The sequence below is a fragment of the Halalkalibacter kiskunsagensis genome, assembly GCF_037027555.1.
GTDB classification, from domain to species: Bacteria; Bacillota; Bacilli; order Bacillales; family Bacillaceae_D; genus Halalkalibacter; species Halalkalibacter kiskunsagensis.
Window position 1 is genome coordinate 1 of the sequence record NZ_JAXBLX010000036.1, and the last position, 48,524, is coordinate 48,524.

A 48,524-nucleotide genomic window follows, 5' to 3' on the forward strand; every position below is an offset into this window, starting at 1 on the left:
AATTCATCTCCCCCTTACCGTTGGGCTTTGCCCTTCACACGCTTGAAGAGGGAGACTTCTTTCGGAAAAACGTTAAAAGGGGATTTATTATCTCGACTTTTATCAGGTAAAGAACAAAAAGAATTCTTTCATTTTTTAGAGCGAGGCAATTGGTTAATTTTCCAAGATGTGTACCCTCAAATGTTGCTATATGAAGAGAGCATCAACAGACATACGAACCTCTTTTATCTGCTGCCTCGATTTGATGTTTCCAAGTTCATGTACGTCTTATGGAACCACTTTTGGCAAACTAAGGACCGTTATACTTTAGCCATTGCACTCGTTATCAATGAACAAAGTTATTTAGAAAAAAGAGTCATTCAAAACCCACTTTTTCAAAAAACAGTTTTAGAAACACTTAAATTTCAAATTCAGGAGTTGTTTAGTTTAAATCAAATTTTATTTCCTTATAAAAAAACCGATGAAGCAAAAGTGATTGGACAAAGTATTTACCATTTCTCCTCTCTGCATGATCGGATTTTACTAGGAAAACGTTTATATGATTTGCTGTTTGACGAAACCTTTTACGAGCAAATTTATAACTGGTCCATTCAGCAACCTCATACGGGTTCAAGACAAGATTATTGGCCTGAAATCTTTAATGATCTTAACGAATCAACGCCAGAAGAACCATTTAAACGTCGCACTAGAAACTGTAAGTTAAAACCTGGTGCCAATCGAATCTACAGTCCGAAACTACAATTTGCTTGGTCAGATGTTGATCATGTAGCTGCTGAAAAGGGAGATTGGTATCAAGACTGGACCGTGCTTCAATATTTGCAAAAACACATAAAAAAAGTCAATGGAGATATTTATGAAGATTATTGTGAAACACTGGAGAGGATCGAACTTGCCATTATCGCCAAAAATGCATTTTTATCATAAATGTAAAGTTTATGTCCCAACCATGCTATTCGCTGCTCTTATAGGCACGTACTTAGACTTATTCTTTGTTGAAAAGAACCTTTATTCCTTCCCAACTCGTCCTTTCCCTGATCTGTTTTCAATAAATATTGCATTTACTCTTTTCGTTTTGCCTATATTCACAGCGATTTATATTTATGTATTAAAAAGAGTAAACATTTTAATAAGAATTGGCATGTTACTAACATTAAGCCTTGCAGTAGCTTTTTTTGAATCTTATTCCGTACAGCTAGGATTATTTACCTATTCAGCTGAATGGAACTCTATATATTCAAGTTTTGGTTATGTGCTCTTCATCTTAATTTTGTGGAAGTTTCATGACTGGATGAGTAGCAGTTAATTTACTAATACATGTACATATGCATATATTTTGTAGTATATATGTTGAAGGGAGCTATTTTGTTCATGTATTATTTCAATCGACCTCTTTACTATTATCCTTCTGCTTATCGTTCATATTCTAAGATCAAGTCAGTCTTTTTCTGATCGATCATTATTTATGCAACTCACAGCATTTTTAGAAATGACCAATCACAAGAGCTTTAAAATGTTTCAATCTCCCATAAAATTTAACCCAATGTTAATTAATTAGTGCTAACACCACTAAATGGACCTGTCCAAAGCAAGACGAATAAATAGGTATTTTTTTGGAAAATTAATAAAAAAGGAAGGGAATATAATGCCTATATGAATCAAATATATATAGAGAAAACGAATCAACTGTATAAATTAGTTGCCGAAATACAGACAGAAATGATACAAGTTTGGGTTAAAGATGTTCTTTTCACTCCTCATTGGTTTGTAGGAATTTCTCTAAGTATCATTCCTTGGGTTGTTTGGCTCTATTTCAACAAAAAGGTTAGTAGAAATCGAATGCTCTTTGCTGGGTTTGGTATTATGCTTATATCATCGTTTTTCGATTTTTTAGGTGTCCAATTAGGCTTATGGATTTATTATTATGAGATAATTCCATGGATACCAGCATATGAGCCATGGGATTGGACTCTCATACCTGTTTCGATTATGATGTTTATTGAATTTAAACCTAATACATCACCTTATATTAAAGGGTTAATTTTTGCGGGGATGACAGCGTTTATTGGGGAGCCATTATTCCAATACATAGGTTTATACAAACAAATTGCTTGGAGTAGCTTTTACTCATTTCCTATTTACTTTTTCATTTTTTTAATGGGTTATTGGTTAAGTCGAAGAAATAACTTTAAAATTTACTGGTCATATTGATTGGTGGTAGTTTTGTCAACTTCAACCAATAAACTTACCAACATTAGTTGTTACAAGTAATAGATGGATTACTGATTATGTCACATATTCTATAAGCTCAGAAGCAAAATATCGTTAGTTCTTAAAAAAGGGAGATACAACAATGGCAACCAATAACAGTTCAAACCAATTACTTGTTCCTGGAGTGAAACAAGCATTAGACCAAATGAAATACGAGATTGCTTCTGAATTCGGCGTTCAACTTGGAGCAGATACAACATCTCGTGCAAACGGTTCTGTAGGTGGCGAAATCACCAAACGATTAGTTCAACAAGCTGAACAGCAAATGAATGGCTTTCAACAATAAAAATGTCCCAACCCATACCTTCACAAAATAATAAATGGCTTAGAAGCAGAACGATCGTTCTGCTTCTTTCTTGATATACAGACTTGATGTTCCTGCTCAGTTTCCATTATGGAGGTGATTGTAATAAAGAATAGACGTTAAACTTACTACCTACCTCCCTATCTTCCTCAACACTGCGTCTAAAGACTCCGGCTTTAAAAACTCTACCGGCGAAACGCCCTTTTCAAACGTAAATGCGTCCCCTTCAATCAGAATCACGTATTTCCCGTTCACCTTCGCAATATGTAGAGATTCGCCGAAATCAGACAACATCGCCTTCACATCAATGTGGTCAAGCTTCAGCATCAACTCAATTTCTGGCTGATGCTCAACAATCGGGGCTGATGCTTCTACGACCTGTTCTGGTGTCCACTTTTCTTGCATTTCACGAACGGGTGTATTCGACCATGCCTCTATATACTCTTCCTCTTGCTGCCGCTCTGGACTTTCCTCCTGATATGTTTCTGCGATATGCTGCTGGGCCATTTGAATGACTTGAGTTTTTACAATCTCAGGCATCGATTGATGATACTCAACAAATTTCAAGAAATCTTCAAAGTATCTTGCATGAGACGATTGATGAATTTTCAGCTCCCACTCCTCCACCATTCCTTCTTCCGGCATGTACGGATACTGAATTGACTTCATGTTTTTTGTTGTAATCGCTCGTTCCACATTCCGTATCATTGTTTTTTCATCCGTAATCGTTGCGACTTTTTGTTCAAAATCGCATTTTAAAACGAAAACAAATGGATCATCAAAATATTTGTTGAATTTAGCTCGGATCACAAGTAGAGCCCCACCGCGAATAGCACTCGTATCCATATATGCTCGGACTAACTCTTCACTGTTATTTTTAAATTCATCGGTTGAACCTGCTGTTCGAATGCGGTTGAACAAATTATAGTTCGGGTTTGTGTCTAAGTTATAGCCCGGTTCGACGAGAAAGCGCCCAATTTTTGTCGGGACGGAATCTGACTTTGGATTGCGCTCGACTTTGCGCTTCACTACTTTCATTAATTCTCCATCTAGAAAATCTTTTAATGCGCTTCCCTCATACATCGGCTCATCAAGGGTTTGATAATGCTTATACCGTTTATCTGCTTGTTCTCCTTGGCCTTCCACTTGAATGACAAAGAAAGATAAATAATTAATTGAAAAATCCATCCGATCACCTTTATTTCTATAGAAATAATCATTCATAAATAACGTTGGTATTATACCATAACCCGTAAATAAGCAGGTGATCTCCTTGTATATTCTTCACACCTAATTGGGCATATACATACGATGCTATAGTTTCTTCTTACATTCCAAAAAGGAGCTTAGAACAAATGGAATTAACTATAGCACATTGGTTATATTTAAGCGGGACGTGTTTAATTATTTCGACGATGCTTTTTAGACAAAATGTTGTCGTTCCAGCCATTTTAATGAGCTTTATCATCGGTTGGGCTTATAGTGGTTCGTTCTTAAACGGACTGCAAGCGATATTTAATGCGAGTTTAACAGCTGCTGCTGAGCTGTTTCATATTTTTCTCATTATTGCCATTATGACAGCTTTGCTTCGGTCTTTAAAGTCCATTGGTTCAGATGAACAAATGGTCGTTCCTTTTCAAAAAGTCATGAAAAATGGGCATTCTTCTTTTTGGATTCTCGTTGCAATCACCTATGCATTATCCTTATTCTTTTGGCCAGCTCCAGCTGTTCCTTTAATTGGAGCCTTGTTAATTCCGGTTGCCATTAAAGCGGGTCTGCCCGCGATTGGGGCAGCAATGGCCATTTCACTTGCCGGTCATGGGATGGCGTTGTCTTCTGATTTCATCCTTCAAGTAGCGCCAGGGCTAACTGCATCTACTTCTGGGATCGATGCAGGGGCAATTGCTGAACGGACGCTGATATTATCGATCATTACAGGTGTCATAGCTTTGACGATCGCTTATTTTATGATTCGAAAATCAATTAAAAAGCCAGCTAAAAGCAATCTTACAGAATGGGAAAACGAAGGGGACACTGACATTCAAATTAATACAGAAGAAATGGACATTAAAAAAGGCGTGCAAAGCAGGCTGTTTGCTACTCTTGTACCAGTAACATTTTTAACAATCATTGGCTATGTCGTCATCGCTACTTTTTCAAATATCCTCCCTGCTATTGAGGATGGCGCAGGTGCTGCGATTGTTGGAGGGACAGCTGTACTACTAGTATTGGCCATTTCCGTCAGTCGAAACTATCGAAAGACCTTAAAAGAAGTTAGTGATCATCTTGTAAAAGGCTTTGTGTTTGCCTTTAAAGTGATGGGGCACGTGATTCCTGTTGCTGGATTTTTCTTTATTGGGAGTGGGGAATTTTCTGGGCAAATATTAGGGGAGAACGGTACGGAACTAGCACCGGCATTTTTGTTTGAATTAGTTCAGGAGAGTCTATATGCCATTCCTGACAATGCTTTTATAACAGGCTTTGCGATCCTTTTACTTGGAATGGTTTCTGGATTAGATGGGTCTGGGTTTTCTGGGCTCCCACTGATCGGTTCTTTATCAGAAGCATTTGCCACTTCTGTTGGTTTAGACCCGGCAACATTAGGCGCAATTGGTCAAATGGGTGCAATATGGGTTGGTGGTGGTACGTTAGTCGCTTGGTCATCAATTATTGCGATCGCTGGCTTTGCCAAAATTTCAGTCATTGACTTAGTACGAAAGAGTTTCCTCCCAGTTATTATTGCACTAATCGTATCCACCATTGTTGGCTTATTGTTTCTATAACGAATTTATACACTGAACTTCAAAGGAGAGATGTGTTGCTTGTTATCATTTCTCTCTCCTATCTTCTAGTCAACTTTAGAAAAAAGCGAATTCCGACTGCCTGTTCTTTCATTGAAATACCACTTATAAAACACTCGCAGGAGAACCAACGAAAGAAAAATACTTATCCACGTATAATACCAAGTCCAGTGAACAAACTCAATCGTATCTGTATATTTTTCAAACAGTATCTCAGGGATGGTGATTCCCGTAGTGTAAGAAAAATAATAAAGAAAGCGGTTGAAAAGACTTCGATAAATAGGAAAATACAAGACAAAGAAAATGCCTATTACAGGATATACAAAGAATTCAAAGGTGAAACTTGTTTCATTAACGTTTGCCAAAAGTCGTACAGGATAGTTTATCCAATTCCACTCAACAACAAGTATTCCGAGAAACCACGTTACAAACTGTTGGAACAAAAAAGCAATGCTTGCTTCTCTATACTTGTTGGTAGGAATAAAAAATAGTGAAAAAACGGTTATGTTCCAAACTAAATAAAGAATTGTGTATTCTAGATTCATAATTGGTTAACTCCTGCTTTGCGATCAGAAAATGGCTTTCCCTTTAAAAGCCATTCTATATATCTCCTACACAACAATAACTCAATTGTAAAATTACAAGAACTCCTAAGCAAATTACCTGGTTTCACGGTCATTAATTCAGTACTCTTTCCTATTAAAAACATAAACAGTAAAATAGCTCCAACCCAATACATATAATGAAAGATACGTCTAACCTTCCCTTTTTTTTCTGGATAGGTTAGCTGAAAAAATACAGCAGCAGTCGGGAAAACAATATACTCAACTGAAAAGTTAATCTTAGTTGCATTAGGGAACTCACGTATCGGTGCAGAAAGGAGTCCAAAATAAGTTAAACCAATACTGTACAACCAAGTTAACGTTTGAAAGAATAGAAACACAGCAATCATTTCTCGATACCGCTCTTTGGGAACGAATTTCAGCAAAAAAAGTGGAAAAATGATCCATGTTGCGATGAGTACAGTACGTTCCACAGTCATTTAGTTACACCTCAAGATACAAGTTATTTTTAGCACTATTAAATGGAGACATTAATATTAGTTTTCTCGTAAATTACTTGCAAACGCAAATAAAAATGTTGGTAACATTATTTTCAATATATATCGAAATTATTCAAATAACTAAACCTGTTCACTTATTTATTGTTCTGCTTTATCCATAACTATCCAAAAATAAAAAGATGAACTACCTAAAAAGGTATCCATCTTTAATAACTGAACGTATTTGGATTAAAGAAATTGCGTAACCAAATTGACAATAACAGGGCCAATCAACACAATAAACAAAGTTGGAAAGATAAATAGAACCATTGGAATTAACATTTTCACAGGTGCTTTCATCTCTTGTTCTTTTGCATGAAACCGCAGAGACGGTACTTATAAGCCTGGAGCCAATTCAACTCGAGCTCAAATGGCTGCAATGATGACAAGGATGACAGAGAATTTCAAAGCGTTAAAACATTGACTGGAATCGGCTGTCTTATTTTGTACGACAGCCGATTAAAGTGCTGCATACTAATCACGTTCCTTTAATTTCATTCATTTAAACTTTTACATTCCATCTTCCTCAAACCGCTTCAAATCATTCTTATGACCAATAACAATCAGAAGATCTTTTTCATAAATTAATTCATTCGGCAAAGGTGATACATTAACTGCTTCTCCACGTTTAACTGCTAAAATAGTACATCCATATTTTGCTCGTACATTTAATTCAACAAGCGATTTGTTTTGGATTTTACTCGTTGCCAGCAGCTCAACAATGCTATATTCCTCAGATAATTCAATATAATCAACGATTTTCTCTGATGTTAAATGTTGTGCAATTCGTATCCCCATATCTTGTTCGGGATGAATAATGCGATCTGCTCCAATTTTTTCAAGCACTTTATGATGATAATTGTTTTGTGCTTTGACCCACACATTTGGAACATTCATCTCCTTTAATATAAGGGTCGTTAAAATACTCGTTTGGATATCATCACCTATAGCGACAACCACATATTCAAAGTTTCCTATTCCAATAGACTGTAATGCTTTTTCATCCGTTGTGTTTGCGATCACCGCGTGAGTAGCAAATGGAGCATACTCATTTACCTTCTCATCTCTAACATCAATTGCTAACACTTGGTGCCCCATTTTATATAACTCTTTACAAATACTCCCACCAAAACGCCCTAACCCGATGACAGCAAATTGTTTTTTAGTTGTCATTTTCCCCACTCCTTGTATTTAACTTAGTAAGTTTCAAAAAGCATTCCATACAAACAATCAATGACATAAAAGAACTATATCTTACTTACAATCTCTTCAAGAAAATGTTCTGCCGACATCCTGACGTCTCCCCCACCTTGAACAAGTTCTTCACTACCTCCACCTTTTCCGTTTATCGCTTTTAGCGATTCAAGAATGACCTGCTTACATTTCGCTTCTGAAGCAGGTCCCTTCGCCCCTATCACTTGAAGACGCTTTTCATTTTGGGCAACAAATACTACACATGTTTGTTCTGAAATCGTCGTTATCATTTGTGCAAGCTTTTGTAATTCTTTTATAGGTCGCTCATAATAAACACGACTGACAATTGTGTCGTTTGAATGCAGTAACTGTTTGGCTTCAGATGTAAGTTGCTCTTCTTTTAACTTCTCAAACGCCTGTTCTAGCTCTTTTTCTTTTTGTAGAAGACGCTTTACTGCTGTAGTCATTTTTTGTTCTGGCACATTTAATAAATCTGTTAGTTCGAATAGAATTTTCGTTTTCTCGTTAAATTGTGTTAACACACGATTCCCGCAAATAAAGTGAATCCGTACTTTTTTCTTGTGTCTTTCCCAATTGATTATTTTTACCGCCCGTACTTCCGCACTTGAATTAGGATGCGTTCCTCCACAAGCGTTGTAATCAAAATCGGGTATGACAACTAGTCGAATGTTTTCTGTTACAGATGGCTGTTTTCGCAATGGATATAGATTAAGGTCATCCTTTGAAATCCATAATGTTTCAATTTTGTGGTTTTCCAAAATGACTTGATTAGCTAAAGCTTCTGCTGCCTTTAGTTCCTCTTCAGATATATTTGACGTATTTAAATCAATCGTTAACACTTCTTTGCCAAGATGGAAGCTAATGGTTTCAAAACCAAACATCTCAGCAAATGCCGCTGAAAGAATATGTTGACCAGCATGTTGTTGCATGTGATCAAACCGCCTATCCCAGTCCAGTACACCTTGAATAACCTCTTGATGATCTACTATAGGGCTTTTAAGATAATGTCGAATTTCACCTTCGACGTTCTCAACATCTACAACATTGACCTCTGCTAATGTGCCTATATCGTGTGGTTGACTACCACCTGTTGGATAAAAAGCGGTCTTGTCTAATACAACATACCATCTCTTTTTTTCATCCTGTTGCTGTGTAACGATTTTCGCTGTGAACTCTCTTTTATAAGCATTTTCATAAAATAATTTCGTTTCCATTAATTGGTCCATCCTTTGCATTTTTGTATCTTTACTTATTCTACTACGAATCATAAGAATAAATCTTCACTGTTAAGAGATACTCTATATGAAAGGAGTGTTTATTATGACACAAAACTTAACTGAAATTATGTCAAAAGACATTGTAACCATCGATTCAGATCAATCCATTCAAGAAGCTGCTACTTTAATGAAAAACCATGATATCGGATCGATTCCGGTTGTGAAAAATGGGGAGCTTGTTGGAATAATTACAGATCGAGATATCACACTCCGTTCAACTGCAAGTGGGAAAGATTCTCATGTGTCCGTTGCCGAGTGTATGTCTACAAACCTTACTGTTGCCTCTCCATCAACAGACCCACATGAAGCTGCAAATATGATGGCACAACATCAAATTCGTCGCTTACCTGTTGTTGAGAATGGACAAATAGTTGGAATGGTAGCAATCGGTGACTTAGCAGTTGAGAACATTTATGAAAATGAAGCGGGAGAAGCGCTCCATAACATTTCCCAAAAAGATCAGAACCCATTATCTTAACGTAAGAAATGCCTCAATAAGGTCAGATTTGACCTAATTGAGGCTTTCCTTATTTATCTTTTTAAAAAGCAACTTGAACGACATGTTCAAGTTGCTAGTTAGCCATTACTATTTACTTGTTATATCCACCAAACTGTTGTTCAGCTTGTTGGACAAGACGCTTAGTAATTTCTCCTCCGACCGAACCGTTAGAACGAGAAGTTGAATCTGATCCAAGTTGGACACCAAACTCTTGAGCAATTTCATACTTCATTTGATCCAATGCTTGTTCTACTCCAGGTACAACTAGTTTGTTGCTACTATTGCTTGCCATTTTGTATCACCTCACTTTTTCTGTTGTACTAGTTATCCTTTGTTAGAGAATCAATCTTATGTACTGACCGGACTGATAATGTTTTCTGCTTGTAAATCGTGAAATAAGACTGACTCAATTAGAGCCAGCCCCATCCCTATGTGTTTTCTTTATACTTATGTGGTTATTTGTTGTTTTTACGTTTTTTACGATTGTTTCGGTTGTTTAACTCTTGTGCATCATTTTCTTCTGCAAATTCAGCTTTTGCATTTTCCATTTCACCATTATTCTGCTTGTTTTTATTTCGTTTTCCCATTTGTATCACCTCCTAACCAAGATTATTATTACCAAACGATTTTAAATCCATTCCACTTTTTCTTTTTTTCAATGTACAGGCTGATTACGTGCAACAAACGATAAGATCGGTATATAATATTACATAAGTAAGGAGGTTGATTTAATGGGTATTCCAAAACCACTTGTTCAAGTAAATCAGTTATTTATCGTACTCACTGTCATTATTGCGCTATTCTTATCAAATTGGATTTTACTACTTCCTTTTTTAGTAGGTGTGATTACGCTAATAACAAAACGTAATTTAGTTATGATGGTTGGTAAGAATTTATTACAAAAGCCTCGCAATGAGTATATTCAAGAGGATTCAAACCAACAAATCTTTAACCAATGGATAGCAACTATATGTTTAGGGTTATCATTGATGTTCTTTTCGATCGGTCTTCCTATATGGGGGTATGTGTTTAGTATAATGGTCATGCTTGCAGCTGGTATTGCATTACTCGGCTTTTGTATTGGCTGTACAATCAGATATCGCTATATGATGTGGAAGCATAAGAAAGCAACCAATTCTTGAACAACAAAAGGTCTGATCCGCTAGCACACACAACAAACATTGTGACAACTAAACGGATCAGACCTCTTTTTATTAAAAGACCCAACACCTAGAGATCAAGAATCTTATCTAAATTTTTCAACTCTAATTCTTCAAATTTCTTCCCCATTTTGCTAAGATCGATGTTTAAGATCGCCTCTTCCATCGTACAACAAACATCCACTTGACAATTTATAGTGGCCAGGTCTCTACATAAATGAAGCATGTCTAAATCGTTCTCAATCTTTTGGCGTTGAGATTTTGTTAACGAAGAAATATTATCCAATATTCCTTCAATCGTCCCATGTGTTTGAAGCAATCGAATTGCCGTTTTCTCGCCTATTCCTTTAACTCCAGGATAATTATCACTACTATCACCCATTAAGGCTTTTAAATCAATCATTTGAGTCGGGGTAATGCCCTTTTCAGAATAAAACAACTCCTCATTGTATACCGCATAATTGCCATAGCCTTTTTTCAAAATAATGACAGAAACATGTTCCTCTAACAATTGCAATATATCGTGATCTCCTGTTAGGATCAACACCTCAGAATGCTGGCTTAATTCTTTCGCTAACGTTCCAATACAGTCATCTGCTTCAAAGCGTTCTAAGCCTACATTCGGGATATCAAGTTCTTTTACCACTTCTTTTACAAGATCAAACTGTGGAATTAACTCAACAGGTGGCTCTCCTCGGTTCGCTTTATAATCTGGAAACAGTTCTGTGCGATAAGTCGTACTGCCCATGTCCCAGCAACAAACAACATGCGTTGGCTTAAATGTGTTAACAGCCGTAAATAAGTGCTTCACAAATCCGTGAATCGCATTCGTTGGAACTCCTTTACTATTAATCATAAAATACCCGCTCATCGCCGTCGCATAAAACGAGCGAAATAATAAAGCCATTCCATCCACAAGCAATACTCGATTCGTTTTCTCCATGTGACTCATAGTCCCCTTACAACATAAAAGACATGTGAAGGTGTTACACATGTCTTTTACTCCATTATTTTTGATATTCCAAATGAATTAGAATAACATATTACAATTGCGCACGTTACCTTTTATTTGAAATTGGCCACCAATGAAAGCCATCTTCTGCTAGTAACTTATCAGCTTGCTTTGGCCCCATTGAACCTGCCTCATACGAAGCAACTTCTATATCTTTGCTTTCCCATGCCTTCGAAATCGTATCAATAAATGTCCATGATAAATCAACTTCATCCCAATGAGCAAAGTTCGTTGCATCTCCTTGGATACAGTCGTAAATTAAACGCTCATATGCTTCAGGTGTATTCGACGTGTCGACACAATCATGGCAATAATCTAACTCTACCGGTGTAGTCTCACCTGACATGCCCATTTTCTTTCCGTTAAGCTGCAAAGTAATGCCTTCATCTGGCTGGATGGAAATGACGAGTAAGTTCGAATTTTTCTTATCGTTCTCACTATAGTACAAATTCATCGGTCTGTCTTTAAATTGAATGACAATCTTTGTTGATTTTTGACTCATCCGTTTTCCTGTTCGGATGTAAAAAGGGACACCCGCCCAACGGTGATTATCGATTAATAATTTTCCAGCAACATATGTTTCCGTAATTGAATTCGGGTCAACATTTTTCTCATTACGATACCCTTGTACTTCTTTACCTTTAATAACTCCAGTGTCATATTGACCTCTGACAAAATATTCAGGCGTTTGTTCAAGACTAAAGCGTCTTAATGCTCGAAGTACTTTAATTTTTTCACTTCTTATTTCATCCGTTGTCAAGCGAATTGGCGGCTCCATTGCAAGTAACGAAACCATTTGTAACATATGATTTTGCACCATATCACGAAGAGCTCCCGATGTCTCATAGTATCCACCGCGGTCTTCTACTCCTAATGTCTCACTTGATGTTATTTGAACATTCGATATGTACTGATTGTTCCATAATGGTTCGAAAATTGCATTAGCAAAACGAATTACTTCAATATTTTGAACCATATCCTTACCTAAGTAATGATCAATACGGTAAATCTTATCTTCTGAAAATGCTTGGCGAATCTCATTGTTTAATTTCTCAGCTGATGGTAAGTCTCTTCCAAAAGGTTTCTCGATAATTAGTCGAGTCCATCCATTCGATTCCGTTACCTTTTCAGATTTTAAATTTAATGCGATCGTACCAAAATATTCAGGCGACATAGCCATGTAGAAAATACGATTACCTGGAATTTGATATTCTTGCTCCACTTGTTGGAGCATCGTATCTAATTCACGATATGACTCCTTATTTGTAACATCAAATGGCATATAATAAAAATGTGAACAAAACGTTTCAACTAGCTTTGAGTCTTCTCCTTCTGGTAAGGAATTCGTAATTGTTTCACGTAAGACTTCATTTGTCCATGCTCTTCTAGCTACACCAATTACAGCGAAATTGTCAGACAGCTTCCCTGCTTTATACAATTTGTATATTGACGGGAATAATTTTCTTTTAGCTAAATCTCCAGTCACTCCAAAAATAACAAGAGATGTTGTAGGATTATTTGTTGTTTTCATTTAGTCCGGCCTCTCTTTACATGGTTACTTCTCTTATAAAAAAGTAACGCAAATTCACCTAATAAGTCAACTTATCACTCTTAATATCATTTAATTTTTCATCTTCTACTGAATAAAGTAATCCTTTTTTAAGGTATTTATCTTTCAACGGCAGAAGTGCAATACTACCGTGGAAGTGTTCCCACACTTTCTTTACTTTTTTAGAAAATTTTGACCTTTGAGGGTTTTTATAATATTAAATGAAACCATTAGCCCAAGTCCAGTATCTTTTTCTTTTGTTAATAAAAATGATAAATATTGAGTGTAATAATGCTCAATCATCTATTCATGAAGTAAATGTTTTTATCTGATTCACCCTATTCCTACACCCAGTTGAAATCTCAAATACAATCACCTTCCACATAGTGATATACCGATATAATTATTCGCTATTGAATTAGTTCTTAATTTCAGGGGATATTCATCCCTATACAATTCTCAAATAGATTGTCACACACAAAATATACTTATTCAGAAAAACTCCATCTTCTTTTTTTTGCTTACCAATGTAGAAAGATCGTCTTTTTTCAAACATCATGATGATCCGTGTTACTTTTTAGGTGCCAAGTAAAATTCAGATAATTATTTTTATTTAATCATAAGTTTCTTCTTTAAACAAGTGTTATATATTTATACGCACAACGGAACTATACTGAAATAAGTTTTTTGTTTTTTGAAAACGATGTAGTATCATTCAATGAGACATAATCATTTTCCCTTACTTTCAATTGAAAATGACTCTTAGCCGTATTCACTATTCGAGTCATTTTCTTAATTATAAAACCTACAAATACAATTTTCATTTTTCACAACGTAAAATTAAATTGCCTATTTTTCCGTCAAATTTTTTCAATATATGCTCATGCTCATCCAACATATCCAATAGTTCAAGATCTAGTTCAAGAGATAAATCAATTTGATTCGCTTGTTTCTGCTCTAATGGTACACTTACAATGTCAATCTTAGTGAACCCCACTTGGTGAAGTTGATTTTTCCATTGATTTATCTCGTAACATTCTGTAAATCCATAAAAGGACATTAACTCTCTTTTTTCATTTTCAGGGAAAGGTTGTAACAAAGTCATCTCATTTAATATGATGACACCGCTATCTTTAAGCACTCTATAGCATTCTGTTAACGCTTTTTTAACGCTAGCAAACATCAAAACCGATTCAGATAATACATAGTCAAAAAAACCATTTTCAAATGGGAGTCCTTCAATGGAAGCCTCTTTTAGCATGACTCTTTTCTCAGTTTCCTTCATCCGTTGTTTTGCTTTTTCTAACATGATGGGGTGATTTTCTATCGCGTAAACACAACATCCAAATCTCTTGGCTAAATAGTTAGCAGATTCCCCTAATCCACTACCCACATCTAAAATTGTCATATCTGCTGTTATTGATTCTTGTTCAAAAATTCTTTCTGTGCAAGTCATTCCACCTGGATGAGCACTTTTCACCCCACATTGTGCAAGAAAATCAATATAACTATATTTTTTCATTCTTTCACTTCCTTTTCTCTTTATTGATATCGTATGATCATCACTTCTAACGGGTTCTTTCTATGACAAATGCTCATCTTTCCTCTTAATTAGGCTTATTTACAAACAAGAACATAAATCAAAAATAGAATAAAGTGAACAACCAGTTTATGGAGAAGAAAGGAGTGTCAGTTTTGTCTTATTATGATCTTTGCTGTAGATATCATGGAAGGGTTGTTACCATTACAGATCGGCAAGGGAGAAAACATACAGGGAGAATTCAACAAGTAACAAATTCTCATGTTTATCTAGAACCTTCTAGATCTAGGCAATTTGGAGGATTTGGATACGGATATTACAGAGGGTATGGTTACAGACGGGGCTATCCGATTGCATTTGCTTTCATCACAGGTATAGCACTCGGAGCACTATTGTTTTGGTAGTTTAGTAGCCACCTTTAAATTTTTTATTTGGAGCACTCAGCTTCAAATAAATTCGAAGCTTTCCGCCTGCAATGACTTACTCATTGCAGGCTTTATTAAGACGTTAGAATACGCTTAAAAGAAATAGAACCAAATAAGTCAACAAACAACTATAAATGATTAAGCGGTCTGCTCTCTAGTACAGGAATTAGAGAGATCATGAAATTCGTGACTCTCTCTGGCTTCCTTGCCTAATGAATATTCAATTATAATAAATCTTTACCTTGTACACACTGCATATCACATAGTTTCTAACTCTACTCCAACAATATGATCCATTTGTTTTAACGTATAGTAAATGTCCGTTGTATAACGTTTATCATCAACGAGCAATCTTACATCCATCTGCTGGTACGTAGAATCTCGTAAGTCTTTGACTCTTACCTTTCTTGCTTTCAACTGTTGTCGTTTCATTTCTTTTAAGATATCGGTTAGTTTATCTTCTGAGTCGACGATGATTTTTACTTTGAGCTCTTTTTCCCTTAGGGCCCTTGGTCCGATAAACCTAAATAAAAATGGCAAAAATTCTACACTAATAAGTAACAAAACCGTAGCAACAACTGCTTCTAACCAAAAACCAGCACCGCAAGCGATCCCGATTCCTCCTGCTCCCCAAATCATCGCAGCGGTTGTTAGACCTGAAATCATATCATTGTTTCGCCTTAATATTACTCCAGCTCCTAGAAAGCCTATTCCAGAAACGATTTGCGCTGCAAGTCTCAACGGGTCCATCGGTTTGCTATAGGCAACTGAATATTGTTCAGCTCCTAATATCGAGACGTACGTCAGCAAACAACTCATAATTCCGATAACAAGACACGTTTTAAGTCCTAATGGTTTTCGTTTTAATTCTCGTTCAATTCCAATAATCGTACATAAGATTGTTGCTATAGCAAGTTTAAACACAAAACTATTCGGTTCTATTTCGATCCACATACTCTTTCCCCCATTACGAACATTTCCAATATACTATATTCGTTATTGTCATTTCTAACTCCTTTATTCCCTCTTAACGCTAAGACAAAAAGACCCAACTCCATTTTTGAGAAGGGTCAATTACTTCTTTATCTAGCTTGAATAAACATTTGTACCCATGCACCATGATAGAATCCAACACCAATTGTATCATATTCTGGCTTCAAGATGTTCTCCCTATGTCCAGGTGAGTTCATCCAATCTCGCATAACTTGCTCAGGCGTTGTTTGGCCTTTTGCAATGTTTTCTCCAGCAGACTGATAACTGATCCCAAAAGAGCGTAGCATATCAAAAGGTGAGCCGTAATTCGGGCTATTATGCGAGAAGTAATTCGAATTAATTAAATCTTGCGCTTTCTTATGAGCAACATTCTTCACATCTGCTCGGTGTTGAAGCTCTCTTAATCCACGTTGTCGTCTTTCTTGATTCACAAGAGCAACCACTTGATCTTCAAATGCACTATGATGTGATGATTCTGGTTTTAAACGAATCACTTCGCCTACCTGCATATTAGTAGGAACAACATCTGGATTTAATCTCATTAGCTCTTTATAATCAAGTCCATACCTCTGTGCAATAAACCAGAATGTATCACCGCGCGATACTTTGTAATGGGAGAACGGTGGTTCATTAAACGTTTTCACTGCAGCATCAACTGGGGGCTGAGCCGAAAAGATTGTCATAAGGACAACTACAACCATTAGAACATGTACTTTCTTCATTGTTTCCCTCCGTGTATTGTTATTTTCAGCTTTATTGTCTCTAGCTTTGGAAAAACGATACACGATAAATAAAAATACTGTGTTTCAATTTATATTCAAGGAAACATGTAATTTTAGTTTGAGATGCGGACTAAATGAAAATGAAATGTTAATACATAAAAAAGGCTAAACCTTATTGATTTAGCCCTAAGTTGAAAGTTGTATTTGTTTGAGGTTACTTTGTAGCAATAATCGAAACCGCAAAACCAGAAAGATAGGATTGCTTTGCTAGAAAAGAAAAACCAGCCTCTTTCATATATTTCTCTGTTTTTCTGTTTAGATGACAGCCATCACATAGTTGTTTCCAAACAGGAGTAAACATCGTTTGGAATTTAGAGAAAATAGGGTGATCCATCTTAACGTGTTCTAATAGTAAGACTTTTCCATTTGGTTTTAACACCCTCATTATTTCTAATAACACTTTGCTCGGTTCATCAACAGAACACAGAACAAGAGTTACGACAACCGTATCAAAGTGATGATCAGGAAATGGAAGTTTCTCAGCCTTCGTTTCATAAATAGAAATGGGAATCGAAGTTTGCTTTTTCCGTTCGATAGCCTTTTTAATCATATGCTGGTTTGGTTCAATCGCTATAACTTCATCACAATGTTCATATAGAGGAAAATTCACCCCAGTACCTGCCCCTATCTCTATCACAGAACCTTTTGCGTGCTTTAATAAATCTTTTCTCCACGAAGTAATAAGTCTTTTTTCTAAAGGGTTCATAAATGCATCATAATATGCGGCAAAAAGCTTTTTCATTCTTCACACCTGTTATCAATTTAGTTTTAATACACACCACGAATATAAGCGTGAACGTCATTTTGATAGAACTCATTAATTCTAGCTAATTCTTCTTTACTGAAAGAAGGGACTGATACAGCCTGCAAATTATCTTCCACTTGATTAACCGTTTTAAAACCAGGTATTGCACAAGTGACCGCATCTTGATCAAGAATCCACCTGAGTGCTGCTCTTGTTCGATTGCCTCGTCCTGTTTCAATCCAACTTAATTCATTACTTAGCTCTACACCTTTATTAAATTCTAGACCGCCAAACGTTTCACCTACATTAAATGCATCACCGTTCCGGTTAAAATTGCGGTGATCATCATTCTCAAACGTTACTTCCTTTGTGAATTTCCCCGTTAATAATCCACTAGCTAAAGGAACTCGAGCTAAAATGCCTACCCCTTTTTCTTTAGCTGTTGGTAGTAGCTGTTCTAGTGGCTTTTGACGTAACATATTAAAAATAACTTGTAGCGCTTTTACACCTGGTATTTCTAAACAATAAAGCCCTTCTTCAACTGTTTCAACACTAACACCGTAATGACGTATTTTCCCTTCTTGTTGGAGTTTATCAAGGACTTCAAAGACATCGCCATGTTTTAAAACTTCAAAAGGGGCACAATGAATTTGAAATAAATCAATACGTTCTCTTTGTAATCGCTTTAAACTTGCTTCACAGTAAAAACGAACACTCTCTTCTGAATAAGTGTTTAGATCATGAATGTCACCTGCACGACAAAATTTTGTTGCAATATGTATTTGTTCCTCCTTGCCTTTCGTTGCTTTTGCAAGTAGCTCCTCACTATGTCCATTCCCATACACATCTGCTGTATCAAAGAAATTTACTCCAGCATCCATTGCTCGTTCTAACCCTAACAAGGCTTCTTGATCATTAGATTTCCCCCATGACCCTCCAATGGCCCACGTGCCAAAACTTAATTCACTAACATGCAAATCTGTATTCCCTAATTGACGGTACTTCATCGAAACCTCTCCCTTATGATCTATTTCTATATGATCTTTTTTTAAAAGGTGACTTTGTGATAAGTCACCTTTTCCTAATTCATACATTCATAGTAGTCTGTTTCAGTAATATTTCACCACAAAAATGTTGTATTACTATCATGAATTCATTATGCCGTCATTCCCTACCTATTTGCTGAGTTTCGGGTAAACAAGATGATATTGTTGTACCTTTGTTCAAAAATGTTTCATTTGATACATTCGCTAATAACGGACTTATTTCCTCTACAAAAAAAACATTTAATGAATGCATGGCCCTTGTACAAATCGTATATAGAAGTTTTCGTTCACTTTGTTTAAAATAAGCATCAACTGATGCATTGTAAACAAGAACAGCGTCAAACTCCACCCCTTTTGCTAAATAAGAAGGGATAATTAAAACATTTGAGTCATAACCAGTTGAATCTTTTTCCATTAACCGTACATCAACTTTCTTCTTCAAATTGTCATATAAAGTCTTACTTTCCTTTGCTGTTTTGCAAATAATTGCTATTGTACGATGCTTCTGCTTCAGTTCAAAGACACGCTCAATCATAAGTGCATGCATTTCATCAATGCTATTTGACCCAACGACTGTAGGCCTTTCACCGTCTCGATTAAAAGGTTCAATTTCCGCTTGAATAATTCCCTTTGCGAAATTAATAATTTGTCTTGTCGAGCGATAGCTTTGTGTTAATTCGTATTTTTCGATTTTACTTGACGAAAATAGGGACTCAAACGCCAAAAAGCTGCTTACGTTTGAATGAGCATAAATCGATTGATTTGCGTCTCCTAGGACGGTCAATTTAGCTCGCGGAAACATGTTTTTAATAAAAGCGAATTGAAACGGTGAATAATCCTGAGCTTCATCAATAAATACATGTCTGACTGTTGTATTAACTTGAAATCCCTCAAGTTTTCCTTTTACATATAAATAAGGAGTTGCATCTTCGTAAGAGAATATAGATTGACGGATTTTCTGAACAGAATCTAGGCAGTGTTCTGCCTTTAGTAATGACTCCATCAATTGTACATAAATAGATGCTACATCTAAAAAACGTATTTCCTTAATATCATTTTTAATTTTCTTCATTCTTCTTTTAACAACAAGTAAGCGTAATAGCTCTTCCTCACGTTCAAACTCATAAAATGAATCTGTTTCATTTTTCTTTTGCTTTTCAATTTTATTGTGTACTTTTAATAAAACTTCATTGTCGAGCAATTCTATCTCTTGTTCAACCCACTCTTTTTTTCGTTCGTTCAGCTCAAACCCTCTAACCTCTTTGAGCAATTTCTCCACTAACTTCTGAAAACGGTTAGGAATCGAAATTGTATCTGGTAGCTCATAAAAGTACGAACTAATCTTTTCTTTTGTAAGTAAGGTTTCCCCTCTAAAAACAATGTCAGTAAATATCATGCCTTCTTTTTCAAGTGAATCAATATATTGGTCAATTAATTGAATATATTCGAGTGATGATTTGAACTTTATACTTTCAATTTGTTCATTATAATTCGGACCTTCATCAGCTGTTAGCACATACTCCATCTGCATAAAAGGATCTTCAAGTTTCCAATCATCACCAAGGCGATGCTCCAAATAAGCCTGGAATGTTGTTTGCTGCATATTATCTTCCCCGAGTTCAGGAAGAACCGTTGAAACATAGCTATTAAATAATGGGTTAGGTGAAAATAGGACAATTTGATCGGCCACCAGCGTATCACGATGTCGATAAAGTAAATAAGCCACTCGCTGCAGTGCTGCAGACGTCTTTCCACTTCCTGCCACTCCTTGAACAATTAAAAGATGCCCTCGTTCATTGCGAATAATTTGATTTTGTTCTTTTTGAATGGTAGCAACAATGCTCTTCATTTGAGAATCAGATTGTCCTCCTAACACTTCTTGGAGCATTTCATCACCTATGGTGATTCCAGTGTTAAACATATGCTTAATTTGAGCATTACGAATAATAAACTGTTTTTTTAACTCTACTTCTCCTGAAATTGTTCCAGACGGCGTTTCGTACTCTGCATGTCCGGGGCCGTAATCATAATACAAACTTGAGATTGGCGCACGCCAATCGTATACATAAAATTCAATCCCACTATCATCTACAAAAGAAGATGTTCCAATATAAACAGACTGCGACTCTTCCTCTCCCTGTTCTAAAAAGTCAATTCGACCGAAGTAAGGTGAATACTTTAATTTATGTAAGTTTTTTAGTTGCTTAAGATCGTGCCGATGACTTCTTTCTTTTTCTGACATGAACTCAGCCTGCTGTTTAATGCTCGCATAAGTTTCTGCCGCTTCTTCAGCACTATCAAAATTTACGGTTACGTCCTCCCAGAACTTTTTCCGGATATCAATTACATCTATTTTGATGTCCCCTAATTTCTCTTCTAATCCTTTTTCTCGTTTATTTATTTCACTGACCACTTCATCCACTCGTAGTTGCTCATTGTCCCAATCGGAATTATTGCTCATTCTTTGACTCCTTCCATTAAAGTCTTTGACTTTGTTCAAAAAGCTAAATACCAACCATTTTGAACAAAGTCTTACTTATAGGTGTTATATACACATTTCAATATGGATATGCATCTATCCTCTTTCATCATCTGCATTTATGTATAAAAGAATCATGATTCACGTAAATTAACGGTACGTTAGTATCATAAGTACGCGAAACAAAGGAGATATTCATGGCTACCGAAGAGTACATTGAGGAATGCTTAACTAGAGCACAACAAACAATTGATCGTGCACTGACAGAATTAATGGAAGTAAAAATGATTCGAGAAAATGATCCTACAGAATTTGCTTTTGCGCAAAAAGAATTAGATGAGATTCAATCTGAAATTGATGTACTAGTAAAAGACAACGATTCTACGAACTCACAATTGCTAGAGGCACAGGCACGTTTGAATGAGGTACGTGAAATTATGATAAAAGGAATTTAAGAAAAACAATGAGCAACGTCTTTTAGGCTTTATACTTATTTGAAATCACTCAAATTTTACAGCTAAAAAAGCTGCCCATGATCAAATAGGCAGCTTTCCTGTTTAGCTATAAGTTGCTTCAAACCACTCTTTTGCTTTTTCCACTTCTTCTCGAACGAGTTGATGCCCCCCATCAACCCAATATTCATTCATTGTGGCATTCGCTTTTTCTAAGTCTTTTATTAATTCTTTTGTTTCATTTAATGGAATCAACGGATCACGCTTTCCAGCACCGATAAACACTGAAGTGCCAGTTAAGTCAGGAATTTCAACGCCACGACGAGGGACCATCGCATGAAAAAGGATCGCGCCGTTTAACGCATTTTCATGATGGTACATCATACTCGCAGCAATATTTGCCCCGTTCGAATAACCAATTGCTACTACACGATCTCGATCAAATCCGTATGTTTTTGCACTCTCATTTACAAATTCAGTTAATTCTTTTGTACGAAACACTAAATCTTCTTCATCAAATAGACCTTCTGCTAATCTACGGAAGAAACGTGGCATGCCGTTCTCTAATACATTTCCTCTTACACTTAAAATCGAAGAGTCTGGTGCAATCATATTAGCTAATGCTAACAGATCATGTTCGTTCCCACCTGTACCGTGTAGTAGTAACAATGTAGGTGCATCTTGTTTCTTTCCTTTAGTATAGATATGTTTCATAATAATCATTCCTTTGTATCTAATGGTTTTAATTTTGCTTCAATTTCTGCACGTTGATTTTCAAAATAAGGTGGCAAAGAAAGATTCTCTCCTAAATGTTCAAATGATTCATCTCCTTCAAAGCCAGGTCCATCTGTTGCAAGCTCAAACAAAATTCCATTAGGTTCACGGAAATAGAGTGAACGGAAATAATAACGTTCCACAAAACCTGAATTCGGCAACCGGAGCTGTTTTAAATAATCAACCCACTTTTTAAGTTCTTCTTCACTTTCAACACGAAAAGCAACATGATGAACACTTCCTCTACCAGGCCTTTCACTTTGTAAATCTGCTCGCTCTTCTAGATAGATTTCTCCCCCTGTGCCACCTTCACCTGTTTCAAACACACGGATGGGAGGGTGATTATTGAGATTCGATTGATAGGAGTCTTTTTCACGATAACCCATGACATCCGTTAATATCTTTGCCGTGATCTCCGGCTGTGCAACCGTTAATTTCACAGGACCTAATCCAATAATTCCGTATTCAACAGGAACCGGACTTTTGTCCCAAGGTTTCCCACCGAGTACTCCGTGATTTGTTTCATCTGATACTAGTTCTAGACGCTGACCTTCGAAATCACGGAACGCTATTGTTTTCCGTCCATACTTTGTAGCGATCTCATCATGCTCTACTGCAAATTCTTCAAAGCGTTTTTTCCAGTAGGAAATAGCCTCGTCACTTTCAACACGTAACGATGTTAAAGAAATACTATTTGTCCCGTGATATGTCGTTCCTGCATGAGGAATTTCAAAAAATGTTAAGTCTGTTCCCGGATTTCCCCTTTCATCGGCGTAAAATAAATGATAAACAGATGTATCGTCTTGGTTAATGGATTTCTTCACAAGTCTGAGCCCGAGTACTTTTGTATAAAAACGATAATTTTCCTTGGCATTCGCCGTTATAGCAGAAACATGATGTTGACCGAGTAATGGTTTTACTTGCATGTAGATCACTCCTTCTTTAGATCTAACTTTTTTAGTAATGAAAGAAGCTGTTTTTGTTCTTCTTTATCAAGTGTTTGAAATTGTGATGCTTGAAATAATTCTTGTTTAGGTACAACTTCTTCAAAAAGCTTTTCTCCTTGAGTTGTTAATGAAATTAGTTTTGTGCGCCATTCTTGCTTCCGCTTTACCAATCCAATCTTTTCCATTTTTCTAAGCATTTGTGTTATGTTTCCTTTGCTGACGAGTAATTTCTCAGCTAACTCTTGCTGTGAGAGTGATTGATGTGCACCAACTTGAACTAGTAAATCAAATTGAGCTATTGTCAACCCCCATTGTTTCACATGTTGATTCGATAAACGATTACTTTGGTTATAAAACCGGGCAATGCGGAACCATAGTAATAAGCCAAGGCGAACGTCTTGCGTCCTTTCGAGATCATTTTTGGACATTTTGTTCACTCCTTTGATGAATCTATTATCAGTTTATATATAAACTGATATCTTGTAAAGAGATTTCACTAACTTTTTTAAAGTGAATTATATATTGCTAAAATTATTATCAGCAACTACGTGAATTTATATTTTTTCTATCTAATTCTACTTAACTTCTATAGAACTAAAAATAGCTGCCTCAAAAGATCGATAAATGACCCAATTAAGACAGCTTTTAATTATGTTACTTGGTTTACTTATTGAGAGAAGATAGAATTGCAAACAGTTCTTCCAAATGAGTAATTTCAAAATCTGGCACAACTTCATTGCGCTCTTTATTGTGTCGATTTATCCAAACAGACTTCATACCAACCCGGGATGCACCTAAAATATCTGTCATAAGATTGTCACCGACCATAATCGCTTCATCTTTTGTGAGCGACATCTTTTCTAATGCATGTTCGAATATAGTTACGTCTGGCTTCCCTTTACCAAATGCACCAGAAATCACAATGTGATCAAAGTATGGTACTAGTTCAGGAGTGATTTCCAGCTTCGTATTTTGTAAATCGGGAGAACCATTTGTTAACAATAAGAGGTTATACTTCCCCTTTAACTGTTCCAATACATTAAACGATTCCTCATAAACAAATGGATGCTTACGACGCTCTACCGGAAAACGTTCAGCAAGTTCAGATCCAAATTGTGAATCATCTATACCAATTGCTTTTAAACCTCTTGTCCAAGCATCTTTGCGGTATGCAGGAACAATATCTTTCATTTTCCTAAAGTTATCATCATCGTCTAAAAAATTGCCCCATAAGCCTTCAAAAGGATTAATTCCAATCATTTTTGTAAAATCATAGGTTTCGTAGGTTGCATACAATTCACTTGCTTCCTTCCGAACTGCCTTTTCCAAAGCAACTGGATCAATATTATATTGATTCGCTGCGACTTGACACGTTGCTTCAAATGCTCTTTGAACACTTAACTGATCCCATAATAATGTATCATCAAGATCAAAAAAGATAGCTTTAATCATTTTAGAAACACTCTCCCTTGCCACTATAGATTCATTTACTAGATTACCGTTCTCCTCGCAATAAGTAAATAGAATCTCATTAACGTATTTGTTTCAATTCCACATTTTTTGGTAGTACATCTTTTATCGTGTGTAATAGGCTTGAATCAAGATTCATTCGCTCATCTAAAATAGTAGCAATCCCACAGTCTTCGTGGGTACGAATTAAACGACCAACCCCTTGACGTAATCGTAATAACATGTAAGGTACATCAACTGACTGAAATGGGTCATCTACCGAATTTCTTTTTGCTGCGAAAACCGGATCATTAGGTGGAAAAGGCAAAGCCCAAATAATGACACTTGATAATGACTCCCCTGGTATATCTAAGCCTTCCCAAAGTGTGACTGCACATAATACAGAGTCTGTATCCTCTTGAAAGGTGGAAATTAATTGACTAATTTCCTTATCTCCTTCAAACAGCATGTTCCAATGACTGAAAGAAGGATTATTTAATGCTATGTCTTTAAATTTCTTAAGCTCCTCAAAACTAGTAAATAAAATTAATGTTCGTCCATTGGTTTCATGTAACAATGTTTTCGTGTACATTAATTTATCTTCATACGAAGCAACATTTGGTGCGTACAGTTCCATTTGCTTTTCATAATCAAATGGAGAAGAAACAGAAAATGATAAATACTTTTCTAAACCTAAACTATTGGCTAAATAGTCAAATGATTCATTTGTTGATAACGTTGCAGACGTAAAAATAAATGGCAGATGCTTCGAAAACACTTTTTCTTTCAAAACCTCTTCCACTAACCGCGGCATAATGACAAGAGTAATGCCTTGTTCATCCTCTTCAACCCATGTAATAACATTTTTTGTATTCACAAAAATATTCAGGGCATGGTGAATCATATCAAGATGTTCTTCCACAATTTTCAGTTGATACTGATCTATCGTATACATCTCACTCTCGAAGACGATCTCATCCTCGACACGAGCAATTAAATCAACCAATTGCTTTGCTTCTTTTAAAAGGATTGGTGTCAGTTCAATTTCTTTTCGATCCGATCCTTCCACTTTGTTTGCATAGTCACGTAATACAAACGATAGATGCAAACTTTGTGAAATCAATTCTTCAACTAATACTGCAAACTCTTCACGCACATCATTTTCTAACAATCGTGTCAACAATTCCTCAACAACATCATGACGTAGCTTGTACGTTAAAGCTTTTTGGGCCGCAACTTCAAGCAAATGACCTTCATCAAAAATAACCGTACTAGCTTCTGGAAGTAATGGAAGTTGCCCTTCACGAATTCTAGAATCATACGTCCAAACATGTTCCATATAAAAATCATGAGAACAAATAAGTAGATCCGTTGACTTTCGGTAATGGTCACGAGAAAGAGTCTGCCCACAGCGGTGTCGTTTGTCACAAACGAAGCAATCTTGAAAGGAATCCCATCCGACTTTGTTCCATTCGTGATCATTTAGGTGAGCATATTCTTTACGATCGCCATAATGATGAAATGATTGCAGTGTTTGATTTGCATTGACAAACCCGGGTAGATTGACATACATATCATCATAAAGCTCATCATAATCATCTTTTGCCCGTTCTTGATCTAGCTTTTGCAAACAGAGATATTGATCTTTCGACTTCGCTAACCTCGCATCAATCTCGAGTCCAAGAATACGGGAAAGCTTATCAATATCACCGCCCTTTTTAACGAGTTGTTCGATTAATGATTCATCTGCACAAGCAATAATAGCTGGTTTTCTCGTGTACCTTGCATAGCATAGAGCATATAGCAAATAAACGATCGTTTTCCCTGTCCCAACACCTGCTTCAGCAAGAATAATTTCTTTATCTATAAACGCTTTTTCAAGTTGAAATGCCATGTAAATTTGTTCATCGCGAAGTTCCATTCCAGCTTCTGGTAAAATGTCATAAAACACATCTCCAATCCATTCATTTAACCGATCAAAAAATGGCTGGCTCGTATCATAAGAAAAAGGTAAAGGGTTATATGTATTCAAAAAAAGGCCTCCGTATCTTAATAAAAAGTCAATAGATAATTATCTTAAAAAATAACCGATTTGTCAATCCACTTTTTAAAAAAGAAAAAAGGTAACCATATTAGTTTCTGGTTACCTTTTTAGCAGGATTTTATTTCATACCCCACTCATGCAGTTTTAAGCTTCTTACTCCTTGGACAATGTAAGGATCTTGTTCAGCAAGTATTTTAGCTTCTTCATATGAGTCAGCTTTATAGATAACTAATCCACCTTCACCATCAGTAAAGGGGCCTTTTGCATGAACTTTCCCTTCTTTTTCAAGTTCCTCCAAATATGCAAGGTGTTGCGGACGATATGTAGTATTTAATTCAGGTTTCTCCATGTAAAGAATTGCAGCAAAATAAGCCATGACGTAAAGCTCCTTTCAAATAGTTTACGAGATTTTCTTTTCATTACATTGCATTTCCTTTGTCAATGGAATTTGCGTAATATTCAATAATCTCTCTTCTTCTTATAATTCCAATAAATGTACCTTGGTCATCAACTACTGGAATGAAATTTTGTGAAATCGCGAGTGTGAGTAGACCCTTCATTTCTGAGTCAATTCGCACAGGCTTGTTTTTCACTCTCCGCTTAATATCCTTTAGTTGAATTTGTTCTGCTACTTCTAGTGAGAATGAATCGGTGTCTTTAATACGCCAGAGCAAATCACCTTCAGTTAAGGTTCCAATGTATTTACCATGGCGGTCGATAATTGGGACAGCAGTATACTTGTGAAATTCCATTTTTTCTAACGCTTGTCTCATCGTTGAATCTAAATCTAAGTAAGCTACTTCTGCTTTTGGCAATAAGAAAAATGAGATATTCATAGACGTTCTTCCCTTTCCCAACAGTTTCCTATTTTATTATACTCTATTTTAAAAGAATTTACCAAAACTGTTGATAATCGCTTCGGATCTCTTATAAAGTTATTTTCTTTATGAGAGCTAATGCGCCAATGGAAGTGTATCCGATTTTTGTATTTACACACATGCAGATAATTTGTCACTATATCGGACATTTCACGAAGAGGCAATCGCTTCAGACGCTGCACACCTGCTATTTAGAAAACAGCTCATAGCAGGCTTAAAAGATTGCAACGTCTTCACTCATTGCTTCGAGGATTTTCAAAGAGGGGAAAACCCCTTTTGGAAAATCCTCTTATATTAATAATTCAAACACTCCGTTTAATTGCTCTACTCGTTTATCATCTTGTTCATTTTTAGCGTAGTCTAGTTCGTACTGTAATATTAAATTTAATATTGAAGTTTCATTTTCGTCTAAATCTCGTACAAATTCATCCTCGTCTTTGTATTGATTCGTTTCTAATTTATGGTACATACTTTGGCAGATCTTATGTTTGTCAATATGGTTTGATAACGATTCGCGTAAATACCCTAAGTTAGAGTCCAACTTACTCACCCTTTCTATTTAAAATGCTACTCCATTTATTAGGATATGGAATAACTTGAAAATCATTCATTAGGATGTCTACTCAAAATGAAGAAGAATATGCTACTTTGCTTTTTGAAATAAGTTGAAAAAGATGTGGATGGTAAAGCTGAGTAACTCTAATGCTTATTATACTTGTCAATTAGTCTTTATAAATTTTTCAATATTTTTCATTTGAGCTTTTGCATCTTTCATACCTAAATTATATAAATCAAATAATTTATTATGATTACGCTCAATTCTTTTAACTGCAATCGTTCGACTCGGTTGGATAACTAATAGACTGCCTTTTTCTCTTTCAGATTCAATGTACGTTACTGTATCATTGTATAATTTGTAGCGTTCTTGAAGAAGTGGGGCAACTCTTGGGTACTTTCTACACATCACAGGTAGTAGCCGTGACCACTTACTCCGATTTAAACGATATTCAGCTTCTTTTGTCATAATAATTACATTTTTTTTATAGCCATCTTGCTGTGCTTTTTTTATTGGAATCGGATCACTTAATCCTCCATCAATTAGATCCCTTCCTTTGTAAGGAACAGCTCGCGAAATAAAAGGCAAAGAACTTGATGCTCGTAATATAGTTAACAAATTGCTCTCTACGTCTTTTTTTTGAAAATACATTGATTTTCCTGTATGACAATCGGTTGCGACAACTACAAATTGCTCTTTGCCTTCTAAATATGTATTGAAATCATAAGGGACAATTTGATTTGGAATTATATCAAATAAAAAATCCATTCCAAATATCTCTCTTCTTACTACAAAATTTCGAAATGATAGAAAACGCGGATCGCTTGCTAAATCAACATTCACCTTTTTATTTCTTCCTTTTTGCCTCGATAAATACGTAGCCGCCATGCAAGCACCTGCTGAAACACCTATAACATAAGGGAAATACAAATCCTGCTCCATAAAGTACTCAAGTACCCCAGCTGTATAAAGCCCTCTCATTCCTCCCCCTTCAAGTACCAACCCTGTTTGATCCATGTTAACCCCTCTTTTACCGTTTACTATTAAAAAATCTCACTTTTGATTATCTCACCAAATCAAAGTTGTGACAAAAATTTGTTCAAGTTCAAAACAAAACATTGAACACTTTGTTAACTATTTCACATAGTTAACTTATTCATGCTATTATATGAGAAATTAACATAAAGACGTTAATTATAGAGGAAATTCAAGAGGGTGCTCCATATGTTGACGTCTACTAACATACAATAAAAGCAGAGGTGTATCATGACGAAAAAACTAACTATTTCTTTTTTCATTATAATAGGTATTTTACTTACTCCTTTTTTTGCGGACGCTCATGTGAAATGGTTCACAGAGTTAGACCCGCAAAAGGAATCAATTGAAAATATTATTAACCCCATGTTTATGGTGATTACGATTGTAACAGCGATAATCTTAGCCGTTCTGCCTCAAGTATTGCCTAATATGATGTCTTGGGGGCCTCTTAAAAAGATTGATATGAAATTAGAAAGTTACCGAAAATATACAACGCCCATCTTAAAGTACGGTACGGCCGTGGCTTTGAGTATGCAGGTACTAACTGGAACATTGTTTGCACCTGAACTAACTCACTACTCTGGTCTGTTAACCGTTTTAAGCTGGGTGACAATTGCCTTACTTTTAATTCCGCATCAATTTGCTACCAAATTAGGGGCTGTTTCAATGCTTGCCCTATTTTGCGTAATGCTTGTTGATTATGGTCTGTTTCATATGCTTGACTATGCATTTTACTTAGCAATTACTTTTGTATTATTCATGACGAAAACGAAATATGAAAAGTGGAGCTTTCCATTTTTGTATTTAGCTACTGGCTTGTCTCTTTGTTGGGTTGCCGTTGAGAAATGGGTGTATCCTGACATGTCCGTTGATATTGTCGTTAACCATCAAGTACCGATATTTTTCTTTTCACCCGAAGCCTTTGTTTCGCTTAGTGCATTCATTGAATTTGTCGTTGGCTATTTATTAGTTGTAGGAATACTAAACAGACTCTTATCATTCGTACTAACAGGGGTTTTTGTAATGACTACAATGTTATTTGGAATGGTTGAAGTTGTAGGTCATTTTATGATCCACGTTATTTTGGTTATCTTCATTATTGAAGGAGTATCTTTTTACAAGCCTCCAGTAAAAATTCATAAAACGGTACTTGATCAAATGATTTTTGTGTTCCTTAACTTTCTTTTCGTCTTGGCGACCATCTTATTAATCTATTACCGCTTTGCTTAAAGGTGTACCAAGAGGTCTTATTCCGACCTCTTGGCACACTCCCTTTAGCAAATACATACCATTGCTATTGCTGTGAGAAGTGTCTCACACCTTAAAAAGCCTTCTATGAGTGGGTTTCTCATAGAAGGCGCGCAACGTGCGGAGGCATTGAAAAAGGTTGGTTTTTACCTTTTCCAGTGGCTTCTTGTGAGAAAGCCTCTTGTTGATTTTCTTTATTGAATCTATTTTTCAAACCACATGTTCTTTACTATTTTACTTCCACTGTCCAATTGTACAAATCTTCCACTTTCCCTGTTTGAATCCCTGTGAGCGTATCATATAACTTCTTTGACATCTCACCAATCTCTCTATTATTAATAACCATGTTGCGATCTCCCCAATTTAATTCTCCGACAGGTGAAATGACCGCAGCTGTCCCTGTTCCAAATGCTTCTTCTAATTTGTCTTGATCATATGCTTCATAAAGTTCTTCTAGAGAGATCTTTCGTTCCGTAATAGGGATTCCCCAATCCTTTAATAACTCAATGATCGACATACGAGTAATTCCTTCTAGAATGCTTCCATTTAATTCAGGTGTAACAATCTCACCATTTATTTTGAAGAATACATTCATACTGCCAACTTCTTCAATGTACTTCTTTTCGACTCCATCCAACCAGAGTACCTGAGAATAGCCTTCTTTTGTCGCACGTTCTTGCGCTTTATAAGCGGCCGCGTAATTTCCAGCTGTCTTTGCTTTTCCTGTCCCACCTCGAACAGCTCTCGTATATTCATCTTCTACATGAATACGAACTGGGTGAATTCCTTCTTTATAATAAGAACCAACCGGCGATAATATGATCATAAATTGATAAGTCTCTGATGGAGCAAGACTTAAGTTCGGTTCTGTTGCAATAATAAAAGGTCTTATGTATAACGAATTTCCTTCTGCTTGTGGTACCCAGTCTTTCTCAACTTCAATCAGTTTTTTTAAGTACGTTAGTGCTAGCTCTTCATCAATCGCTGGAATACTTAGTCGATCACTTGATAAGTTTAATCGTTTGAAATTCTGCTCCGGTCTAAATAATAAAATCTTGTCCGTTGTTGTTCGGTATGCTTTTAAACCCTCAAATACGGTTTGTCCATAATGAAATATCATCGCTGCTGGATCTAACGTAATCGGTTCGTACGGAACGATACGAGGATCATACCAGCCTTTATCAGTTGAATAATCCATAATAAACATATGATCAGAATAATGTTTGCCAAATGCAATTTTATCAGCATCAGGCTTTTGTTTCTTATTTTCGTTATCAATCAAATCCATTTTCAATTCACTCATATGATACACCCCTATAACCTATTGATATGTAATTATTGTAAATAGTTCGTCTCATGAATACAAGAGCCACTGCTTTCCTTTAAGTCCTTGCTTCCTATCTATCATGTACAATTAAGTTAAATTTTGCAACTTTAGGAAATATGAAAGCGAGAGTGACTCATTCACCCTCGCTTAGATTACTATTTATTCCTTTTATCTAACTCTTCCTTTAGATCCTTTTGATATGATACAAATTCACTAGATTCAAGCCTCTTAGAACTTTCTTCAATGATTGTCTCCAACTTTGCTTTGTTCTTATAAAATTCTTCTTTTTCTGCATTATAATAATATCTTACAACATCTTCTTCCTTTAAGTATCTTTTACCTAGCTTTAATAAGGTCGTTACTGGCAAACCTCGAACGGTTAAGTTGGATTCACTTTTTTCGTCTTTTGTACTTGGCTTTGATTGTTCCTTTTCTCCTTGAACCATTACTAAAATGTCTTTTACAACGTCAGTTTGAGATAATGCCTTTTTTAATGCTTTTTGACGAATTCTTTTTTTCTTTGATTTCACATTTACTCTTTCAAGGCTGATAGCAGTAAACTCTCTTATCTCCATTCCGCTATTTTCAATTATCTGTTGTAATTCTCCATTTTTGTTTTCGTATGTACGTTTTAACAAAACAAAAAACCCCTTACTTGCTTATTATTATGTAAAGCTTACTTACTAAATTGATTGATAGATTATTTCCAATTACTATAGTACCAAATTTTTTTGTGATTTTGTATGTCATTAATTACCTGCTAGTTCCAATAGTATAACGCCTGTCCTATAAAAAAGCTGTCGTAAATTGTTAGGTGCATATTTTTTGACTTCATATCACAAAAGACGTAAACTACAAACCTATTCTACATACGGAAAGGGGATTTTATCTTGGCACAATCATTGAATGGAAAAGTAGCATATGTCACAGGAGCTGGCAAAGGGATTGGTCGGGCCACAGCGATTGCATTAGCACATGAAGGTGTACAAATTGGCTTATTAGCTCGAACAGAATCTGACCTTACAGAAGTAGCCAATGAAATCGAAGTAATCGGTGGAAAAGCTGCTTACGCGACTGCAGATGTTTCATCATTAGAGCAAGTGGAACAAGCTGTTAATCATTTAACAAGCCAATTAGGACCTGCAGATATTTTAATTAATAATGCCGGAACGGGTAAATTCGGGTCATTTTTAGATCTAGACCCAGAAGAGTGGAAAAAGATGATTGATATTAACCTAATCGGTGTCTACTATGTAACACGTACTGTACTCCCTCAATTAATTGAGAAAAACGGCGGTGATATAATTAACATTTCATCAACCGCCGGTCAAAAAGGTGCACCTGTTACAAGTGCTTATAGTGCTTCAAAGTTCGGTTTACTTGGTTTAACAGAATCATTAGCACTTGAAGTACGAAAACATAACATTCGTGTAACAGCTTTGACTCCTAGTACTGTAGCAACAGAACTAGCCTTTAAAGAAAATTTAACGGATGGAAACCCAGAAAAAGTCATGCAACCTGAAGATTTAGCTGAATATATGGTTGCACAGTTGAAATTACACCCACGTATTTTCATTAAATCAGCTGGCCTTTGGTCAACAAATCCATAAGAAAGGGCGGCTAGCCGCCCTTTCTTAGCAGCAATGTGCGGAGCCATTGTCCTTCTTCGAGCTACTTACTAGTCCCTCAAACTGCTTTGATTTTATAAATTCTTTTAAAAAGAAAAATCCCAAAGTCTCCTTTGGGATTTTCTTTTGCGATCTTTATTGATATTTTGATGCTCTCTTCTTTCCTTTTTGTTCTGATATAGTAGTCATGAATTCTTTCGTGTTATTCACTTTTTCTTCTAATTTTGACTGAATTTTTGTCGTATCAAGACCGTTTCCTAACGTACCATAAACATTTCCACTGCTTGGATCAATCAATTCACGATTATGATACGGACGTGGGGTCTTCCATAAGGCAAGTAATGCCTTATCGAACCTCATTTCATGATACCGATCTGGCCAATGTTCTTTGATCAATTTCTTCACATGCGGGTAATATTTTGAACTAACACCCGGGAACAAATGGTGCTCTGTGTGATACGAGAAATTAAAATGCAATACATCAACCCATTTAGGAACAGTAACCGTTAAACTATTCGCTAACGGATCATTCACTTCTGTCGTCGGGTTCAACCGATGATTTGTTGAGATATAGGCCATGACAATTAAATTTGCAATTAGTAACGGTATTAGGAACATAAAGATCCATTTAACCGGGCCCACCCAGACGAGTAACCCAATCCATGATATCCATGGGAGAACAGCTTCAAAGAAAACTGCTCTACGCTTTTTCGGGTTAAACTCCTTTAAATAGACGACAAACATATTTAATGAATGTACAGAAAACTGTAGCGATAATGAACAAAAACTGAAAAACGCACGAACAGGTAAAGGCAATTTATACACCCATCGCAACAATCGACTTCTCATAATGCGTTCTAACGTAGGCCATGCATCAGGGTCATGTTCTTCATGTTGTGTGTGCACGTGATGCGTTAAATTATGCCACTTTCGCCAAAGCTTTGGACCCGTACTAAGTGGCCAAAACGCTACCGCGCCTAGAAAATCACGCAGCCACGCTTTGCGAACAACGGTACCATGTAATATTTCATGACCTAAAAATCCAAGTGCCGCAAAACAAGCTCCTATGACAAGCGACACACCTATATAAATAAAAGGATTAAAATCCAACATACCAATCGTAAGTAAACAACCTACTGTAACAAGTAAATACGCTAGTCCGCCCCATAACCGCGTAGGAACTGGATTAAATGCTTTCTTTGGTAAATGTGGCTTAAGTTTTGCCGCATACCAGCCAAATGAATGTAAGTCTTTCAAATAAGAAACCCCTTTCAAATAAAAAACTGTTTTCTAACGAATTATAAAAAGTGTATCATTACATGACGCATCCTGCCTATGCATTTTTAAAAGCAACTAAACGATAGTTACAGAAAGTTCATAAATGTTCACACAATCTACACAGTTTATAAAGCATTTTTTTTATTTAAACTTTTCATTACGAAAAGTAGAGAGCGAGTAGCACTTCAAAATTTTAATGTTATTAAACCGTTTGAACAGCACTATCCTTTTCAATCAATCGGTTTCGCTCATTCCATTTCCTCCAGAAAGCTTCTCGTTCTGATTCCATCTCTTCGTAATAATACTTTAGCATTTACTTTTATTTCGGCCTTTTTAAATTCCTCATCCCAATTATCCTTTATTGGTTTAAATTGTTGATAATGTTGTCGGTACATCGTTTCTCCAAAACCGAAAATATCAACCCCATACTCTTCTTGTACATGGGCAATCGTACCTTTGATTTTTTTTTCCACTTCATTTTTCGCTTCTTCTTCCAGTTCTTTAAATCGAGTAAGTTTATCAATAGGCACTTTACTTTGAGTCGCAATAATATCTCCTTCGAGAACAAGTTCGATAGTAATTTGCGGTCGATTATTTTCATAAGATGTTTGAATGTTTGTATGAGAATTAAAAAATCTTACAGCGAAATAGTTCCCATCTGGTGTTGTTGCCGTAAGGGTTGTTTTCTTCAAATCCTGTGTCCATAAATAATCTCGGGCTTGTTCAACATTTAGAAAGCCAATAAGCTTATCATCTTTAAAAACCGATAAACCGTTTAAGGCAACGATGGCATCAAGGTCAGCTTGCTTATTATTATCGACATCGTCTCCTTTTTCAGGATTACCCTGAATAGTTACAGCTGCCGCTACAGGGTGTCGGCCATCTGACGTAATATTGGAAGTGAAATCTGTTAGCCGAACATCTGGATACCCGCCCCATTCCTTTTCCATTGTTTGAAATTGCTCATCCATCTTTATCGAAGGAATTCTATGAATAGGATAGGTCGTCCCAATAATATCGCTAGCCTTCCCCCCCCTTGAAATAACTAAATGAAAGTCATTTCGAAACTCAGCACTCCTTTCCAAAAATTGCAAAAACGGTCCTATCCCCTCATTTGCTAGAGTTTCGTCAATCACGATCACACGTGTATGAGAAAAGTTTAAATCTCTTGTTAGGCCAACATTCATTTTATCATTAAGTTCAGCAATTAAATCTCCCTCCATTGTATACGTAATCGTGCCTGTATTTCCTTGTGTCGTTTCCCCTCCAAATTCCTCTGCATTAATCACTTCAACGGTTAAAAAGTATTGATATTTTTCACCTTTTTCAAGCGCCATTCCGGTCACAAAGCTAACTTCATTTAATTCTTTTCGATCCCAGCACCCACTTGCTCCAAGCAACACAGCAATAAGGAAGAATATATAAACGACCCTCAAGATTTTTCACCTTCTTGATTTGAATCTGCTGACATTCCAGTCTTAGTACCATCCATCATATAAGCAGGTCTCTTTTTCAATTGCCGCATAGGGAAACGAACAAAAACATCCTTTTGATCCTCGACAATGAAAGGTCCTAACGGAGCCAAGTAAGGAGTACCAAAAGAACGCAAACTTGCCAAATGTGTAATAACAAGAACAATTCCAATAATCATTCCATATAGTCCCAAAGCGGCTGTAATGAGGATTAAACCAAAGCGTAAGAGCCTTGATGCATTCCCAAATGAATAAATGGGTGAGACAAAGCTTGCTATTGCTGTTAGGGCCACAATAATGACAAGAAGATTCGATACGATCCCAGCTTCAACAGCAGCTTGACCAATAACCAATGTGCCAACAATCGATACTGCTTGCCCGACAGCTCTTGGCATCCGCACACCTGCTTCTCTCAAAATTTCAAACGTAGTTTCCATTAGTAGGATTTCAACAACAGCAGGAAATGGAACCCCTTCTCTTTGTGCCTGAAGTGTAAATACTAAAGCTGTCGGGATCAGTTCGTGATGAAACGTTGTTAAACCAATATAGATTGAAGGTAAAATCCAAGAAAGTGTAAATGCAACATAACGAATGATTCGCACAAATGAGCTCATCAGAAATCCCTGATAATAATCCTCACTCACTTTGAAGAAATCTGTTAGCACAACGGGCATCGTCAAAACAAACGGCGTTCCGTCAACAATAGCTGCAATTTTCCCCTCGATAATGGATGCAGCTACCGTATCAGGACGATCTGAATGATAAATCGTCGGGAAAGGGGTGATCACTTGATCGCATATTAATTCTTCTAAATTCCCCGAATCAAAAATGGCATTTACATTAACCCCTTTAATTCGTTTTCGAATTTCATCGACGATTTCCGGATTTGCAACACTCTCTAAGTACGTGATACATATAGATGTTTTCGTATCGTTACCTACCATAAAATTTTCGCAAATTAATTGTGGATTTTTTATCCTTCTTCTTATAAGGCTAATGTTGGTAGAAATTGATTCTGTAAAACTGTCTTTCGGTCCACGAATAATCGTTTGCGTATTAGATTGCTCAATCCCTCGCTGTTCACTTGAAATCACATTAATGGCCATCCCGTTATTTATACCAGCAATCAGAATAACTGCATAGCCTGATAATACATACCAGACTACTTCATGTTCATATTGAAGAAATTCAACATCAACACTTGCAAAATAGTCTTTCTGAAACTTTCGTAACTGTTTATTTGTCATAATACAGTCTTTATGAGATTGTGTTTGCGCTACCCTTTCCATTATCTGCTCAGAAACTTTATCAAGGTCAACCATACTTTTTAAATAGAGAATAAGCCCCTCTTGACCAACTATATGAATTTGGTTTAATGAAAAATCAAAATTCTTATTAAACACTTTATTATATCGTTCTTCATTTAATTTAAGATATGTTGATATTTCTGCTGCTTGCTTCTCACTTCGTAGCAAATCACTTGCTGTACTCAGTTGTTGGTGCTTACGTTTTTCTGAGGCAATTTTTTTAAATACTTTCAATGCTTAACACCTCCTGCCACCTTCTTATTTTTCCTATTTCGTATTAGTACAAGGACTAGAAGCAATATAGGTATCCCCATTTGAAAAGGAAGATGTAACACATAGGGAACAATTTGTAAACCTTCTTCAAAATGTTCAATAATGTTATCTGCATTGACAATTGAAAATAATGGAATACACATTGAAATAGGAATAATGAAGTAGCGATACGACATGTTGAAAATAGACTCTAAGCCTCTTAATCCAGCATAAAAAAGAATGCTTACCTTGATTAATATACCGAGCATCAATATAAATACAACAAGAATGTCAACACGTTCAAAGAAACCCATTACAGATATCTCTCTCGATGCAGACAAGAGTGGGAAAAGTGTACGATTTTTGACATCTTCACCTAATGTAGTAATTTGAATCACCTGTGAAAACGTAATAAGCAAACCTCCCACCATAATTGAAACGACGCTTACTTTTCCAACATAGTTAAATCGAGTCACTGATCTCATTAATACTGTAAATACCACAATTTCACCATATGGAAACGACGACCTTAATGGAAAAACCGAACTAAATATAGGTTTAAATCCTTCTGCTAAAAATGGTTGTAAATTCTCAAAATGAATTTGTTCAGAAGCAAAAATCAAAAAGAAGACTAACAGCAAAAAGAAGACTAAAAATGGGGTAAATAATTCGGTTACACGAGCTAAAACTTCTACACCTTGAATTACAATAAACACAATAACAAACATCATCGTTATTGAAATAACTTCTATTGGTGTGATTGGTAAAATCGTTACTTTCATCATTTCTCCGAAGTCACGGATATTACGTGTAACAATATAGAAAAAATAAATCACATATCCAAATATCAATATGTTTCCGATGATTCTCCCACAAGTCTCCACAATGATTTCATACAGATTTTTTCCATTAGACGACCTTAATAAATAGTAATAGCCCCATGCCATAGCCATACCGATTGCAGTCGCAATTAGCTCAGCAACCCAAAAATCCTGCTTTGCTTCCTCCCCAGCCCCTACGACAACCGTTGTTCCAATTACAAAAATCAGTATTAAAACAAATAATTGCCATAATGAAATGTTTTCTTTCTTGATTGTGTACATTCATTGACACCCCTTGTCTCACCAACACTTCACGAATACAAACTAGAGACGTCATTTTCGGATTTATGTTTAGGTTTTCCTTAAAAGAATAAAATATGTATAAAAAGGAATAACCTTCATTTTTAACCACCAGTTTACTTGTAGGTTATTTATATTAAACGCACCACTTATTAATAGAAAAAAAATAAGCGAACCATATGATATAGCCCAATAGCTACTGAAATCAATTCCGTAATTATAACGTCCTGCTTCGCGTCTTAACAGTACCTACATTATCAACACAAAAAACTGCCTAAGTGAAATTTGTTCTTTCCCTTCTTTGTTCATAGTTAACCTCATTTATTTTGATACTTGCTGCTTCTTTTTTGTTTGAGTAAGTAATAATCAATGAACAAGCTTGAGATAAACCCTAAAAAACTTGTGATAACAACTATTATTATTCTTGTTCCTACTTCAAATGAATAAATCGTTAAAAGACTTTGAGCAAATGAAATCTTGTAAACCAATGAGTCCATAAAAGTTATTAATAAAATAAGGCCTGTAATAACGAGAATATAAATTAGAGTAACCATTTTTCCTCCTCAACGATTTCGTTATTACCATCTTTTCATAAATGTTCACAATCTATACGGATGTATTCAACAGGTGATGCAGTGACTTACTAGCTAGTCTGCTATGAGGAGTGAGACACTTCTCACTCCATTTAAAGCGGCTTACCTAATTGTTCCAGTTGAAATGATTCTTGTTTCGACGTGGGTGGTAATATCGGCACGTTGTAATGCTGCTATCCATTTTTCTTTTTTCCATTCGCGTGCGTTTTGAATACGAAAAGACTCTCCAAAACCGACTGGGTCAATACCGTGCTTTTGAAATTTCCTTACAGTCTTGATCACTTTATCTTCTAATTGCTTTTCTAACTTTTTTTCAATCTCTATCCGATTATCTTGAGTGGCTAAATCTTTCTTACCTTCATAATCGACAATACTGCCCCGAACGTATAGGTAGATAAATAATTTTGGTTTTTCTAAATCTCCATTAACTTTCACATGATATCTTGTATTCACAAATTTCAACGTTACCATTTCTTCATCTTGCAAAGTCCCATCTGGAGCTGGAATGCTGATAGAAAAGTCAGGTAATTCCTTACGTTTTTTCATTGCTTCAATCAGTTTTGCTTCCTCCGATTCCATAGTATCGACCATATGATCATTCTTAAAAATAGCAACCTTTGTTATTTTTAATGAACCCTCTTCTACACTTTCAATATACGGAGTTGAAGGGTCAGAAACCTCATCAGTATTTCGATAAATAAAATCATGTATGGTTGTAAACGGACTAAACGCCGTTATCGTCCTTGGTGTTAATAAGTCAATTAAATAATCATTAATATCAGGTTTATCTTTGTATTCTCCCGTTAAAATGTCTTCAACCGTTCCTTTCACAACTGCTATGAAAATATTTGTACCTACCTGTGGATCACGATATAAATTTTCGAGTATTTTCCACAGCCCTTCTTTTCTTGCATACTCTTCACTAAACAGCAGAACTCGTAGTTGTGCAGGAGTAAGGGTTTTTTCAGTTAAAGTAGACATATCCATGATTGCTTCATGTGGCATTTTCACTACTGATGAAAATTGTTGTCCTGGTTCTTCTACATCTTGAGACGGCTGTGGTAATGTAATAGATACCTTTACATTCTTTGCATCGACATAGTCAAATCCCATCACGCCTATCATCCCTAAATCTTCAATTACAGGATGTTCAAGATTTGGACTAGTACAACCACTGTTTATAATAAGAAGGAGGAAGCAACAAATTATATAGGTCCATTTCATGAAGTAAATGCCTCCTTTCCCTTTCCACTTTTAAATTTATGAACAATCAGCAGAAAGATCGGAAACAACAATAACCCGTACCCATAATAGTTTCTCCATTCTTCATACAGAATAACTTGAATTTGAAAAGGGATAGGACCTGCCAAGAGAAACCATGAAACAAAAGCAATGACATACAGGTGCCATGTACGGTTTTTATGTTTCGATAAAAGGGCATCTAACCCTTTTTTGGCTACCCACAAATAAATAGATGAAGTAGAAAGTATAAGAAATACCCATAGAGCTGTTCCAAAATTTTCGATTCGTTCAACAAAAGCAAGTTGAACAGCTTGAAACAAATTTAAAACCGGATACAATATATTAGCTAACTGCCAAGGGGAAAAGTATACAACACTTGCTAAGGAGACAAGAACATAAAAGAAAACAGCAATCCATATTCCGATAGATGTATATAACAATGCCTTTTTTTGATTTTTAATATATGGATAGTAAAACAACAATACTCCATAGCCAAACATAGCAACTGACCCATTTAACAAGGCTCGAAACCACTGCTCACCACCCACTTCAAATGTCGGTATAATGTGGAGCCAATTTCCAGCTTGAAAAGCCCATTTCAAGTAAACGGTTAACCAGCTTGTAATAAAGATCGCAAACATACAGAACCGAGCAATTGATTTAATACCACCATTAACGATACAAATTAGGACCAAAAAGAAACTTATGGATGAAACTGTTATCGGATATTGTGGTAACACTACCGTTTGTACAAGCTTAATATAACTTTGACTGACAGAAGTTACTGATATGATTGCGTAAAGTAGTAAAAAGAAATTAGCTACTTTTCCTATTACTGATCCGAGTATCTTTTCATTAATTTTAAACAAGCTATCACTAGGAAATTTTTTACAAAGAGCAATGATCGGAAGTAGCGAAAGGTTGGCTACTAAACCGAGAATAATTGGAATAAGCCACTGATTGTAGCCAACATTGCTTATATCATTCGGTAACGAAAATAAACCTAGTCCAAGCATCGTACTTTGCGTTAGAAATACAATATGATATCCGTTTAATTTTTTGAAATTCCCCTTATCCATAAGTGCATTACTCCTCGTCCAATGGGCGAATCAGGTCTTTTTTCGCTCTAGAAATTCCGGATCTTTGAAACATGAAATTAGTGGGTGCACGAATGATACCATCGAGTAAATCTGTCCACCTTCTTGGAATAACAGGTGTTAAATAAGGTGTTCCGAGTGAGGTCATGTTTGATAAGTGATTAAACATCCAAGCAAATACAATCATTTGACCATAAATGCCTAATATCCCTGCTGCGACTATATAAAAATATCGGATAAAACGAATGGCATTACTCATTAAATAACTTGGTGGAATAAAAGACAATAGCGCCGTAACAGCCACTAAAACGATAAGAATGTTACTTGCAAGACCTGCTTCAACAGCTGCTGTTCCAATTACTATCCCCCCAACAATACCAATTGTCTGACCTATTTTGGACGGCATTCGTGCCCCAGCTTCTCTCAGAACTTCAATAACTAGCTCAATGATGAGCACTTCTAAAATCGGTGGAAACGGTACTTTCGACCTTGATTCAGCTAAAAGTTGTAATAATTGTGGTGGTAACATTTCAGGATGAAATGTTAAAACGGAAACATAGGTTGACGTTAATAATATAGAAATAAAAAAACCTGCCATTCGTAACATTCTAAGTAGCGTTGCCGTTGTCCAGCGATTGTAATAGTCTTCTGGTGACTTAAACATTTCCATAAATGAAGCTGGCAGTATGGCTGCCTCAGGACTTCCATTCATCATAACGATAATTTTTCCATTTAATAGTGCATCAATTGTGTTATCACTTCTTACGGTTATACCAAACTGTGGAAATGGAGAGAATGGTTTATCCTCCAATAATTGTTTTAATACTGGCATTCCTAAAAACCCATGATACTCAACATTCTCTAGACGCGTTAATACTCGTTTGAGGTTTTCCTCATTAACGAGATTGTCCATATATAAAACAACTACATTATTCTTTGTTTCCGTTCCGAGTAAAATCGATTTTGACTTCAACTGTGGTGAGCGTATTCTTTTTTTTATTAGAGAAAGATTTGTGTTAACATTCTCAACAAATCCATCTTGTGGTCCCATTACCGTTGTTTCATTTTCTGGGGTCGTAATCGCACGATCCGAGGCGCCAAACGTATTAATTTTGATAATTGTGTGCTCAAATAAAATTGCCGTATATCCACTACAAATGTCATGAATTAGCATTGGCAACTGATCACATTCTACTACTTCAAAATTCTTAAATACCTCTTCTAGTCTAACCGTACTTGACTCATGTAACGAATTATAAACCAATTCATTGATGATCGACGTTTCGACGAGTGTACTTAAATAAATAATCGTTACTTGTTGTTTACCTATTTTTATGTCTTTCATAATAAGGTCATCAATATCAGCCAAACTTTTCACAATTGCTTTTCTTGTAATCGGTTCGTTAATGTCAGGATTTGCTTTATTCTCATCATGAGGTTGGGGATCAAAGTACTTTTTAAAATCAAATCCCTTTTTTGTCCGACTCATTAATCAAACCTCCTTTACAATTACTCATAAGTAAAACGTTCCCTACATTTGTTGAAATATGTACCATTTCATAGATGAACGGTTATATAAAAAAGAACAGGTTGGCCACTCAAGTGGTCTATCTGTTCTTATATATGTCTATAAATTTTGCTTAGATCCCTTCCACGGTCCACTTATTGTAACGTCCAAATATCCGAATAATCCATAAAATATAAAGCAGCGATGTTGCCCTTATTTTCAATTTTGAATATGGTGGTTGATTTTTTGATGGACATTAACGAGTGCACAAACAGCTAGCAAAAATGATTTGCTAGCCGTTTTATTTAACCTTTCAAGGTTTGTCTTTACAATAAGAAATCCAGTCCCCATCTTTAATAAGATTATGACAATACTGTAATTGATCACCAGCAATGTATACATAAGCTTCATAATACTTATTCCCTGAACATACTTGATTGATGATTCGTATATATTCATTTGTTTGATTACTTGGTGAATATCCTTCCAATTGATCGACTTGTTGTAGCTCTCTATCCGTAACTTCATACAATTCACCGATCACTTTCATGTTTTCACCCGCCTGTTGTAAGACAGGATAACCTAAACCAGTATCATGTAATTCACCAAATACAAAGCAAGAACCCTCAATCAACTTTGATGTTTCTATAAAATGATGGTTTGAACCTCGCTTTCTCAAAGTACCATAAACAAATAACAGTCTTCTGTTCATTATTTCACCTACTATTTATACAATTGAGACCATTCTCTTTGTCATTCTTTTTATAGACACATCAGCCTCTTTTAAGACAGTTTTTTTATCCACGGTTTTCATGATTCTGTTTTCCATAACAATGTTTCCATTAATGATCGACGTTTCAACGTCGGCTCTCGTTGCAGAATAAACAATTCTTGAAATTGGATCAACATCATAAGATGGAAATGTGTGAAAGTGATTCAAGTCAAGAATGACAAGATCAGCTTTTTTGCCAACCTCAATACTGCCAATTTCATGAGCAAGTCCAATGGCATTCGCGCCTCCAATAGTTGCCATTTTAAAAATCGTACGAGCATTCATTGCCGTCGGGCCATGAATCGGTTTTTGAATAAGAGCCGCTAAACGCATTTCATTAAACATATCAAGATTATTATTACACGGAGCCCCATCTGCGCCAAGACTTACTGAAATATTGTCTGCAAGTAAGCTAGGTATCTCTGCGATGCCCGAAGCAAGTTTCAAATTGGAGCCAGGACAGTGACTAACATGAACGCCTTTCTTTCTAATGATTTGTTTTTCATTATCATTTAGCCATACACAATGAGCTAAAATTAATCGATTATTTGCTAAACCTAAATGATCTAAATACTCAATATTTCTCATTCCTGTTTCATCTTCGACAATAGCAATTTCGCCACGATTTTCAGATGCATGTGTATGAACATTCACTCCAAAATCTCCAGATAATGTTGCCACTTCTTTTAACAAAGGCTCTGTACATGAAACAACAAATCGAGGTGAAAATGCATATTTAATTCTACCATTATCAAAATCATGCCATTTCTCAAGCAAATCAACACTTTCTTGAATCGACTCATTTGTCTTTTCTTGCAGTGCTTTCGGAACCTCCTTCCCTTTATCCATCATCACTTTCCCTGATAAGGCACGGATTCCACTTGATGCAATTGCCTGAAAGGCATAATCTGTATGGTGGACCGTTTCCATATCTACAATCGACGTTGTTCCACTTTGTATTAACTCACCAATTCCGAGTAAAGCCGAATAATAGATAGACTCCTCGTCGTGAGCAGCCTCAAGTGGCCATATTCGTTTTTTCAACCAATCTAATAATTCTAAGTCATCTGCTCTTCCGCGAAAAACCGTTTGACATAAATGAATATGTGTTTGTACAAACCCAGGTATGACCGTTTTTCCTCTAGCATCAATCACTTTATCTACTTCAGGAGGATTTAAATTAACCCCAATTGCTTTAATGCGATCATTTTCAATGAAAATATCACCTGTGATAATCTCTTCTTTCCCATTCATTGTGACGATTTCAGCATGTTTTAGTAAAATCTTGCTCATCTCACTCACCTCATCGATTTCTAGTGCAACACAAAAAGGCCACGAAAAATACGCTATGCTGCATATTTTTCGTAGCTAGGAATTTACGGTTCCTAAGTAGAGACCCTCAACCCATATTATTGAGGTTATACGTTATATCCTTACTCTACTTAGTAACTCATTATGAGTCCATTCTTTAGTAAGAAAATCTCTCGCTCTAAATAAACTTGTTAGAAATACCTTTTGTTTGTCTCCATTCTCGTCAATTTCACAACCTGAACATACATAACCTTTATGTTCCTGAAGAAACTGGAATTTGTCGACCTTTTTCTTTATTTTTACCTTTTCCTTTCCCAAAAAAGATATCACGGTCACGATACATTAAAGCACCTGCAAGAAGACAAGCGAAAAAGTCAGAAATGGGAAACGCCATCCAAACACCATAAACTCCAAAGTAATGTGGCAAAATTAATACAAGTGGTATTAGAAAAATTAATTGCCTTGATAAGGAAAGAATTAAAGCTTGTTTCGGTTTCCCTAACGCTTGATACAAACCGCTTCCAACCACTTGTATTCCTATGAGAAAGACAGCTGAGAACATGATTCGTAAGTACTCCGCTCCTGCTGAAATCACTTCTGGATTAGAAGTAAAAATCATCATTAGCCAGTGCGGTACAGACATAATAAGAATAAAAATAAGAATCGAAATTGAAATCGTAACCTTTAATCCTAAAATAACGGTTTCTTGTAGGCGATCAAAATTCTTCGCTCCATAATTATACCCAACAATCGGCTGCATCCCTTGCATAACACCCATCATTGGCATAACCGTAAACATAATAATACGTTGAATAATACCAAATACCCCGACATGAAGGTCCCCGCCAAATCGAATGAGCATCGTATTGATCGCAATCATCATTACACTACCTGCAGCTTGTTGAGCAAATGCTGGTAGTCCAACAGCTATAACTTCTTTTAAGATAGCCAGTTTGACTCTCAAATGTTCGATACGAAGCTGTAAGGAACTCTTACCTGTTAAAAAGTATTGAAGAATCACAATTGTAACAGACGCTTGTGAAATGACCGTAGCAATTGCCGCTCCTCGTACACCCATATTAAGACCAAAAATGAAAACTGGGTCTAAAATAATATTAATGACTGCAGGAATAATCATTGTCATCATCGCAAACTTTGCATTTCCTTCAGAACGGACAATGTTATTTGTTGCAAAAGCGAATGAAAAGAAAAATGTACCTAGTAAAATAGGAAACATATAGTCAATTGAATAGCCTACTATTTCTTGCGTTGCTCCAAATAACAGAAGCATTGGCTCAAGTATAGTGAAGGCACCGATAATTCCTAAAACACTAATTATTAAAATGACAGAAATGATGTTGCCAAAAACATGATTTGCTTCTTGCTCTCGCCGCTCTCCTAATCTTCGTGAAATGACAGAAGCTCCACCAATACCCATTGCAGCCGAAACAGCCATCATAATCATCATAATTGGGAAAGCAACCGTTACACCCGCTACCGCATTAATCCCAACGCCATAAGATATGAAAATCGTATCAACAACATTATATAAAGCCATAACAAACATCCCAATCATTGCTGGGATAGATAAATTTTTCAGTAGCTTCGGAATCGGTTCCGTTCCGAGACGCTCACTTTGCATTTTTTGTTTCATATATATTGACCAACTTTCTACTTTTGATAACACTTTGCTACTTTCTATAAAGACGGTTTTGTAGAAAAAACTATAGCAATATTGCTGCGTTTCATTCAACTGATGTAGCACCTTCACTTGTGCATGAGTAACACCATATTCAGCCAATTTCTCTCATTTTGTATAAGGTGGGCTACAAGTCCAATCTGATAACCAACCCGATCTTCTATATTTCTTTCCAATTACTTAGCCACTTAACTAATATATTAGAAATCATACACCTATCATTGACGACAAATCAATTATTTTATTTCGAATAACTAAGTAATTTTTATTATAGAATTATAATCACAGCTAAATGATGGAACAAAGGGATTTGTGTTCTATAGGATTGGTTGAAAGGAAAAGTTGTGAATAAAGGTAAACTTGGTAGAATAATGCATGTAGTGGATAATCTTATGGTTTTAGAAAGGACCCTCATTAATATAAAATTTAATTACTTAAGGAATAAACTTTGAAAATTCCGAGGGAAATTCACTGAATTTTCACTTTCCACTTTAATACATTGTATATCTGAGTTACTATTATGTTTGTGTCTTAATATTGAAAGAAAGAGGATAAATATGTTCGATAATTTAGATGATCAAACACTTTTAGAAGCATATTACCAAGCTGTTCAACTACAATTAGAAATCGAATTTATTCTATATTAAAAGTGGAAATAGATAACAGAGGTATTACTGAATATTTAATAAGAAAAAGCATGATGTAGTTATTTACTGTTATTGTCCTTGTTTTTTTCATTCATCTTCCTTTGTTCTAGTTCTGACAACCATCTAATATAATCTAATTCTTTAAATGTTAATTTCCTTTGTAATTTCTCTTCAAAGAAACCTTTAAATAATCTCGCTCTTCTACTATTTTTCAGTGTTCTCACTCCTTTGACCATAATATAATGAAATTCCGATAAATTTACAAGGCATTAAAAGCCAATAGTTAAATATTTCTATATGTAAGGTTTGTCATTTTAGTCCTACATATGTATGAGCAACCCTATAGAAACACATCAACTTTTAAAAATTAGCAGGCACGCAACGTGCGGAGCCATTGCCGCTTCCTTGATGGACTTTTTCAGTGGCTTCTTCATATCCCTTTATATTTAAAATCAGCAAATTGCTTATAACTTTCCTTCGTTTTATACATACCTTGTACTATCCTCCTGTGAAAGGTGGTGAATACAATGGGTTACTCTAGTGCAGACAGCTTCGTTTTAATCGTTGTGTTGTTCATTTTGTTAATCATTGTCGGAGCTTCTTTTTATAACTAACTCAACTTTCGCACCAATAAAAGTTCAATAAGCTCAACCAACAGTAGTTGCTGACGTCATTGAAATCCTTTCAT

49 protein-coding genes and 1 riboswitch are annotated in these 48,524 nt (G+C 35.9%); of the genes, 13 read left to right on the forward strand and 36 right to left on the reverse strand.

Features of this window, described 5'->3' with window-relative positions; all coding sequences use genetic code 11:
• The 4 genes from SLH51_RS17995 to SLH51_RS18010 form a co-directional block, all read left to right on the forward strand.
• The coding region (locus SLH51_RS17995; RefSeq protein ID WP_335962837.1) for a DUF2515 family protein at window positions 1–924 on the forward strand (924 nt) is incomplete at its 5' end.
• Entirely contained in the window at window positions 908–1,303 is a 396-nt protein-coding gene (locus SLH51_RS18000) for a CBO0543 family protein (RefSeq protein ID WP_335962889.1), read from the forward strand. The genes SLH51_RS17995 and SLH51_RS18000, both read left to right, overlap by 17 nt.
• 347 nt (window positions 1,304–1,650) lie before the next feature.
• Window positions 1,651–2,208: a CBO0543 family protein gene (locus SLH51_RS18005; RefSeq protein WP_335962838.1), complete on the forward strand. Its 558-nt coding sequence runs from the start codon at window positions 1,651–1,653 to the stop codon at window positions 2,206–2,208.
• A 142-nt stretch (window positions 2,209–2,350) separates the two neighbouring features.
• Window positions 2,351–2,554 (forward strand): alpha/beta-type small acid-soluble spore protein, encoded by a 204-nt coding sequence (locus SLH51_RS18010; protein ID WP_335962839.1) that lies wholly within the window; start codon window positions 2,351–2,353, stop codon window positions 2,552–2,554.
• Between the two features lie 150 nt (window positions 2,555–2,704).
• On the opposite strand, the gene SLH51_RS18015 is transcribed toward SLH51_RS18010, so the two are convergent.
• On the reverse strand, window positions 2,705–3,760 hold the full coding sequence (locus SLH51_RS18015) for a DUF3900 domain-containing protein (RefSeq protein WP_335962840.1): 1,056 nt from the start codon (window positions 3,758–3,760) through the stop codon (window positions 2,705–2,707).
• A gap of 167 nt (window positions 3,761–3,927) precedes the next feature.
• On the opposite strand from SLH51_RS18015, the gene SLH51_RS18020 reads away from it, so the two are divergent.
• Window positions 3,928–5,355, forward strand: coding sequence for a hypothetical protein (locus SLH51_RS18020; protein WP_335962841.1), 1,428 nt, complete (start codon window positions 3,928–3,930; stop codon window positions 5,353–5,355).
• Window positions 5,356–5,420: 65 nt separating this feature from the next.
• Here the strand turns inward: SLH51_RS18020 and SLH51_RS18025 are convergent, their stop codons facing one another.
• The 4 genes from SLH51_RS18025 to SLH51_RS18040 form a co-directional block, all read right to left on the reverse strand.
• Entirely contained in the window at window positions 5,421–5,918 is a 498-nt protein-coding gene (locus SLH51_RS18025) for a CBO0543 family protein (RefSeq protein WP_335962842.1), read from the reverse strand.
• Complete coding sequence (locus SLH51_RS18030) at window positions 5,915–6,415, reverse strand: CBO0543 family protein (protein ID WP_335962843.1); 501 nt, start codon at window positions 6,413–6,415, stop codon at window positions 5,915–5,917. The genes SLH51_RS18025 and SLH51_RS18030 overlap by 4 nt, the downstream gene beginning before the upstream one ends.
• Window positions 6,416–6,985: 570 nt before the next feature.
• Window positions 6,986–7,657, reverse strand: a complete 672-nt coding sequence (locus tag SLH51_RS18035; protein ID WP_335962844.1) for a potassium channel family protein — start codon at window positions 7,655–7,657, stop codon at window positions 6,986–6,988.
• 65 nt (window positions 7,658–7,722) lie between these two features.
• Window positions 7,723–8,904 (reverse strand): alanyl-tRNA editing protein, encoded by a 1,182-nt coding sequence (locus tag SLH51_RS18040; protein ID WP_335962845.1) that lies wholly within the window; start codon window positions 8,902–8,904, stop codon window positions 7,723–7,725.
• A 106-nt stretch (window positions 8,905–9,010) separates the two neighbouring features.
• Here SLH51_RS18040 and SLH51_RS18045 point away from each other — a divergent pair, with 106 nt between their 5' ends.
• Complete coding sequence (locus SLH51_RS18045) at window positions 9,011–9,445, forward strand: CBS domain-containing protein (protein ID WP_335962846.1); 435 nt, start codon at window positions 9,011–9,013, stop codon at window positions 9,443–9,445.
• 112 nt (window positions 9,446–9,557) lie between these two features.
• On the opposite strand, the gene SLH51_RS18050 is transcribed toward SLH51_RS18045, so the two are convergent.
• Together SLH51_RS18050 and SLH51_RS18055 are read right to left on the reverse strand one after the other, a co-directional pair.
• Entirely contained in the window at window positions 9,558–9,758 is a 201-nt protein-coding gene (locus SLH51_RS18050; RefSeq protein WP_332697677.1) for an alpha/beta-type small acid-soluble spore protein, read from the reverse strand.
• 163 nt (window positions 9,759–9,921) lie between these two features.
• Window positions 9,922–10,053: a hypothetical protein gene (locus SLH51_RS18055; RefSeq protein ID WP_335962847.1), complete on the reverse strand. Its 132-nt coding sequence runs from the start codon at window positions 10,051–10,053 to the stop codon at window positions 9,922–9,924.
• Between the two features lie 144 nt (window positions 10,054–10,197).
• On the opposite strand from SLH51_RS18055, the gene SLH51_RS18060 reads away from it, so the two are divergent.
• Window positions 10,198–10,608: a DUF4395 domain-containing protein gene (locus tag SLH51_RS18060; RefSeq protein ID WP_335962848.1), complete on the forward strand. Its 411-nt coding sequence runs from the start codon at window positions 10,198–10,200 to the stop codon at window positions 10,606–10,608.
• Between the two features lie 88 nt (window positions 10,609–10,696).
• On the opposite strand, the gene SLH51_RS18065 is transcribed toward SLH51_RS18060, so the two are convergent.
• The 3 genes from SLH51_RS18065 to SLH51_RS18075 all read right to left on the reverse strand — a co-directional run bounded on the left by SLH51_RS18065 (window position 10,697) and on the right by SLH51_RS18075 (window position 14,709).
• Window positions 10,697–11,569 (reverse strand): 5'-3' exonuclease, encoded by an 873-nt coding sequence (locus tag SLH51_RS18065; RefSeq protein ID WP_335962849.1) that lies wholly within the window; start codon window positions 11,567–11,569, stop codon window positions 10,697–10,699.
• A 115-nt stretch (window positions 11,570–11,684) separates the two neighbouring features.
• The gene (gene zwf, locus SLH51_RS18070; RefSeq protein WP_335962851.1) at window positions 11,685–13,169 is read right to left on the reverse strand and encodes a glucose-6-phosphate dehydrogenase; all 1,485 of its coding nucleotides are present in this window, start codon (window positions 13,167–13,169) and stop codon (window positions 11,685–11,687) included.
• Between the two features lie 838 nt (window positions 13,170–14,007).
• Window positions 14,008–14,709, reverse strand: a complete 702-nt coding sequence (locus tag SLH51_RS18075; RefSeq protein ID WP_335962853.1) for a class I SAM-dependent methyltransferase — start codon at window positions 14,707–14,709, stop codon at window positions 14,008–14,010.
• A gap of 173 nt (window positions 14,710–14,882) precedes the next feature.
• On the opposite strand from SLH51_RS18075, the gene SLH51_RS18080 reads away from it, so the two are divergent.
• Window positions 14,883–15,131, forward strand: coding sequence for a hypothetical protein (locus SLH51_RS18080; protein WP_390184037.1), 249 nt, complete (start codon window positions 14,883–14,885; stop codon window positions 15,129–15,131).
• A 279-nt stretch (window positions 15,132–15,410) separates the two neighbouring features.
• On the opposite strand, the gene SLH51_RS18085 is transcribed toward SLH51_RS18080, so the two are convergent.
• The 5 genes from SLH51_RS18085 to helD form a co-directional block, all read right to left on the reverse strand.
• Entirely contained in the window at window positions 15,411–16,106 is a 696-nt protein-coding gene (locus SLH51_RS18085; RefSeq protein ID WP_335962856.1) for an MgtC/SapB family protein, read from the reverse strand.
• Between the two features lie 128 nt (window positions 16,107–16,234).
• Window positions 16,235–16,867: a CAP domain-containing protein gene (locus SLH51_RS18090; protein ID WP_335962858.1), complete on the reverse strand. Its 633-nt coding sequence runs from the start codon at window positions 16,865–16,867 to the stop codon at window positions 16,235–16,237.
• A 214-nt stretch (window positions 16,868–17,081) separates the two neighbouring features.
• Entirely contained in the window at window positions 17,082–17,669 is a 588-nt protein-coding gene (locus SLH51_RS18095; RefSeq protein WP_335962859.1) for a class I SAM-dependent methyltransferase, read from the reverse strand.
• 26 nt (window positions 17,670–17,695) lie between these two features.
• On the reverse strand, window positions 17,696–18,679 hold the full coding sequence (locus tag SLH51_RS18100; protein WP_335962861.1) for an aldo/keto reductase: 984 nt from the start codon (window positions 18,677–18,679) through the stop codon (window positions 17,696–17,698).
• Between the two features lie 157 nt (window positions 18,680–18,836).
• The gene (gene helD, locus SLH51_RS18105; protein ID WP_335962862.1) at window positions 18,837–21,179 is read right to left on the reverse strand and encodes an RNA polymerase recycling motor HelD; all 2,343 of its coding nucleotides are present in this window, start codon (window positions 21,177–21,179) and stop codon (window positions 18,837–18,839) included.
• Between the two features lie 215 nt (window positions 21,180–21,394).
• Here helD and SLH51_RS18110 point away from each other — a divergent pair, with 215 nt between their 5' ends.
• Window positions 21,395–21,652 carry a DUF2524 family protein gene (locus SLH51_RS18110; RefSeq protein ID WP_335962863.1) on the forward strand — a complete coding sequence of 86 codons (258 nt, stop codon included), beginning with the start codon at window positions 21,395–21,397 and terminating at the stop codon, window positions 21,650–21,652.
• Window positions 21,653–21,754: 102 nt separating this feature from the next.
• Here SLH51_RS18110 and SLH51_RS18115 read toward each other — a convergent pair whose 3' ends face one another.
• The 9 genes from SLH51_RS18115 to SLH51_RS18155 form a co-directional block, all read right to left on the reverse strand.
• The gene (locus SLH51_RS18115; protein ID WP_335962864.1) at window positions 21,755–22,363 is read right to left on the reverse strand and encodes an alpha/beta hydrolase; all 609 of its coding nucleotides are present in this window, start codon (window positions 22,361–22,363) and stop codon (window positions 21,755–21,757) included.
• Window positions 22,364–22,368: 5 nt separating this feature from the next.
• Window positions 22,369–23,349 carry a ring-cleaving dioxygenase gene (locus SLH51_RS18120; protein WP_335962865.1) on the reverse strand — a complete coding sequence of 327 codons (981 nt, stop codon included), beginning with the start codon at window positions 23,347–23,349 and terminating at the stop codon, window positions 22,369–22,371.
• A gap of 5 nt (window positions 23,350–23,354) precedes the next feature.
• Window positions 23,355–23,798 carry a MarR family winged helix-turn-helix transcriptional regulator gene (locus SLH51_RS18125; protein WP_335962866.1) on the reverse strand — a complete coding sequence of 148 codons (444 nt, stop codon included), beginning with the start codon at window positions 23,796–23,798 and terminating at the stop codon, window positions 23,355–23,357.
• A 235-nt stretch (window positions 23,799–24,033) separates the two neighbouring features.
• Window positions 24,034–24,822, reverse strand: coding sequence for an HAD family hydrolase (locus tag SLH51_RS18130; RefSeq protein WP_335962867.1), 789 nt, complete (start codon window positions 24,820–24,822; stop codon window positions 24,034–24,036).
• 79 nt (window positions 24,823–24,901) lie between these two features.
• Window positions 24,902–26,851, reverse strand: a complete 1,950-nt coding sequence (locus tag SLH51_RS18135) for an ATP-dependent DNA helicase (protein ID WP_335962869.1) — start codon at window positions 26,849–26,851, stop codon at window positions 24,902–24,904.
• Between the two features lie 130 nt (window positions 26,852–26,981).
• Entirely contained in the window at window positions 26,982–27,239 is a 258-nt protein-coding gene (locus SLH51_RS18140) for a YciI family protein (protein ID WP_335962870.1), read from the reverse strand.
• Between the two features lie 43 nt (window positions 27,240–27,282).
• Window positions 27,283–27,699 (reverse strand): CBS domain-containing protein, encoded by a 417-nt coding sequence (locus SLH51_RS18145; RefSeq protein WP_335962871.1) that lies wholly within the window; start codon window positions 27,697–27,699, stop codon window positions 27,283–27,285.
• Window positions 27,700–28,030: 331 nt separating this feature from the next.
• Window positions 28,031–28,282: a sporulation protein gene (locus SLH51_RS18150; RefSeq protein WP_335962872.1), complete on the reverse strand. Its 252-nt coding sequence runs from the start codon at window positions 28,280–28,282 to the stop codon at window positions 28,031–28,033.
• A 177-nt stretch (window positions 28,283–28,459) separates the two neighbouring features.
• Entirely contained in the window at window positions 28,460–29,314 is an 855-nt protein-coding gene (locus tag SLH51_RS18155; RefSeq protein ID WP_335962873.1) for a patatin-like phospholipase family protein, read from the reverse strand.
• 249 nt (window positions 29,315–29,563) lie between these two features.
• Here SLH51_RS18155 and SLH51_RS18160 point away from each other — a divergent pair, with 249 nt between their 5' ends.
• The gene (locus SLH51_RS18160) at window positions 29,564–30,565 is read left to right on the forward strand and encodes a hypothetical protein (protein WP_335962874.1); all 1,002 of its coding nucleotides are present in this window, start codon (window positions 29,564–29,566) and stop codon (window positions 30,563–30,565) included.
• A 247-nt stretch (window positions 30,566–30,812) separates the two neighbouring features.
• Here SLH51_RS18160 and SLH51_RS18165 read toward each other — a convergent pair whose 3' ends face one another.
• The gene (locus SLH51_RS18165; RefSeq protein ID WP_335962875.1) at window positions 30,813–31,886 is read right to left on the reverse strand and encodes a branched-chain amino acid aminotransferase; all 1,074 of its coding nucleotides are present in this window, start codon (window positions 31,884–31,886) and stop codon (window positions 30,813–30,815) included.
• 179 nt (window positions 31,887–32,065) lie between these two features.
• A complete protein-coding gene (locus SLH51_RS18170; RefSeq protein ID WP_335962876.1) occupies window positions 32,066–32,548 on the reverse strand; it encodes a hypothetical protein in 483 nt (160 codons plus the stop codon).
• Window positions 32,549–32,800: 252 nt separating this feature from the next.
• Between SLH51_RS18170 and SLH51_RS18175 the strand changes: the two genes are divergently transcribed.
• A complete protein-coding gene (locus SLH51_RS18175; protein WP_335962877.1) occupies window positions 32,801–33,520 on the forward strand; it encodes a 3-ketoacyl-ACP reductase in 720 nt (239 codons plus the stop codon).
• Between the two features lie 153 nt (window positions 33,521–33,673).
• On the opposite strand, the gene desB is transcribed toward SLH51_RS18175, so the two are convergent.
• The 10 genes from desB to SLH51_RS18225 form a co-directional block, all read right to left on the reverse strand.
• Window positions 33,674–34,795 (reverse strand): Delta(10) desaturase DesB, encoded by a 1,122-nt coding sequence (gene desB / locus SLH51_RS18180; protein WP_335962878.1) that lies wholly within the window; start codon window positions 34,793–34,795, stop codon window positions 33,674–33,676.
• A 269-nt stretch (window positions 34,796–35,064) separates the two neighbouring features.
• On the reverse strand, window positions 35,065–36,252 hold the full coding sequence (locus tag SLH51_RS18185; RefSeq protein WP_335962880.1) for a Ger(x)C family spore germination protein: 1,188 nt from the start codon (window positions 36,250–36,252) through the stop codon (window positions 35,065–35,067).
• Window positions 36,249–37,829, reverse strand: coding sequence for a spore germination protein (locus SLH51_RS18190; protein WP_335962881.1), 1,581 nt, complete (start codon window positions 37,827–37,829; stop codon window positions 36,249–36,251). The genes SLH51_RS18185 and SLH51_RS18190 overlap by 4 nt, the downstream gene beginning before the upstream one ends.
• Complete coding sequence (locus SLH51_RS18195) at window positions 37,826–38,950, reverse strand: GerAB/ArcD/ProY family transporter (RefSeq protein WP_335962882.1); 1,125 nt, start codon at window positions 38,948–38,950, stop codon at window positions 37,826–37,828. Before SLH51_RS18195 ends, SLH51_RS18190 begins: the two co-directional genes overlap by 4 nt.
• A gap of 713 nt (window positions 38,951–39,663) precedes the next feature.
• Window positions 39,664–40,785 (reverse strand): Ger(x)C family spore germination protein, encoded by a 1,122-nt coding sequence (locus tag SLH51_RS18200; RefSeq protein ID WP_335962883.1) that lies wholly within the window; start codon window positions 40,783–40,785, stop codon window positions 39,664–39,666.
• Entirely contained in the window at window positions 40,782–41,882 is a 1,101-nt protein-coding gene (locus SLH51_RS18205; RefSeq protein WP_335962884.1) for a GerAB/ArcD/ProY family transporter, read from the reverse strand. The genes SLH51_RS18200 and SLH51_RS18205 overlap by 4 nt, the downstream gene beginning before the upstream one ends.
• A gap of 7 nt (window positions 41,883–41,889) precedes the next feature.
• Window positions 41,890–43,389 (reverse strand): spore germination protein, encoded by a 1,500-nt coding sequence (locus tag SLH51_RS18210; RefSeq protein ID WP_335962885.1) that lies wholly within the window; start codon window positions 43,387–43,389, stop codon window positions 41,890–41,892.
• Window positions 43,390–43,720: 331 nt separating this feature from the next.
• Window positions 43,721–44,119, reverse strand: a complete 399-nt coding sequence (locus SLH51_RS18215) for a gamma-glutamylcyclotransferase family protein (protein WP_335962886.1) — start codon at window positions 44,117–44,119, stop codon at window positions 43,721–43,723.
• Window positions 44,120–44,134: 15 nt separating this feature from the next.
• A complete protein-coding gene (locus tag SLH51_RS18220; RefSeq protein WP_335962887.1) occupies window positions 44,135–45,472 on the reverse strand; it encodes a 5'-deoxyadenosine deaminase in 1,338 nt (445 codons plus the stop codon).
• A gap of 52 nt (window positions 45,473–45,524) precedes the next feature.
• Window positions 45,525–45,625, reverse strand: a riboswitch (purine riboswitch).
• Between the two features lie 118 nt (window positions 45,626–45,743).
• Window positions 45,744–47,144: an MATE family efflux transporter gene (locus SLH51_RS18225; protein WP_335962890.1), complete on the reverse strand. Its 1,401-nt coding sequence runs from the start codon at window positions 47,142–47,144 to the stop codon at window positions 45,744–45,746.
• A gap of 602 nt (window positions 47,145–47,746) precedes the next feature.
• Between SLH51_RS18225 and sda the strand changes: the two genes are divergently transcribed.
• Together sda and SLH51_RS18235 are read left to right on the forward strand one after the other, a co-directional pair.
• Window positions 47,747–47,836: a sporulation histidine kinase inhibitor Sda gene (sda, locus tag SLH51_RS18230; RefSeq protein WP_335962888.1), complete on the forward strand. Its 90-nt coding sequence runs from the start codon at window positions 47,747–47,749 to the stop codon at window positions 47,834–47,836.
• A gap of 527 nt (window positions 47,837–48,363) precedes the next feature.
• Window positions 48,364–48,450 (forward strand): YjcZ family sporulation protein, encoded by an 87-nt coding sequence (locus SLH51_RS18235; protein WP_335962891.1) that lies wholly within the window; start codon window positions 48,364–48,366, stop codon window positions 48,448–48,450.
• Window positions 48,451–48,524: the final 74 nt, after the last annotated feature.

Excerpts from the sequence above, each read along its gene's own strand:
- SLH51_RS18075 (WP_335962853.1), bottom strand. The coding sequence starts at position 14,709 with ATGAAAAAATATAGTTATATTGATTTTCTTGCACAATGTGGGGTGAAA.
- SLH51_RS18010 (WP_335962839.1), top strand. The coding sequence starts at position 2,351 with ATGGCAACCAATAACAGTTCAAACCAATTACTTGTTCCTGGAGTGAAA.
- SLH51_RS18130 (WP_335962867.1), bottom strand. The coding sequence starts at position 24,822 with ATGATTAAAGCTATCTTTTTTGATCTTGATGATACATTATTATGGGAT.
- SLH51_RS18045 (WP_335962846.1), top strand. The coding sequence starts at position 9,011 with ATGACACAAAACTTAACTGAAATTATGTCAAAAGACATTGTAACCATC.
- SLH51_RS18115 (WP_335962864.1), bottom strand. The coding sequence starts at position 22,363 with ATGAAACATATCTATACTAAAGGAAAGAAACAAGATGCACCTACATTG.
- SLH51_RS18110 (WP_335962863.1), top strand. The coding sequence starts at position 21,395 with ATGGCTACCGAAGAGTACATTGAGGAATGCTTAACTAGAGCACAACAA.
- SLH51_RS18205 (WP_335962884.1), bottom strand. The coding sequence starts at position 41,882 with ATGGATAAGGGGAATTTCAAAAAATTAAACGGATATCATATTGTATTT.
- SLH51_RS18160 (WP_335962874.1), top strand. The coding sequence starts at position 29,564 with ATGACGAAAAAACTAACTATTTCTTTTTTCATTATAATAGGTATTTTA.
- SLH51_RS18120 (WP_335962865.1), bottom strand. The coding sequence starts at position 23,349 with ATGCAAGTAAAACCATTACTCGGTCAACATCATGTTTCTGCTATAACG.
- SLH51_RS18030 (WP_335962843.1), bottom strand. The coding sequence starts at position 6,415 with ATGACTGTGGAACGTACTGTACTCATCGCAACATGGATCATTTTTCCA.
- SLH51_RS18195 (WP_335962882.1), bottom strand. The coding sequence starts at position 38,950 with ATGTACACAATCAAGAAAGAAAACATTTCATTATGGCAATTATTTGTT.
- SLH51_RS18220 (WP_335962887.1), bottom strand. The coding sequence starts at position 45,472 with ATGAGCAAGATTTTACTAAAACATGCTGAAATCGTCACAATGAATGGG.
- SLH51_RS18055 (WP_335962847.1), bottom strand. The coding sequence starts at position 10,053 with ATGGGAAAACGAAATAAAAACAAGCAGAATAATGGTGAAATGGAAAAT.
- SLH51_RS18085 (WP_335962856.1), bottom strand. The coding sequence starts at position 16,106 with ATGTGGATCGAAATAGAACCGAATAGTTTTGTGTTTAAACTTGCTATA.
- SLH51_RS18235 (WP_335962891.1), top strand. The coding sequence starts at position 48,364 with ATGGGTTACTCTAGTGCAGACAGCTTCGTTTTAATCGTTGTGTTGTTC.
- SLH51_RS18065 (WP_335962849.1), bottom strand. The coding sequence starts at position 11,569 with ATGGAGAAAACGAATCGAGTATTGCTTGTGGATGGAATGGCTTTATTA.
- SLH51_RS18095 (WP_335962859.1), bottom strand. The coding sequence starts at position 17,669 with ATGAAAAAGCTTTTTGCCGCATATTATGATGCATTTATGAACCCTTTA.
- SLH51_RS18015 (WP_335962840.1), bottom strand. The coding sequence starts at position 3,760 with ATGGATTTTTCAATTAATTATTTATCTTTCTTTGTCATTCAAGTGGAA.
- SLH51_RS18025 (WP_335962842.1), bottom strand. The coding sequence starts at position 5,918 with ATGAATCTAGAATACACAATTCTTTATTTAGTTTGGAACATAACCGTT.
- SLH51_RS18210 (WP_335962885.1), bottom strand. The coding sequence starts at position 43,389 with ATGAGTCGGACAAAAAAGGGATTTGATTTTAAAAAGTACTTTGATCCC.
- SLH51_RS18020 (WP_335962841.1), top strand. The coding sequence starts at position 3,928 with ATGGAATTAACTATAGCACATTGGTTATATTTAAGCGGGACGTGTTTA.
- zwf (WP_335962851.1), bottom strand. The coding sequence starts at position 13,169 with ATGAAAACAACAAATAATCCTACAACATCTCTTGTTATTTTTGGAGTG.
- SLH51_RS18200 (WP_335962883.1), bottom strand. The coding sequence starts at position 40,785 with ATGAAATGGACCTATATAATTTGTTGCTTCCTCCTTCTTATTATAAAC.
- SLH51_RS18225 (WP_335962890.1), bottom strand. The coding sequence starts at position 47,144 with ATGAAACAAAAAATGCAAAGTGAGCGTCTCGGAACGGAACCGATTCCG.
- SLH51_RS18165 (WP_335962875.1), bottom strand. The coding sequence starts at position 31,886 with ATGAGTGAATTGAAAATGGATTTGATTGATAACGAAAATAAGAAACAA.
- SLH51_RS18155 (WP_335962873.1), bottom strand. The coding sequence starts at position 29,314 with ATGGATCAAACAGGGTTGGTACTTGAAGGGGGAGGAATGAGAGGGCTT.
- SLH51_RS18145 (WP_335962871.1), bottom strand. The coding sequence starts at position 27,699 with ATGAATATCTCATTTTTCTTATTGCCAAAAGCAGAAGTAGCTTACTTA.
- SLH51_RS18100 (WP_335962861.1), bottom strand. The coding sequence starts at position 18,679 with ATGAAGTACCGTCAATTAGGGAATACAGATTTGCATGTTAGTGAATTA.
- SLH51_RS18090 (WP_335962858.1), bottom strand. The coding sequence starts at position 16,867 with ATGAAGAAAGTACATGTTCTAATGGTTGTAGTTGTCCTTATGACAATC.
- SLH51_RS18040 (WP_335962845.1), bottom strand. The coding sequence starts at position 8,904 with ATGGAAACGAAATTATTTTATGAAAATGCTTATAAAAGAGAGTTCACA.
- SLH51_RS18050 (WP_332697677.1), bottom strand. The coding sequence starts at position 9,758 with ATGGCAAGCAATAGTAGCAACAAACTAGTTGTACCTGGAGTAGAACAA.
- sda (WP_335962888.1), top strand. The coding sequence starts at position 47,747 with ATGTTCGATAATTTAGATGATCAAACACTTTTAGAAGCATATTACCAA.
- SLH51_RS18125 (WP_335962866.1), bottom strand. The coding sequence starts at position 23,798 with ATGTCCAAAAATGATCTCGAAAGGACGCAAGACGTTCGCCTTGGCTTA.
- SLH51_RS18005 (WP_335962838.1), top strand. The coding sequence starts at position 1,651 with ATGAATCAAATATATATAGAGAAAACGAATCAACTGTATAAATTAGTT.
- helD (WP_335962862.1), bottom strand. The coding sequence starts at position 21,179 with ATGAGCAATAATTCCGATTGGGACAATGAGCAACTACGAGTGGATGAA.
- SLH51_RS18060 (WP_335962848.1), top strand. The coding sequence starts at position 10,198 with ATGGGTATTCCAAAACCACTTGTTCAAGTAAATCAGTTATTTATCGTA.
- SLH51_RS18000 (WP_335962889.1), top strand. The coding sequence starts at position 908 with ATGCATTTTTATCATAAATGTAAAGTTTATGTCCCAACCATGCTATTC.
- SLH51_RS18140 (WP_335962870.1), bottom strand. The coding sequence starts at position 27,239 with ATGGCTTATTTTGCTGCAATTCTTTACATGGAGAAACCTGAATTAAAT.
- SLH51_RS18215 (WP_335962886.1), bottom strand. The coding sequence starts at position 44,119 with ATGAACAGAAGACTGTTATTTGTTTATGGTACTTTGAGAAAGCGAGGT.